This window comes from Pantoea sp. GM01 (assembly GCF_000282675.1).
Taxonomy (GTDB): domain Bacteria; phylum Pseudomonadota; class Gammaproteobacteria; order Enterobacterales; family Enterobacteriaceae; genus Pantoea; species Pantoea nemavictus.
Map to the genome: position 1 here is coordinate 171398 of NZ_AKIU01000028.1, position 57671 is coordinate 229068.

The window sequence follows — 57671 nt, forward strand, 5'->3', positions numbered from 1 at the left end:
AGCCTATCTTCAGCGGTGGCGCGTTTTAAAACCGGCACCCGCCAGGCGATCGTGCCGGTGGCGAAGATGGTGAAGCCGGCGATAGCGTCCACCCGCGCACAGCCTGTTGCCGCGCACAGTAATGACCACTGGGAAACGTTCTGAGGCTATAAATCGGTGTGCCGTTCGCACCGGTCGCCATCAATGAGCGGCCGAAGGCGTGCGGTGATTGAAACGGTCGCCATGAATGGCGACCCTACGATTTTGTAGGGTGCGCATTTATGCGCACCGGGTTTTCCATCAGTTCTTCAATTTCGGATCAAGCGCATCACGCAAGCCATCACCCAGCAGATTAAACGCCAGCACGGTAAGGAAAATGGCCAGGCTGGGGAAAATCGCCACGTGCGGCGCAATGACCATATCGGCGCGCGCCTCATTCAACATCGCGCCCCACTCTGGCGTTGGCGGCTGCGCGCCCAACCCCAGAAACGACAAGCTCGCCGCAGTGATAATTGATGTGCCGATGCGCATGGTGAAATAGACCACAATCGACGACACCGTGCCGGGTAGAATGTGTCGCATGATAATGGTCCAGTCCGACGCCCCAATGCTGCGCGCCGACTCAATATAGGTTTGATGCTTCAGTACCAGCGTGTTGCCGCGCACCAAACGGGCAAAAGCAGGAATGCTGAAAATCGCCACCGCGACAATCACATTGCTCATGCCGCTGCCCATGATCGCCACCACCGCTATCGCCAGCAGAATGCCGGGAAAGGCGAACAGCACATCGCAGATACGCATGGTGATGCGATCCCACCAGCCTTCGTAGTAACCGGCCAGCAAACCTAACACCGTGCCAATTAGCGCGCCAATCGCCACCGAGAAGAAACCGGCAATCAGCGAGATGCGCGTCCCCACCAGCACACGGCTGAAGATATCGCGTCCCAGCGAATCGACGCCAAACCAGTGCATTAGCGATGGCCCTTCATTCAGCCGGTCGTAATCGAAATAGTTTTCCGCATCAAACGGCGCCATCATCGGCGCGATAAACGCCACCACAATCAGCAGCAGCACAAACAGTCCGGCCAGCAGCGCCACATGCTGACGGCGAAAACGCCGCCAGAATTCGCGCCACGGCGTGCGTACCCGGTTTTCCGTGATGGTCGGCATGGTCTTAAATGCCGCGGCACGTCGCCAGTTCTTCAATTGCGACTCCTTACTTGTAGCGAATTGCCGGGTTGATTGCCGCGTACAGCACATCGACAATCAGGTTAATCAGGATGAACTCCAGCGAGAACAGCAACACTTCGGCCTGAATCACCGGGTAATCGCGCATCTCAACCGAATCCACCAGCAAGCGGCCTAAGCCTGGCCAGTTGAACACCACTTCCACCACAATCGAGCCGCCCAACAGGAAACCAAACTGCAGGCCCATCATGGTCACCACCGGAATCATCGCGTTACGCAGGCCGTGTTTCACCACCACCAGTGATTCGCGTACCCCTTTGGCGCGGGCGGTGCGCATGTAATCTTCCTGCATCACCTCCACAAATGAGGCGCGGGTGAAGCGCGCCATCACCGCCGCCACCGCGGCACCCAGCGTGATTGACGGCAAAATGTAGTGTTTCCAGCTATCGGCTCCGACGGTAGGCAACCAACCCAGCTGCACCGAAAACACCTGCATCAGCAGCATGCCGAGCGCGAAGGCCGGGAACGAAATCCCCGACACCGCCAGCGTCATGCCGATACGATCCGGCCAGCGATTGCGCCATACCGCCGAGGTGATACCAATCGCCATGCCGAAAATAACCGCCCACACCATGCTGCTCAGCGTGAGCCATAGCGTAGGGAAAAAGCGCGCGGCAATTTCATCAATCACTGGACGCTTCGAGACCAGCGAATGACCGAAATCGCCCTGCACCGCATTGAGCATGAAGTGCCAGAACTGCTTGATCAGCGGCTGATCGAGGCCGAGATCCTGACGCACCAGCGCCACTACCGAGGCATCCGCTTCCGGGCCAGCAATCAGGCGCGCCGGATCGCCCGGCAGCAGGTGAACAAACAGGAACACCAGCACCGCGACAATCAGCAGCGTGGGAATCAATCCCAGTAATCGTTTGAGAAAATAGTTGAGCATGCGAAGTCCTGCGCAGCATCGGCCAGCCCCGCAAGGCTGGCCGCGTCTGTTACTTCAGATCCGCCTCATCAAAATTGAATGAGGTATCGGGCATGACATAAAAACCGCTGAGGTTTTTATTGTTGGCAGACAGCAGTTGCTCGACCACCAGCGGGATCCACGGATGGTCGTTCCAGATGCGATCCTGTGCGTCTTTATACAGTTTGGCTTTCTGATCGCGATCGGTGGTTTTCAGCGCATCGCCGAGATCTTTATCCACCTGCGGATTGCTGTAGAAGGCGGTGTTAAAGATCGCTGGCGGCCAGGACGTGGTAGCGAACAGCGGCGTCAACGCCCAATCGGCTTCACCGGTTGACGCCGACCAGCCGGTATAGAACATACGCACACCGCTCTCTTTCTGCCCTTTGCTCTCCACTTCAGCCGCGCGCTGACCGGCATCCATCGCCGTCACTTTGACCTTCACGCCCACCTGCGCCAGCTGCTGCTGGGTGAACTGCAGTATTTTCTGCGCGGTGCTGTGGTTATGCGACGACCACAAGGTGGTTTCGAAACCGTTCGGGAAGCCCGCTTCTTTCAGCAATTCACGCGCTTTAGCCGGATCGTATTTAATCGCCGGATAGCTCTGCGCAAAGTCGATACTTGGCGGCACAATGCCGGTGGCTGGCGTGGCGTAACCGGCAAAGGCGACTTTTGCTAACGCCTGGCGGTTAATCGCATACTCCAGTGCTTCACGCACTTTTGGATTATCAAACGGCTTTTGCGTCACGTTGAGGCTGATGTAGCGCTGCATGATCGACGGCGTGGTGACTACATCGAGCTTGCTGTTGCCTTCCATCAGCTTGGCCTGCTCGAACGGCACCGGGAAGGCAAAGCTTGCTTCACCGGTTTGCAGCATCGCCGCGCGGGTGTTGTTATCCACCACCGGACGCCAGGTAATGCTATCCAGCTTCGGATAGCCTTTTTTCCAGTAACCCTCCCACTTCTTCACTTTCACGAAGTCGGTCTGATTCCAGGTATCAAAGGCAAACGGGCCGGTTCCGACCGGATGGAAGCCGATATCCTTGCCATATTTCTTCAGCGCGGTTGGCGAAATCATTACCGCCGCCGGGTGCGCCAGGTTGTTGATGAAGGCCGAGAACGGCTGCTTCAGGGTGATCTTCACCGTGGTTGGGTCAACCACTTCAGTGGTGGCGATGTATTTGAACAGGTTATAGCGCTTGAGATGGTTGTCTGGATTGCTGGCGCGATCGAGGTTAACTTTCACCGCGTCGGCATTGAAATCGGTGCCATCCTGGAATTTCACACCGGAACGCAGCTTGATGGTGTACGTCAGGCCATCGCTGCTCGCCTGATAGCTTTCCGCCAGCACGTTGGTCAGCTTCATGTCTTTATCAAAGCCGAATAAGCCCTGATAGAAAGACTTCGCCACCGCCTGCGACAGCGTGTCGTTGGCATCGTAAGGATCGAGCGTGGTAAAGGTTGAGGCCACCGCAATCACCGCATCTTTCGCCGCCCACGCGGGCAGCGCCAGCGCCGAACTCAACAAACCGGCAGTGATAACCCCTTTTCGCATAATATGGTGCATCGTTATCGTTCTCCTGTAATCCCTGTCATGCGCGACATCTGAAGATGTGCGATTGGTTGCTGCTCAGGCGCCGCTAATAGCGTGGCGGGCGACAAAATGGCCCGGTGCCACTTCCAGTAAGGGCGCCACTTCCGGCTCATCACCCAGCGGGCGAATCGGGCTGGGGATCTCATCCACCATCAGCGCCCGCTCACGATGCCGGTGGGCCGGATCGGCCACTGGCACCGCGGCCATCAGTTTTTTGGTGTAAGGATGACGCGGCTGTTCAAACACCGCCTGGCGCGGTCCCATCTCCACGATCTGTCCAAGATACATCACCGCCACGCGATGGCTGATGCGTTCCACCACCGCCATATCGTGTGAAATAAATAAGAAGGCGATACCAAACTCACGCTGCAAATCGAGCATCAGATTAATGATCTGCGCCTGAATCGATACATCCAGCGCCGACACCGATTCATCGGCGATCACCACTTTGGGATTGAGCGCCAGCGCGCGAGCAATGCAGATGCGCTGGCGCTGACCGCCGGAGAATTCGTGCGGATAGCGCTGCGCATGTTCCGGCAGCAGGCCAACGCGTTCCAGTAGCCAGGCGACGCGCTTCTCCGCCTGCCGGCGATCCATCGTTTGATGCACCAGCAGCGGTTCCATAATGGAAAAACCTACGGTCAACCGCGGATCGAGCGAGGCGTAAGGATCCTGGAAGATAAACTGGATATCGCGGCGTAGCGACGCCAGCGCATTGCCCTGCAACGCATCAATGCGCTGGCCGTCAAAGGTAATAGTGCCGCCCTGGCTGGCCACCAGCCGCAGCAGTGAGCGTCCGGTGGTGGATTTACCACAGCCGGATTCGCCCACCAGCGCCAGCGTTTCACCGGCGTAGAGATCAAAACTGACTTTCTCCACCGCGTGCACGCGGCGCTTAACGCGATTGAGCAACCCGCCGCGAATATCGAAACGCGTAACCAAATCGCGGACCTGTAAAATCGGCGGACGATCGTGGCGCACCGTATCCTGCGGTTGAGCCCGCTCTTCGCGGCCGTTGGCATGCAGTAAGGGAAATTTTGCCGGCAACGCCTGGCCGTGCATCGCGCCCAGCTTCGGCACCGCTGCCAGTAACGCGCGGGTATAGGGCTGCTGCGGATCGGCAAACAGCTGCTGCACCGGCGCGCGTTCGACCACATCACCGCGATACATCACCTGCACGCGATCGGCCATTTCTGCCACCACGCCCATGTCGTGGGTGATAAAAATCACCCCCATCTGCATCTCTTTTTGCAGCACGCGGATCAGCTGCAGGATCTGCGCCTGAATCGTGACGTCGAGTGCGGTGGTCGGTTCATCGGCAATCAGCAGCGCCGGTTTGCACGACAGCGCCATCGCGATCATCACGCGCTGACGCATGCCGCCGGAGAGTTGATGCGGATAGCGCCCCAGCACATTTTGTGCTTCCGGAATACGCACCAGATCGAGCATGCGGCGCGCTTCGGCCAGCGCCTGTTGGTGGCTTTTCCCCTGATGCAGACGGATAGATTCCGCTATCTGCTCGCCGACGGTGAACACCGGGTTAAGCGAGGTCATCGGCTCCTGAAAGATCATCGCCATATCGGCGCCGCGCACCTTGCGCATCTGACCGCTGGAAGCGCGCATTACATCCAGCACCTCGCCATTACGGCGACGCAGCTGAATTTCACCGCTCACGTCGCCACCGGCCTGTTGAATCAGACGCATCAGCGCCAGCGAAGTGACGGATTTGCCCGATCCCGATTCACCCACCAGCGCCAGCGTTTCACCGCGATGCAGGTCGAGCGACAGGTTGCGCACCGCTTCGGTAATGCGCCCTTCATGCTCGAAGCGCACGTTAAGATCGCGCACCGCCAGAACCTGCTCCGGCGCAAACTGCAGCTGTTGGTCCGTCATGCCTGCTCCTTAGCTGTCGCGGTAAATCGCTACCTTAACGTCACCCTCAACATAGGCGAATCCGCGATACATACCTTCGCTGTTAAACGGCAGCGCCACATTGCCTGCGGCGTCAATGGCGATCAGCCCGCCGCTGCCTTCCAGTTCCTGCACTTTGTCGTGAATGACATTGGCAGTGGCCTGCTGCAGCGAGCGTCCGGCGTAATGCATCTGCGCCGCCACGTCGTAGGCGGCGAGCGTACGGATAAACACTTCGCCGGTGCCGGTACAGGAGACCGCCACGCTGTCGTTGCTGGCATAGCAACCTGCGCCCACCAGCGGTGAGTCGCCGACGCGACCGGCCTGTTTGTTGGTCATGCCACCGGTTGACGTGGCGGCCGCCAGATTACCCTGAAGATCGAGCGCTACCGCACCCACGGTGCCAAATTTGCGATCCGGGTCCAGCGGATCATCGCTGTGGCTGTTAGCTTCACCATCATGATCGAGCACCATCTGCTGGCTGTGCAGCGCGCGCTGCAACTGCTCCCAGCGCTCGGGCGTGGAAAAGTAATCGGCATTAACCGGTTCTAAGCCCTGCTCGGCAGCGAAGGCTTCTGCGCCCGCCCCGATAAACAGCACGTGCGGGCTATTTTCCAGCACCTTACGCGCGGCGAGGATAGGATTACGAATGTGGCTGACGCCCGCAACCGCCCCCACATCGAGCGTGCGACCATCCATAATGCTGGCATCCAGTTCGTGCGTGCCTTGATGGGTGAACACCGCACCTTTGCCGGCGTTGAACAACGGACACTCTTCCAGCAAGCGAACCGCTTCGGTCACCGCATCGAGTGCACTGCCACCCGCCGCGAGAATCTGCTGGCCTGCGGTAACGATTGCGGTGAGTTGCTGACGATAGTGCTGCTCTTTTTCGGCGCTCATTGCCGCGCGCGTAATCGCGCCGGCACCGCCGTGAATTGCGATAACTGCTTTAGCCATAACCGGTACCCTGTAAAGGAATCAGAACCAAAAACACTGATTTAGAATGGTTTTCATCTTTTTTTGGCAATTTTCGACTATAGAAAGGCCCCCTCATCTTGTAAAGCAGAAACTGTCTTCATGGTCATAACCTTTTATTGTGGATTATGCTTTTTTATCTGCATGTGACTCGACGGGCAAATGCCACCATAATAGTCGGCATCTGAAATTAACCAGGCAGAGATGGACATGGAACCTTTTACCGCAGGATTAATCTCCCTCGAAGACGCGCAGCAAAAGATGCTGCAGCAGTTAACGCCCATTAGCGATTCGCTGAACGTTTCGCTGTTTGAAGCCGCCGGGCGCATCACCGCTAAACCGATTAACTCACCGCTCGATGTGCCCTCTTTTGATAACTCAGCCATGGACGGTTACGCCGTTCGTCTGGCGGATAGCGCAGCCGATCGCGTGTTGCCGGTGGCGGGAAAAGCCTTCGCCGGTGCGCCCTATAACGGCGAGTGGCCAGTGGGCAGCGTGATTCGCATTATGACCGGCGCGCCGATTCCCGCCGGTTGTGATGCCGTGGTAATGCAGGAGCAAACCGAGCAGCGCGACGGCGGCATTGTGATTACCGCACCGCTGCAGGAAGGGCAAAATATCCGCCGCATCGGCGAAGATATTCAGGCGGGAAAACAGGTGCTGGATGCCGGTGTGCGCCTTGGTGCCGCCGAGTTGCCGTTGCTGGCGTCGCTGGGCATCGCCGAAGTGAGCGTGCTGCGTAAACTGCGTGTGGCGATCTTCTCGACAGGTGATGAACTGCAAGCGGTGGGTCAGCCATTAGCCGCCGGCCAGATTTACGATACCAACCGTTTCACCGTCGCGCTGATGCTCAACAAATTGGGCTGCGAAGTCATCGATCTTGGCGTGATTGCTGACGACCAGGCGGCGCTGCGTACCGCCTTTACCGAAGCCGATCGTCAGGCCGATGTGGTGATCAGCACCGGCGGCGTGTCGGTCGGCGAGGCCGATTTCACCCGCGCGATGCTGGAGGAGCTGGGCGCTATCACCTTCTGGAAACTGGCGATTAAGCCGGGCAAACCCTTTGCCTTTGGACGGCTGACAAACAGCTGGTTCTGCGGCCTGCCGGGTAATCCGGTCTCGGCAGCGGTGACGTTCTATCAGCTGGTACAGCCGCTGCTGGCGACGCTCACTGGCCAAACCACGCGCATCATGCCGCTGCGCCAACGCGCGCGCGCCACGCAACGCCTGAAGAAATCCCCGGGTCGTCTCGACTTCCAGCGTGCCATTTTCAGCCGTGGTGACGACGGCGAGCTGGAAGTGCGCAGCACCGGCGCGCAGGGTTCGCACGTCTTCAGCTCCTTTGCGCTGGCCAACTGTTTTGTGGTGCTCGAGCGCGATCGCGGTGACGTTGAGCCCGGCGAGTGGGTAGAAATTGAAGCCTTCAACAGCCTGCTGGAGGGCTAATGAGCGTGGAGTTGAGCGATGATGAGATGCTGCGCTATAACCGCCAGATTGTGCTGCGTGGCTTCGATTTTGATGGCCAGGAGAGACTCAAGGCGGCACGCGTGTTGCTGATTGGCCTCGGCGGATTGGGCTGCGCGGCGGCACCTTACCTGGTGTCGGCAGGCGTGGGCCATCTCACCTTGCTCGATTTCGATACCGTGAGCCTGAGCAACCTGCAACGGCAGATCCTGCACAGCGATGCAAAAATTGGCGTGGCGAAAGTCACCTCGGCACAGCAGCAGCTAGCGGCGCTCAATCCGCACTGCCAGCTCGAGCCGATTGATGCGCAGTTAGATGATACACAGCTCAGCGCACTGATTGCCCGCCACGATGCCGTGGTAGATTGCACCGATAACGTCACTACGCGCGAGCAAATCAATCGCCTCTGTTTCCAGCACCAGGTCCCGCTGATTTCCGGTGCAGCGATTCGTATGGAAGGCCAGCTGAGCGTATTTACCTGGCAGCCCGGCGAGCCGTGCTATCGCTGCATCAGCCGCTTATTCGGCGAGCAAGTGTTGAGCTGTGTAGAAGCCGGGGTGATGGCACCGCTGGTGGGGGTGATCGGCGCGATGCAGTCGATGGAAACCCTAAAGGTGCTGACGGAGTTTGGCAAACCGGCCAGCGCGCGCTTACTGATGTATGACGCGATGAGTGCGGAATTCCGCAGCATGAAAGTCGCGCAGGATGCGCATTGTGAAGTTTGTGGGAAGCCGTAAATGATGAAGGCCGCCTCCAGGGCGACCTTCATTACAGTAAGGTGCGCATTGATGCGCACCTGGCGATGCAGAGATTAAACAATACCCTGGCTGCGCAGGTAATCTTCATAGTTACCCGTGAAGTCGACAATACGATCGGCTTTCATCTCCATCACACGCGTGGCTAGCGAGCTCACAAACTCACGGTCATGCGAGACGAAGATCAAGGTGCCTTCGTACATTTCCAGGGCCATGTTGAGCGACTCGATCGATTCCATATCCAGGTGGTTAGTCGGTTCATCCATGATCAGAATGTTCGGCTTCTGCATCATCAGCTTGCCAAACAGCATGCGGCCCTTCTCACCACCGGACAGCACCTTAGCGGGCTTGTTGATCTCATCATGACCAAACAGCAGACGCCCCAGAACGCTGCGCACTGCCTGCTCGTCATCGCCTTCCTGCTTCCACTGGCTCATCCAGTCAAATACCGTCAGATCTTCAGCGAAGTCTTCCGCATGATCCTGGCCGTAATAACCGATGCGTGCATTTTCAGACCATTTCACCGTACCGCTATCGGGAGTATGTTCACCAATCAGCGTTTTCAACAGCGTGGTTTTACCGATACCGTTAGCACCCAGAATCGCCAATTTCTCGCCGACTTCTAACATCAGGTTGAGCTTATTAAACAGCGGACCGTTATCAAAACCTTTGGTCAGCGCCTCAACTTCCAGCGCATTACGGAACAGCTTCTTATCCTGATCAAAACGGATAAACGGGTTTTGACGGCTGGAGGCTTTCACCTCTTCCAGCTTAATTTTATCGATCTGCTTAGCACGCGAAGTCGCCTGACGGGATTTAGAGGCGTTGGCGCTAAAGCGGCTAACGAACGATTGCAGATCGGCAATTTGCGCTTTCTTCTTGGCATTATCCGATAATAAACGTTCGCGCGACTGCGTCGCCGCGGTCATATATTCGTCATAATTACCCGGATAAACGCGCAGTTCGCCGTAATCCAGATCCGCCATGTGCGTACAAACCATATTCAGGAAATGACGGTCATGCGAAATGATGATCATGGTGCTGTTACGTTCGTTGAGCACTTGCTCCAACCAACGAATGGTATCTATATCCAGGTTGTTGGTCGGTTCATCGAGCAACAAAATATCGGGATTAGCAAATAATGCCTGCGCTAACAGCACGCGCAATTTCCAACCCGGCGCAATTTCACTCATCGGGCCGTAATGCTGCTCCACGGGAATGCCCACGCCCAGTAATAATTCACCGGCACGTGATTCCGAACTGTAACCGTCCATTTCACCGTATTCGACTTCAAGGTCGGCCACTTTATAGCCTTCCTCTTCGCTCATTTCTGGCAAGGCATATATACGGTCACGCTCTTGCTTCACTGCCCACAATTCATTGTGGCCCATGATCACGGTGTCCAGCACACTATATTGCTCAAAGGCAAATTGGTCCTGGCGTAACTTACCGATACGCTCATTAGGATCGAGGGAAACATTTCCACCTGTTGGAACCAGGTCGCCGCCCAGTATTTTCATAAAGGTTGATTTACCGCTGCCGTTCGCACCGATTAAACCGTAACGATTACCGCCGCCAAATTTAACGGAGATATTCTCGAACAGCGGCTTACTGCCGAACTGCATGGTGATATTGCTGGAAACTAACACGGCATTGACCTTTGTTACGCAGTGGAGGAAAAAACAGCGGGCATTATGCCAGAAGCGGGCACCCTGACGCCACCTCTGCGCCAGAAGCAGAGCGTGTAATGAACTGAACGTGTTGAGCGTATACGCAAAATAATTTGCGCGATAGCAAGGCCGCAAGCTGACGAGTCCCTGGAATCTTACGCCGTTAAGTGAACGAGACCAGCGTGTGCAGCCAATGTGCCTGGGCGCGAGGTAAAAATGTATTTAAATAAATAAAAAAAGCCGAAGACATTTGCCTTCGGCTCCCACTTACAAGGATTGTGCGGATTATTTGATCAGGAAAGTGTCGAGGCTTTTACCTGAATCCAGTGCTTTCTTAATCGCAGCTGGGGTACGGCCTTGGCCAGTCCATGATTTTTCTTCACCGTTTTCGTCAGTGTAAGAATATTTCGCTGGACGCGGTGCACGCTTGGCGCGCTTTTTACCCACTTCCAGAGCACCCAGTAATTCGTTCGGGTCAATACCGTCAGCCAGCAGCATTTCGCGATATTTAGACAGCTTCTCTTCTTTTTCGCGATTCTGTGCTTCTTCTGCATTTACTTCGTCGCGACGTTCAGTCACAACGACGGTTAATTTTTCCAGAATCTCTTCCAGATCGGTCAATGGCAGTTCACGAGCCTGCGCACGTAATGTGCGAATGTTGTTCAGAACTTTAAATGCGTCACTCATCACAATGTCCTTGCTTAAGGGGGTTAAATAAACTGTAGTGGCAAGATTACCTAATTCAAATAAAAAAATAAATTAATTTTATTGCCTGGATTAATCTTAACTTGCTTACATATTTCTTACGTTGAGGTTTAAAAGCGCCGCGTCGCCTTTAATTAACCCTGAATTAACATCCCTTGGTTGTTGCTTATGTTGCAGCTGGAATCGATTTCAAACCAATATTCCCAGGTATTAAACAATCATTTAGCAGCTATTGTGCTGTGCAGCATAACTGAGCATAAAGGTAAAAAAGGATTAATGGTGTAACGCAGGCCCTATTTTCATAGGGGATTATTATATTGCCGAGGATGGGAGAGAAATCTCATTTTTACTTATCGTGGCGATAAAAAGCCGGTGGTTAACCGGCTACTAAGTAAAATTAATGCACCTCTGTTGCCGGACCAAACACAGAATAGTCCGGCAGGTTGACGTTTTGATAAGGTTCCCAACCGCCGCCGAGCGCTTTATATAACGCCACCAGATCGAGCGCACTTTGCATACGCGCCTGAGTCGACTGCGCTTTGGCTTGCGACAGTTGACGCTGCGCATCCAGCACATCAATAAAGGTCGAAATGCCCTGCCGATAACTGTCGCTGGCTAAATCAAAGGCGCGCTGCAGAGCGCCTGTGGTCTCATCCAGTGCGATGACCTGCTGCTGATCGGCACGATAGCTCACCAACGCGTTCTCCACATCCTGCAGCGCGGTCAACACCGTTTGACGATAATCGAGCGCCGCGTTCGCTTGCTGAGCACGCGCCAGTTTTACGCTGGAAACTAAACGACCGCCCTGGAAAATGGGGATAGAGAGCGACGGCCCTACGCTGAAGAAGTGGCTGCTCCAGTCATCCAGATAGCTGGCATCGGTGTTGCGCACCCCAAGTTGCCCGGTCAGCGACAGGCTGGGGAAGAGATCGGCAACCGATACGCCAATGTTGGCGGTTTGTGCATGCAACGTCGCTTCTGCCTGACGAATGTCCGGGCGACGACGCGCCAGCGTCGCCGGAATCCCCACCGGCACCATTTTCGGCAACTCGGGCAGCGCTTTGGGGTTCATCAACTCGTTATCCAGCGCGCCTGGCGTTTTCCCCAGCAGTACCGCAAGGCCGTTCATGGCCTGTAATTGCTGTGCCTGATACTGCGGCAGCTGCGCATTGAGTGAGGCCAGCTGTGCGCGGGCATTTTCCACATCCGTGGTAGGCGCCAGACCGTTTTGCTGCTGGCTTTGCGTCAATTCCCAGGTTTGCTGCGCCACCTCGATCTGCTGCTGCAACGTTGCCAGCACCGCCTGTGAACCACGCAACTGCAGGTAAGCGCGAGCCACTTCTGCTTCCAGCGACACTAGCGCATCGTTGCGCTGTTCAATGGCCGCCTGCTGCTGCGCATCCGCCGCTTCCATCTGGCGGCGCACTTTGCCCCACAGATCGAGCTCCCAGCTGGCGTCAAAACTGCCCTGATAGAGAGTAACGGAATGGTCCAACCCGTTCAGCTGGTTGGCCACATCGCTGTCTACCTGATCGTAAACACCGTTAGACTTCAGTAAGCCCTTCAAACCCAGCTGCTGTCGCGTGACTTTTGCCGAGCCGTTGAGCGACGGGAACAAACCGCCGCGCGCTTGCGCCAGCTGCTCGCGCGCGCCAGCAATGCGCAGTACCGATTGCTGCAGCGTTAAGTTGCCGGCAACCGCGCGCTCAATCAGGCTATCCAGCTGCGGATCGTTAAAACTTTTCCACCACAGTGGATTGGTCGCCGCCGCCAGCGGTTTTGAAGCCTGCTGCGAAGGCAAATCATGGTAGCTACCCGGCGTGTGCGCCTGCGGCGGCTGGTAATCAGGTCCTACGGCGCAACCGGCCAGCAATAATGACAGCGCCAGCAGCGTCAGTGACGGCGTCGAGCGCGAAATCTTGTTCATGTTAATGTGCTCCTGCACCGCCTTCGCTCTTAATCGGCGAAAGCAACCAACAAAATGGAATCAGTAGCAAAGCCACGATACTCAGGCCCATAAATACGTCGATGTACGCCAGGATACGCGCCTGGGCGATCATCTCCTGATATAGCTGCCCGCTCGCCAGCACCAGCGGATCGCCCACCGCAGTGGTGAAATTACGAATCGAGTCGGCCCAGTGTTGCAGCGTGAGATTGTAAGGTTCATTGAGCGGCGACATGTTGTGCACCATGTTCGCCGATCGTGTCTGCATACGTTCCGTAATCCCCGCAGTGGAAAGCGAAATGCCGATTGAACCGGCAACGTTTCGGAACATGGTGAACAGCGCCGAGGCATCGGCATTCAGACGCTGCGGTACGGTAATAAAAGCAATGGTGGTGAGCGGCACAAACAGGAAGCCCAGTCCGATTGACTGCGCGCTACGCATCATCACCAGGGTTTTGAAATCGACGTCCGGCGTCAGCGTGCTGGAGTAGAAAAAGGCGCTGGCAAGACAGGTAAAACCGAACGCGATGATATAGCGCGTTTGCACGATCGGCATCAGCTTCAATACCAGCGGAATGGTCAGCACAATCAGTATCGCGCCGGGCGACAGCACCAGCCCCGACCAGGTGGCGGTATAACCCAGATCCTGCTGCGCCAGTTGCGGAAGCACCACCGAACTGCCGTACAAAATCATCGCCATGCCCGCCATCAGCAATCCCGCAACCCAGAAGTTGCGATCTTTCATTACCGTGAGATCAACCACCGGCTTACGCGCGTACAGTAACCAGTAAATCGCACCAACAATACCGACCAGCGCCAGCGTGGCGAACAGGATGATAAAGTGTGAAGCAAACCAATCCTCATCTTCGCCGCGATCGAGGAACACCTGCAGACAACCGAGTCCCAGCGTGATCAAACTGATGCCGATGTAATCAATCTTCAGGCGACCTTTCGCCCACTTACGCTCCCACGGCGGATCTTCCAGCAGCTGGTAAATCGCCATCACGGTTAAAATGCCCACCGGGATATTAATGAAGAACACCCAGCGCCAGCTGTAGTTATCCGTAATCCAGCCGCCGAGCGTCGGACCGATAACCGGCGCGACGATGATGGCAATCGATGACAGGCCAAACGCTTTGCCGCGATCTTCCGCCTTGAAGTAATCGAGCAATACCGATTGCTGCACCGGCTGCAATCCGCCACCAAAAAAGCCCTGCAGCACGCGGAACAAGATGATCTGCCACAGCTCAGTGGCGATGCCGCACAGGAAGGAGCAGATGGTGAACATCACGATGCAGATCAGGAAGAACTGCTTGCGGCCGAACAGGCGACTGAAAAACGCCGAGATCGGTAAGACGATGCCGTTGGCGACCAGATAGGAGGTCAAAACCCAGGTGGATTCGTCATAGCTGGAGGAGAGCGAACCCGCGATATGCGGCAGTGCGACGTTGACGATGGTGGTGTCGAGGATCTCCATAAACACCGCCAGCGTCACCGTGATGGCAACTAGCCACGGATTGCTGGCCGGACGCCAGCTTTCGCTCGCACTCATTCCACTGTCACCTTCGGCTCAACCGACAGGCCCAGCGGCAACGGATGATTTGGATCCAAACCTTTGTCGATAACGATTTTCACCGGCACGCGCTGGACAATTTTCACATAGTTGCCGGTGGCATTCTCGGCCGGGAAGGTTGAGAAGCGTGAACCCGAGCCCATCTGCACACTATCAACGTGCCCTTCCAGCTTCATATCTGGCCAGGCATCCACGCTGATTTCCACTTTGTTACCCGGCTTCATGCGCGCCAGCTGCGACTCTTTAAAGTTGGCGTTAATCCAGATTTCAGGTGAAACCAGCGAGAACAGTGCGCTGCCCGCCTGCACCAGCGTACCGAGATGCACGTTGCGCTTAGTGACAAAACCATCATAGGGCGCACGTACCTGGGTATACGAGAGATTCAGTTCGGCGGTGTTAAGTTGTGCTTCGGCCTGGGCAACTTGTTGCTCACGCGCTTCAACATTGGTTTCCTGCTGACGAATTTGCAGCTTAACCTGCGAAGCCACTTCGACCTGAGCTTTAGCGCTCTGCAATTGTGCTTCAGCTGAACGCAACTGAGCGGCGGCAGTATCAATATTACGTTGTGAAGTGGCGCGAGGATCGACACCGCGCTGACGACGATAATCTGCCTGCGCATTCAATAAGTTCGCCTGCGCTTTGGCCTGATCGGCAAGCGCCTGGTCACGCTGCGCCGGATATTGCACGCGAGACAAATCTAACTGCGCCTGTGCCTGATGCAGCTGCGCTTGCGCTAATCCCAGCTGCGCTTTGGCCTGATCGCGCTGCGCTTCGGTATCGCGCGCGTCGATTTCAACCAGCAGATCCCCCTTCTTCACCCGCTGATTATCGCGCACCAGCAGCTTGACCACATAGCCAGAGGCTTTCGGCGCAATGGTCACGGCGTTGCCTTCCGTAAAGGCATCGTCGGTACTTTCAATGTTGCGCGTGGTGAGCCAGAACCATAACGCCACCACAATCATAATCACCACCACAACGGCGAGGATTATCAGGGGTTTCTTTCCGGGGCGTTTACGTTCTGGTTCGTTGTTGTCTTGATTGGATGTTGATGTATTTTGCGGATCTTGCTGATCGCGTGCGGACGGCTGATTCTGGTTTTCACTCATAATTTTTCATCGTAGGCAGTTGTCCCGATTCCCGGGCAAAAACGGTCAACATAACCTTAGATGGGAAATTGACAAATGCCAATGCAACTTTACACAAGCCGACATTGGCCCGCCGTTAAGCCAATAAGTGCAACAGCAGCCATCCACCCGCCATCGACCAGGCGAGCATGGGGATAGAAAACAGATGGAAACGCCACCAAACGCGCGCATCCTGCGCCATGCGCAGGGCGATCAGGTTGGCGAGCGATCCAGGCAATAAGCCAAAACCGCCGATATTCACCGCCCACGCCAGCACCTCGGACGGTGGCACTTTCTGCAAAAGCAAAATGGTGGCGGGGACGTTACTGATGATTTGCGATAAACCGATCGCCAGCAGGTAAAGTCCGCCCTCACCTAATTGGCCAATCGCGGCAAAATGCGGCTGCAGCCAGGATAAATGCATCAGCAAAAATACATCGATAAACATCGCGACAAATACCAGCAACAAACTCCAGTCGATGCTGATCAATACGCTGCGCGCCATAATCAGGAAACACGCCGCCACCAGCAGTAACGCCCAGCCGGTCATTTTCATCTCAAGTGCGACAATAAAAACGATATACAGCGCGACGCTAATCACAAATAGTGGCTTGCGCCACGGCTGGGTTTCATCCTGCTGATGCTTTTGAATCGCGCGTGCCGGAAAGCTCCACCACGTCAGCGCCATCAGCGTAAGCATCAGAAAGGCCGCTAGCGGTGCCATCTGTCCAATAAATCCGCCAACGCTAAGCGAACCGTGGCTCCACAACAGAATATTTTGCGGGTTGCCGACCGGGGTCAATAACGATCCCGCATTGACGGCCAGCGCTTCAAAAATAATCAGACGTGAGATCGGCAGACGCGAGAATTTCCGCAACGTTAACGTCAGCGGAACCAGAATAAACAGCGCGACGTCGTTGGTAAGAAAAGTAGAAAGCAAAGCCGCCGCGAACACCATAAACAGCGCCAGCGCCCGTTCATGCTGGAAGCGTCGGATCAGGCGCGCACCGAGCACATCAAAATAGCCGCTGTTCTCCAGCCCTTTCGTCAACATCAACAGGCCAGTCAGCGTCATGATGGTGTGCCAGTCAACGGCACCAGGCAGTTGCGACCAGCGAAAATTCGCCAGCGGCAACATAATCACACCCAACAGCAACAACAAATGCAAAATACGATCGCGCATTAAAGAACGAAGCAGGATGGGCATGATGGCGGAAGGCCTTGTAGTTAGCGACTCTCGTAAAATTTCTGGAAGACGGCCAGCGTTTCATCACTGACGTGATGCTCCAGGCCTTCTGAATCACGGCGCGCGGTTTCCGGGCTAACACCCAGCGCCAACAGGAAGGTTTCTACAATATGGTGGCGCACGCGGCTCGCTTCAGCCAGCTTCTCGCCTTCGGCGGTCAGAAACACCCCGCGATAGGGTACTTGCTCAACCAGTCCGGTAGTACCAAGGCGCTTCAACATCTTGGCTACGGTGGGCTGCGAAACCCCGAGACGCGCGGCCATATCTACCTGACGCGCCTCGCCAAATTCGCGAATTAAGTCAGAGATTAACTCAACGTAGTCGTCAATCAGCTCACGACGATGCGCTTCGCGCACCTGGCGAAATCCTTCAACATGCTCCTCAATCTCTTTCAGCGGCCCCTGGGGCGTGTTGGTGGCGATTTTTGCACGACGACTCATTCAACTTCCTCTTTATTATCTGCCGCACTTTACCTGCGGTGCGGGCTGGCTGCGCTCATTGTAAACCAGGCACAAATAAGCACAAATTTTTCCTAAATAGTGTTGGCTAAAGAGTATAGCCAATGCTATCTTTGTTGATAATGTAAGCGAATAGCTTATAAAGGCTACAAGAAGATGTCGTAATTCACTCGGGAGGTGAACATGACTACCATGAAAAACTGCCTCGACTGTGGCAAATGCTTCCAGGCTGAACAGAGCAAACCGGCTTTCGAGCTGAAATCGCTGCTGTGCCTGTTCACTCGCTCGCCGTTTGCGCTGCGTTTGATGCTAATTGAAAAGCTAACCGGTAAAGCGCTGGTTGAACGTCCGTGCCCTAACCTGATCTGGCGCGGCTAAATCCCACTCCTCCAGAATTTAATAAAGCCCGCTCATGTAGCGGGCTTTGTGTTTTAAACCGCCACACAGGGATTGATGATAGAGTGGCGCGCATAAAAAAACGGCCCCGAAGGACCGTTTATTGTGCAACTGGTCTAAGCAAGAACTTAGAAGCTGTAACCTACGCCAGCAATCCAGGTGCCAACGTCGACGTTGCGGATGCGGCTCTGCTCGTAACCCACGTCCAGTGCAACGTTTTCGATTGGGTTAAACTGCATACCTGCACCGTAAGAGAAACCGTAGTCGCTGGTATCAGCTTTCTGGCGCTCTGGAGCGGTAGACTGGAATTTACCGTAGCCAACACCTACAACACCGTAGATGCTTGCCCAGTCGTTCAGACGGTAAGCTGGACCACCGGTCACGCCGTAGTATTGGCCTTTGTTATAAACGCCAGCGTCAGTACGATCTTTCTCGGTGTAAGTGAAAGAGCCGATCCAACCCAGTGGGTTAGTACCGTCTTCGTAACGATATTTCAGGTTGAAGCCGTTTGCTTTGTTAGCAACGCCTTGATAATCGCTCTGAGCGTAACCACCGGTAACGGTGCTTTGTGCCATGGCAGAACCTGCAGAAACTGCAAGTACACAAGCCAATGCTGAAAGACATGCAATTTTTTTCATAACCACCTCAAATGTGAATATACTTCTCTCCTGACAACGCTATAAATATAACAAAAAACAGCAAGAAACTCTGCCCGCAATTTGTTGTCTAACAGATTGTTTGGTGTAACAGAAAGTTAATGAAGTTTCCTATGTCATTCATTTTACTTATAAAAACTATCATTTTTCTGCAACAAAATTTCCGATCACAAAAAATGCGTTTAAGTATATTCCTAAAAAAACCTGACGTTTCTTTACGGAAATGGCCCTGAAAACGGGCAAATTCTGAACTACTAACGCTTTTTATTTCCCCGCTTCGTGTCTCCTTATTTGCTGAAGATTCCTTTACACTGGGTACTTGTTACTTCGCTGTTAAAACTTAAAGGAATGGATTACAGGATGTCTGCGCCTCCAACGACCAAAAATATGGCCCCAGTGTTGTTCCCTATCGCCGTACTTCTTATTGCGATGCTTTCACTGCAGGGCGGCGCTTCATTAGCGAAATCCCTCTTTTCTACCGTCGGCGCGCCGGGCATCACCGCACTGCGCCTGGGACTTGGCACCGTTATTCTCTGCATTATCTTTAAGCCGTGGCGTTTACGCTTCACGCGTGCGCAACGCAAGCCGCTGCTGATGTATGGCTTAGCGCTCGGCTGCATGAACTATCTCTTCTATTTGGCGATTCGCACCGTGCCGCTTGGCGTCGCGGTGGGTTTAGAATTTCTTGGCCCATTAACGCTGGCATTAATCGGTGCGCGTCGGCCGCTTGATTTCATTTGGGTGCTGCTGGCGGTGGTCGGTTTGTGGTTTCTGCTGCCAATCGGCGCAGGAATGAGCCACATCGATCCGCTCGGCGCCTTGCTGGCGGTCGGTGCCGGCGCTTGTTGGGCGGTCTATATTCTTGCGGGTCAGCGCGCGGGTGCCGAACATGGTCCGGCAACGGTCGCGATGGGATCGCTGATTGCATCAGTGATTTTCGTTCCCCTCGGCCTGACCTTTGCCGCTCCGGGGATCTGGCACTGGGAAGTACTGCCTTTGGCACTGCTGATCGCCCTGCTCTCGAGCGCGATTCCTTATTCTCTTGAAATGATGGCGCTGACGCGTCTACCAGCGCGCATTTTCGGAACCTTGATGAGTCTGGAACCGGCGATGGCTGCGCTGTCGGGCATGCTGTTCCTTGGCGAGTTGTTAACGCTCCAGCAGTGGATTGCGTTGCTGGCGATCATTATCGCCTCGGCGGGTTCAACGCTGACCATGAAACAAAAAAGCGCGAAAATAAGCGAAGTGGATATTAATAATCCGCAATAAATAATCCTTTATTTAGCCTGCTTCAGGCAGGTTAAATATAGACGCATTCTCATTATCATTTTTTGGCCGATAATAAGAATTTTCTGTTATTATTTTGCAACAGGATTAATAAATAATTAACATCGTAATTAAATCATTGTTTTATATAACGTAAAATAAAAAACGCACAATCCATGAGCAACATTAAGGTTTATCTATTCCTGTCATCGTTTTAATCAACTCTGCAGAGTCTAAAACTGCTGCTATACTTATTTCCGTGCTTGATTAGGACAACCATCAATAAGAGGACATTAATGATGAGTACCGCAAAACTGGTTAAAACTAAATCGTCTGATCTGATTTACACCCGTAATGACGTCGCTGACAGCGATAAAAAAGCGACCATCGAGGTGCTCAACCGTCTGGTAGTGGAGTTTATTGACCTGTCGCTGATCACCAAGCAGGCGCACTGGAATATGCGCGGCGCTAACTTTATTGGCGTACATGAGATGCTTGATGGCTTCCGTACGGCGATTACCGATCACCAGGACACTATCGCTGAACGCGTGGTTCAGCTGGGCGGCGTGGCGCTGGGCACCACCCAGATCGTCAACGACAAAACACCACTGAAAAGCTATCCGCTAAATATTCATAGCGTGCAGGATCATCTTAAAGCGCTGGCCGATCGTTATGCGATTGTAGCGAATGACACGCGTAAAGCGATCACTGAAGTCAGCGATGAAGATACCGCTGATATCTTCACCGCGGCATCGCGTGATTTGGATAAATTCCTGTGGTTCATCGAATCAAATATTGAATAAATTTCAATCTCACAATAAAGGCGGGTTATCCCGCCTTTTTTTACGTCTGTAACATTGTGGTGCTTTTTTTGACGTCGTTAACAATTCCTTAAACCCTTCTTTCGCTCGCCCCGCCCATGGTGCACACTGTGCCTGCACCACAACAGCACCTTGCACCAAAATAAGGCACCAATAAGGTGCAACCCTTTTCTGCAGCGCAAAATCGTGTCAGCAAGTGCTTAAAACGACTGATTTCGTGAAAAATGAAAAGTTGGCATAATTTTTTCATATGATAAGCCGTACATCGGGCCACCAGGCCTGAAGGGTAATAAGGAAAAAAATGATGAAGTCATTGATTAAAGTCTCCGTGGCCGCGCTGGCGCTGGCCTTCTCCCTTTCTTCCACCGCAGCAGACAAAAAACTGATTGTCGCCACCGACACCGCATTCGTTCCCTTCGAGTTCAAACAAGGCGATAAATACGTCGGTTTTGATATCGATTTGTGGGACGCGGTCGCCAAAGAATTGAAACTGGATTACACCTTCAAGCCGATGGATTTCAGCGGCATCATCCCTGCGTTGCAAACCAAAAATATTGACCTGGCGCTGGCCGGCATCACCATCACCGAAGAGCGTAAGAAAGCCATCGAGTTCTCAGACGGCTACTACAAAAGCGGTTTGCTGGTAATGGTGCGCGAAAATGAAAAAGACATTAAAGGCATCGACGATCTGAACGGTAAAGTTGTGGCAGTTAAAAGCGGCACCGGTTCGGTTGATTACGCGAAAGCGCACATCAAATCGAAAGATCTGCGTCAGTTCCCGAATATTGACAACGCTTACATGGAGTTAGGCACTCAACGTGCTGACGCCGTGCTGCACGATACGCCAAACATCCTGTACTTCATCAATACCGCCGGTAAAGGCCGCTTCAAAGCGGTTGGCGAATCCATTGAAGCACAACAATATGGCATCGCCTTCCCGAAAGGCAGCGATGACCTGCGTGAGAAAGTGAACGGCGCACTGAAAACCCTGCGCGACAACGGCACTTACAACACCATCTATAAAAAATGGTTCGGTACTGAACCAAAATAATTGCGGCCTAAGCCGATTTTTCCAGCGGGGAGCATAAAACTCCCTGCTTTTTACATTTCCACGCAACAGATTTTGGAGTCACACCATGGAGTTTGACTGGAGCGTCATTTGGCCTGCCCTGCCGATTTTAATCGAAGGTGCCAAAATGACCCTGCTGATCTCGGTCCTCGGCCTGGTCGGCGGTTTAATTATCGGTTTAGTCGCCGGTTTTGCGCGCGCTTACGGCGGCTGGATCACCAATAACATCGCACTGGTATTCATCGAACTGATTCGCGGCACGCCAATCGTAGTCCAGGTGATGTTTATCTACTTCGCCCTGCCGATGGCGTTCCCCGACCTGCGTATCGATCCATTCAGCGCGGCGGTGGTCACCATTATGATTAACTCCGGCGCCTATATTGCAGAGATCACTCGCGGTGCGGTGCTGTCGATCAACAAAGGCTTCCGTGAAGCGGGTCTGGCGCTGGGTTTGTCGCGCCGCGAAACCCTGCGTTACGTGATTATGCCGCTGGCACTGCGCCGTATGCTGCCACCGCTGGGTAACCAGTGGATTGTCAGCATCAAAGATACTTCGCTGTTTATCGTGATTGGCGTGGCCGAACTGACGCGCCAGGGCCAGGAGATCATCGCCGGTAACTTCCGCGCGCTCGAAATCTGGAGCGCCGTTGCCATTATCTATTTGGTTATTACGCTGGTGTTGAGCTTTGTGCTGCGCCGTATTGAGAAAAGGATGAAAATTCTGTGATTGAATTTAACAACGTCTCGAAGAATTTCGGCCAGACTCAGGTGCTGCACGACATCAACCTGAAGATCAATCAAGGCGAAGTGGTGGTGATTATCGGGCCATCGGGTTCCGGTAAATCCACGCTGCTGCGCTGCATCAACAAGCTGGAAGAGATCACCACAGGCGACCTGATTGTCGATGGCATGAAGGTTAATGACCCAAAAGTTGATGAGCGCTTAATTCGTCAGGAAGCGGGCATGGTGTTCCAGCAGTTCCATCTGTTCCCACAGATGAGCGCGCTGGATAACGTGGCCTTTGGCCCGATTCGCGTGCGCGGTGCGAAGAAAGAGGAAGCGCACAAGCTGGCGCGTGAGCTGCTGGGTAAAGTGGGTCTCGCCGAGCGTGCGCACCACTTCCCGTCGGAGCTTTCCGGCGGTCAGCAGCAGCGTGTGGCCATTGCGCGTGCGCTGGCGGTGAAGCCGAAAATGATGCTGTTTGATGAACCGACCTCAGCGCTGGATCCCGAGCTGCGTCACGAAGTACTGAAAGTGATGCAGGATCTGGCTGAGGAAGGTATGACCATGGTCATCGTGACGCACGAAGTGGGCTTTGCACAAAAAGTCGCTTCACGTCTGATCTTCATCGACAAAGGCACCATTGCCGAAGATGGTAATCCAGACGAGCTGATCACCAACCCGCCGAGCGATCGTCTGCGCGAGTTCCTGCAGCACGTATCCTGATAGCCAGGTCGCCGTGGTTGGCGACCGATTCTGTAAGGTCGTCATTGATGACGACCTTCTTCCTCACCGCCCCACACACAAATCAATTTTCCTTTCAGAATCTGTACCTTCCATCACTGACTATACTTCCCTCTTGTGCCGTTCAAGGAGAAAGCGATGTTGTCTGCCAGCCCACCCGGTCGTGCCACCCTGTGGTTACTCTTCAGTTTGCTCACCCTGTTTCTCATGCCTTCGGCGCAGGCGGTTAATCTGCCTCAGGCCGCCGTGGCAGCACAGCAGTCACAAACGCCAGCCAGCAGCAGCAGCGCGGAAGGTGAACCCAGCGTAGAAGAGAAAAAAGCCGCCTACGCCGCGCTGGCCAATATTCTGGATAACAACGCTTCACGTCAGGAATTGATCGATCAGTTACGCCAGGCCGCTAACAGCAAATCCACCAGCGAACAGCCGGTGCTCGCCCCACCGCGGGCGGATCAGGAAGATCCTACCGTGCTGGAGAGCGTCACCAACGTCACGCGTCAATATGGCGGCGCGGTGGCCTCACAGTTTGTGAAGTTACATGACAACATCACCAACGCGCCGCACAAAGCCTTCAACCAGCAAACCTTTCTCAATGCGCTGAAATACTTTGCCGGCCTCGCCGCCGCGGTGTTTGCCTTTTACTGGCTGACGCGCCGCATGATGTGGCCGGTGTGGCGGCGCATGGGGCGCTGGGGACGCCAGCAAAACCTTGAGCGCACCAAGTGGCTGCATCTGCCCGCCACTATCTTCATGGCGTTTATTCTTGATATTTTGCTGCTGGCGCTGACGCTGTTTGTCGGCCAGATCATCAGCGACAACTATCACAACGGCAACCGCACCATCGCCTATCAGCAAGGGCTATTCCTCAACGCCTTTGCGCTCATTGAATTCTTTAAAGCGGTACTGCGCCTGATATTCTGCCCGCGTTTCCCCGCGCTGCGCTTCTTCCACTTACCGGATGCGCGCGCCAGCTACTGGAACACACGTTTAAGCTGGCTGAGCGGCATTATTGGCTACGGCTTATTAGTGGTGGTGCCCATTGTTTCCAATCAGGTCAATATTCAGGTGGCTGCGCTGGTTAATATGCTAATCATGGGGATCATGACCGGGTGGGCGCTGTGGCTGATTTTCCGCAACAAAAACAACATCCATCACGAACTGTCGCGCCTCGCCGATCGCAGCATGAGTTTCTTTGCGCTGTTCATCCGCGCCTTCGGTATGGTGTGGCACTGGCTGGCCAGCGCCTACTTTATCGCGCTGTTCCTGTTCTCGATCTTCAATCCCGGCGACAGCCTGAAGTTTATGATGTCCGCCACGGTGCGCAGCCTGGCCATCGTCGTCATCGCCGCGCTGATTTCCGGCATGCTCACGCGCTGGATCGGCAAAACCGTTACGCTCTCACCGGATATGCGCCGCAACTATCCCGAGCTGCAAAAGCGCGTCAATGATTGGATCAAAGCGCTGCTAAAACTGGCGCGCGTGGTCACGGTATTCGCCACGCTGCTGTTGCTGCTCAACGCATGGAATCTGTTTGATCTTTGGCATTGGCTGACCCTCGGTGCCGGACAGAAAATGGTGGATGTGCTGATTCGCATCGTGATGATTGTGCTGCTGTCGGCGGTAGGCTGGACGCTGCTGGCCAGTTTGATCGAAAGCCGTCTGGCGTCAGATTCGCACGGTCGTCCGATGCCCAGCGCACGCACCCGCACGCTGCTGACGCTGTTCCGTAATGCGTTAGCGGTGGTGATTAGCACCATCACCATTATGATTTTGCTGTCGGAAGTCGGGGTCAACATTGCGCCGCTGCTGGCCGGTGCCGGTGCACTCGGCCTGGCGGTGTCATTCGGCTCACAAACGCTGGTGAAAGATATCATTACTGGCATCTTTATCCAGTTTGAGAACGGCATGAACACCGGCGATCTGGTGACGATTGGCCCGATCACTGGCACAGTGGAACGCATGTCCATTCGCTCGGTGGGCGTACGCCAGGATACCGGCGCCTATCACATTATTCCGTGGTCATCGATCACCACTTTCGCCAACTTTGTGCGCGGTATCGGCTCGTTCGTGGCCAACTATGATGTGGATCGCAGTGAAGATACCGAACGCGTTAACGCGACGCTGCAAGGTGCGGTGCAGGAACTGCTGGAGAATCCGGACATTCGCGGCATGGTGATTGGCGAGCCGAGCTTTGCGGGACTGGTGGGCTTAACTAATCAATCCTTTACCGTGCGCGTCTCCTTCACCACCCAGCCGCTAAAACAGTGGACGGTGCGCTTTGCGCTGGACGACAAGGTGAAGAAGCATTTTGATGCGGCTGGCATTAAAGCACCGCATCAAACGGTGGAAGTGATGCAAACCGGCAGCGATATCACGTCCGCTGCCAGTTTACCGGCGCTACCGCCGGCGCAATAAACTCAGCGTTTCAGCCGCTTAGCGCGTGTCGCTGGCGGCTGGAACGTCCAGGCGATAAAGCGGCTCTGCTTCTGCCCCTGCGCCATTTCGATGATGCGCACTTCATAAGCGTCCAGATCGCGCAGCTGGTCACGGAGCGCCGGCAAGTTCTCTTTGCGTGACACCAGCGAGGTGAACCACACAATGTTGTCTGAGTGCGCCACGCTTTCATCAATCATCTGACCGACGAACTTGCGCTCGCCGCCATCGCACCACAGTTCGCTGTGATGACCACCAAAATTGAGCGGTGCGTTTTTGCCTAAGCCCAGATTACGCGTTTTGCGCTGGCCAACAGTGGCCGCTTCTTGCGCGGAGGAGTGGAACGGCGGATTACACAACACCGCATGATAGCGTTCGTTCTTGTGCACCACGCCGGAGAAAATGGCAGCGGCATCCTTTTGACGGCGCAAACGCACGCCGCGCTGCAAGCCCGGATTGCTCGCTACAATCTGCCCTGCGGCAGTTATCGCTTCGGCGGTGATATCGGTGCCGGTGAAGCGCCAGCCATATTCGGCGTTGCCAATCAGCGGATAGATGCAGTTCGCGCCGCAGCCGATATCCATCACATCTAAATCGCGCGGGATCACGCCTTCGTTGTCGCTCGCCAGCAGATCGGCCAGCGCGTGCACGTAATCAGCACGGCCCGGAACCGGCGGCGTCAGGTAGCCTGCCGGCAGCTGCCAGTTAAGGTTGTAGAACAGTTTCAACAGGGCCTGATTCAGCAGCATAACCGCTTCAGGATCGGCGAAATCCACCGACAACTCACCGTAGCCGTTGGGACGCACTTTCACCGCCAGCGGCGGATGGGCTGCGGTCAGAGCAGCAAAATCATAACGGCCCTGATGGCGGTTACGCGGATGGAAAGGTGACGTGGCGGCTGGCTTGTTCATAGTTTCTCCGGAAAATAGCGCGGGCGTAAGATACCCCGCTGCGCGCGTAAAAGAAATTATCAGCCGCCGTTTTTTGCCATTATTTCTGTGCGCGAGCCAGCCATTGCTGCATCTGCGCCAGGGCATAAGTGCGTGAACTCACCACCTGATGCGGAATGCCGAACATTTTGCGCATCTTACGCAGTTCCGCACAGCGCGACGCCTCACTCTCAATACTCAGCATTCCTTTGCAGCGTTGACTCAGCAGTTGGCGATGGCGAATCAGCCAGTCACCCCGTTGCCGCCGATCGGCCTCGGTCTCTTCAACGCGCATGTGATCGTAGACCACCACAAACGGCGCCTCTTGCTGCAGCAGCGCCAGCATCTCCGCTTCCCATTGGCTGGCGTAACCCGGCAGCACGGCCTGCTGGTTAAGGCACACCAGCGGAAAAGCCTGAATATCATAAACGGTAAAATCCTGGGGATTTAACGACATACAACCTCCTGATTGATTAAAGCCAGTGCGCCAGCAACGCTGTCAGACGTCCGCGGACGCGCGTGTCACCCGCCACCGCAATGCTGCAGCTCATGCCAGCCGTGAGTAATTTATCCTGCGGTAGCGCCTCGAATTCGATGCGCACCGGAATGCGCTGCGCCAGCCGAATCCAGCTAAAGGTGGCTTCTACGCCGGGCAAGCCCTGTTCATCCACCTGCTGATTGGTGTCGCTGATACCGTGACCAAAGCTGGCAACGCGGCCGCTAAGCGTTTGGCTGTCGCCCATCAGATGAATATCAACGCGATCGCCAATATGCATGGCGTGTAGTTTGGTTTCTTCGAAGTAGCCGGTAACCCAGAAGCTGTGCGCATCCACCAGCGCCACATCCGGTGTGCCTGCTACCGCATAATCTCCCGCCTGTAAGCGCAGATGGGTTACATAGCCATCCACCGGTGCGCGCACCGTGGCACGTTGTAGATTGAGCTGCGCGAGAGCCAGCGCTGCGATCGCCTGCTGCTGTTGCGCCTCCGCCACCAGCAATGCCTCGCGCGCACGTTGTACCTCCTCAGCGGCCATCAGCGCCGCCATTTGCCGCCGCCGCTGCGCCTCATCGCGCTTTTGCTGCAGCGTGGCGTTGGCCTCCCGCAGCTGAGCTTCAGCCTGTGCCACCGCAAGCTGGAAGCGCAGTGGATCAATTACAAACAGCGTGGTACCGCGCGCCACAAACTGGTTATCCGCCACCGGCACCGTCTGCACCGTGCCGGAAACCTCCGGGGCAATGCGAATCACCTGCGCACTGACGCGACCATCGCGTGTCCAGGGCGCCAGCACGTAGGCCCGCCACAGAGCGATTGCCAGCCAGATTGCGACGGCCACCACCAGCAGCGTCATGACCATCCTGAGGGACGACTTCCATGAGAAAACTGAATCAGACATAGAGAATTAACACCGCCAGTAAGAGAAAAGACAAAGCGAATTCGAACAGCGCCGGATGCCAAACCCAACGCAGCACACCACAGCGCACCAGCAGCGCACGTGCAGCAAGGAATAGCGGGAAAGTGGCACAGAGATAGATAAAGAAAGGCGGCAGATAGATGCCGGCAATCGACACCTCACTTAACATGCGCATCCCCTCCCTGCTGCGGCGAGAAGTAGTCAGCATGCTGCTGCAATAGCTGCGCGAGGGCGCTAAAACCGGCCGCTAAAGTCGCATCACCGCGCAGCAAACGTGCCGTGCGTTGAGCGTGCTTCGCCGCCTGGAGCGGGTTACCCGCGCGACGTGCAATACGCTGCTGTGCCGTGACAATTTGCGATCGCCACGGCGAATCGATTGCCAGCGCGCGTAAACGCAGCACTTCACGCCCCAGCTGCAGGCTGGCTAAGCCCTGCTGCAGCGCAAGATCCTGTGCTTGCGGTTGGGTGCGCAGCAGCGCCCCCAGTTGCGCCAGCCGATGCTGCTGCTGTTGCTGCCAGCGCAGCGGTTTCGCCGCTTTTCCCGCCAGCAACGCCAGACTGTTGAGCCGAATCCGCGCCCGCAGTCTCTGCACATGACGCGCCGGGTTACGTGGCATCAACTGAAACGCCAGCAGCGTTAACGCCGTGCCGGTCAGCCACGCCAGCGACCAGTTAAGAAACTGCGTAACGTCATACACCATGGGATTACTGGCCGCCGTTAAGGTGTTAAACCCCACCAGATACGCCAACCCGCTCAGAATATGTTGCGGATAGCTGGTGGCATAAATACCCGGCAACCAAAACAGGCTCAGCACCAGCAGCAACAGCGGTAGACCATTAATCAACGGCAGCACCAGAAAGGCGCAGATCAGCGCCATCGGCAGCGCATACAGCGTGCCACGCAAAAACTGTTGTGCACCGGCGGCAGGCTGAGGAGATGCGGAGAGCAAGGCGCAATAAGGCGCAATGATCAGCAGCATAATATCGCCCGCAGGCCAGCCGCTGCCCAACCACAGCAGCGATGCCGCCAGTAGCGTTAAGGTGGCACGTAATCCATTGCGCCGTGCACCGCTCCAGTCACGATGAAAACTCGGCGCGACCAGGCGCGGTGATGAAGAGGTGTAGGGCAGATAGCTAAGCACCTGCACCACGCGTTGCATGGCGTCAATGTGCGTCTGAAGCTGCGTTTCATCAGCACGCGCGTCTAGCAGCAGGTGCCGCGCCGTAGGCAATCCCGCCCGGCCCTGCGCCAGCGCATCGGCGACACGTTGCCAGATCGCCGCTGGCTGGCTGACGCCGCTCGCCACCATCTCACCCAGCGCATCCATGGCCTGCTGGATGGCGCGGCTATGCTGCGCAAGCGTGACGGACTCCTGGCGGGCTGCTGCCAGCAAATCGTCAACGCTGTAGATTTCGCTCATCAGTCGATGCTGGGCCGCGGGCGGGCCTTGCATAGCCAGTAGCGTGGCGGTTTGCTGCGTTAAACGCAGCAGCATCGCGTCCAGTTTGCTGCTTAAGGTGCGGCGACTAAACAGTGCCGTCACCAGCCCAAGTGACATCACACCAATCGCCACCGTCGAGGCGCGGCCCACCGCGTGTGCAAAAGCCAGGTCGGGATGCTGCATCGCCCCAAGGGTTGCCAGGCCAATGGTGTAACCCGCTACCGCTGCGCCCGAGGCGCGAAAGTGGCGCAGCACGCTCATCGCCATCACGCACACGCCGAGCCACAAGCTCTCTGCCAGCATAAATAGCCACGGAAGCTGGGCAAACGCGGCCATCAATGCCAGCGCCACCACCATGCCAACCAGCGTGCCGATCAGGCGCCATTTACCTTTGCCCAGCACCGCGCCTTGAACCGGATTGAGCACCAGCAGCACGGTGGTCGCCGCCGAATAGGGCATGTCCAGTTCCAGCGCGTAAGCCACTACCAGCGCCAGGTTGGCGGCGATTAACGAACGCAGAAAATAGGTCGCGCGCGGCGTGGTTAAATCGCACTGCGACACGAACCGGTGGGCAAATGAGAGAGTGCGGGACTGCATGGAGAATCCTCAACCGTGAAAGTTGGGCTCACTGTAGGGAAAGGAATCCATGCGTAAAAGTGACGATTGTTAAATTGATGAGTGCGTCAAACGCACGGATTAAGCAATATTCAGCCGTCGTTGCTGCATAACTGGCGGATGGTCTGACGCAACCAGCGGTGTGCCGCATCCTGCTGGAAGCGCGGATGCCAGGCCTGCGTCAGCAACACTGTCTCTAACGGCACCGGCAGCTCAAAGGTGCGCACGCGCATGCCGGCACTCACCGCGCTGCGCGCCAGATGCTCCGGCAGGGGTAATAACAGGTCAGAATCCTGCAGGGCGAAGATCGCGCTATAGGGTGTCGCCACAATCAGCGATATCTGACGCTGCAATCCCTGCTGCTCCAGTGCGCTATCAATCGGTCCCGTGGCTTTGCCGCGACGTGAAATGCTGATATGTCCCCAGCGCGTCAGCTGCTCGGGAGAGATGTCCCCAGCAAAAATCGGATGGTCGTGGCGCGCCAGCCCAACAAACCGGGTGGTAAACAGCGGCTGCACGCGAATTTCAGGACCAAGCTGGCGCGCCGCGCTGATAAACAGATCGACGCGGCCGCTGCGCAGTAGCTCCACGTCCACATCATCCTCTTCCGGCGCAAAGTGCAGCAGCGCGCGAGGCATCTCCTGCGCCATGACTTCCAGCAAACGCCCGGAATAGAAGCCGGTGAAAGTATCATTGGCGCGCACATTGAAGCGGCGATCCAGCCCCACCAGCGGCACATTTTCGCCCTGCGTGAGCACCTGCGTGGCCTGTTCAACCGCTGCACGCACCTGCTCACGCAGCGCCAGCGCGCGTGGCGTGGGCACCAGCTTGCGTCCCGCCTGGACAAAAACTGGATCGCCCAGGGTGGCGCGAATCCGCCCGAGCGTGCGGCTCATCGCCGGTGCGCTGAGGTTCATGCGCCGGGCAGCCGCCGCTACGCTGCCCTCTTCCAGCAAAATATCCAGCGCAATTAATAAGTTTAAATCGGGGTGTTTCATTGCCACTCCCTGCAACCAGCCAAAAGGCCATACTAGCCGTATTACGAATACGTAAACAACGGGAAGCAATGCGTGCGTTGTACGCAACTACTGGCTATTGCGCCCTAAGCTAACCGGCTAAGATAAAGCATTGATCATCACCGGGAGCAGAAATGACACGTCAACGTTACTCTTATCAGCCACGCGCTGGACACGGTTTGCCGCACGATCCGCTGAATGCCATCGTCGGTCCACGCCCGATTGGCTGGGTCAGCTCACAGAGCGCCAGCGGCACGCGCAATCTGGCGCCGTACAGCTTCTTTAACTGCTTCAATTATCATCCGCCGATTATTGGTTTTGCCAGCAGCGGCTGGAAAGACAGCGTGCAAAATATCTCGGAGACCAAAGAGTTTGTCTGGAACCTGGCAACGCGTCCGCTGGCCGAAGCGATGAATGAGAGCTCCGCGTCAGTGCCGTCCGATCAGGATGAGTTTGCGCTGGCGGGATTAACGCCATTGGCAGCGTCACACGTCAATGTCAGCATGGTGGCAGAAAGCCCGGTGAATTTTGAGTGTAAGTTGACGCAGCTGATTCAACTGCAGGATGCACAAGGCCATCCGATTGATAGCTGGCTGGTGCTGGGTGAAGCCGTCGCCATCCATATTGATGAGGCGTTGCTGGAGAATGGCATTTACCAAACCGCCAAAGCGCAGCCGATCCTGCGTGCCGGTGGTCCGTCGGCCTATTACGGCATCAGCGAGGAGCTGCGCTTTGATTTGGTGCGCCCGGATGCCCGCCGCAGTTAATGCCTGACACATTTCGTAGCGGCGCAATTTATTGCGCAATGTGTGGATGGGCACGGCGCTGCCATTAATAGGCGCGATAAATCGCGCCGCTACGGATAGTGCGCTTTTTCAGCGCGGATGATAACTTTTCAACACTTCAACCGCGCGCGCAATCTCCGGGGCCAGCCAGCGATCTTCCTGCCAGTTGGCCACCACGGTGCGCAGGCGACGTAATGCCTGCGCCGTGCCTTGCGCCAGCTGATCTTCGCCGTGGAAATCCAGCGCCTGCGCCGCCAGCAGATACTCAATTGCCAGAATCTGCCACACATTGCTCAGCAGCTTCAGCAGCTTGAGCGCCGCACCGGTACCAAGGCTGAGATGATCTTCCTGCAAACCCGAGGTGACATAGTTATCCAGCACCGCCGGTTGCGCCAGCTGGCGATTCTCTGCGCACAGCGACGCCGCCACATACTGCGCAATCATCATGCCGGAGTTAACGCCCGGCTGTGCCACCAGAAACGCCGGTAAACCGCTCACCAGGGGATTGACCAGGCGATCGAGGCGTCGCTCGGCGATGCTGCCCACTTCCGCCATCGCAATCGCCAGCAGATCCGCCGCCATCGCCACCGATTCACCGTGCGGATTAGCCTGCGACACCACGCGCCAGCTGTCCGCCGTGCCGAGCACCAGCGGATTATCGGTACAGGCATTGAGTTCAATGGTGATCTGGCGCGCCGCGTGATCGAACTGATCGCGGCTGGCCCCGTGCACCTGCGGCATCGAACGCAGGCTGAGTGCATCCTGGGTGCGAATGCCAACGCTGGCCGCCAGCAGCGGACTATCGCTCAGCAGTTGACGCAAGCGCTGACCGCTGAGCTGCATGCCCGGGCTGGCTTTCAGCGCGATCACTTCGGCGTCAAAGGCCACCAGCTGTCCACGCAGCGCCTCAAAACTCATCGCACCGGTGACATCCGCCCAATCGAGCAAACGCGCGGCATCATCCAGCGCCAGGCAGGATAAACCGGTCATGCACGGCGTACCGTTCACCAGGCTCAGCCCCTCTTTAGCGCCGGGACGATAGGGTTGCAAACCCGCCAGCGTTAACGCCTGCGCAGCGGGCATCATCTGGTTTTGATACTCAACCTCGCCAACCCCTATCAGCGCCAGGCCGATATGCGCCATATGGCTGAGATAGCCCACCGATCCCTGCGCGGGCACCTGCGGCGTAATCTGCTGATTAAGCAGCGCCAGCAGATGCTGCACCAGCGCCACCGACACGCCGGATTTTCCGTGGCTGTAATTAGCAATGGCCGCACACAGAATGGCGCGCGCCTGTTCACGCGTCAGCACTTGACCCACGCCGCAGGCATGGCTCAGCAGCGTATTACGCGATAGCTGGCTAAGCTGCTCCTCCGGCAGCGTGATATTACACAGCGCGCCCAAGCCGGTATTGATGCCATAGGCAATCTGGCCGCTGGCCACAATCTCATCGACAATCGCGCGACCTTGCGCAATGCGCTGCCAGGCGCTAACGCTCAGGCTTAGCTCCGCATTGTGGCGTGCCACCTGCACCAGTTCCTGCCATGTTAGCGGGCTATCGCCCCACACCACGGTCATGCTGGCTGCTCCACACCGTGGTGGCTGGAGATAAATTGCTTAAAGCGCGGCGATCCCTGCTCGCCAAACATCTCTTCCGGCGCACCCTGACAATCAATAGTGCCCTGATGCATAAACACCACGCGATTGGAGACGTTGCGCGCAAAGCCCATTTCGTGCGTCACCACCAGCATGGTGCGCCCCTCCTCTGCCAGGCTGCGCATCACTTTCAGCACTTCGCCCACCAGTTCCGGATCGAGCGCCGAGGTCGGTTCGTCGAACAGCATGACTTCGGGATCCATTGCCAGCGCGCGGGCAATCGCTACGCGCTGCTGTTGGCCGCCCGACAGCTGCGCCGGATAGAAATCTTTGCGATTCAGCAATCCCACGCGATCGAGCAGCTGCTCCGCCTGCGCGATGCAGCTTTTTTTGTCGCGTTTCAATACGTAGTGCGGGCCTTCGATGACGTTTTGCAGCACCGGCATGTGTGACCACAAATTAAAGCTCTGGAACACCATGCCCAGCCGTGAACGCAGGCGCTCAATCTGTTTTGGGTTGGCCGCCAGTTGATGACCGCGCGCGTGGCGCTTCATCTCAATGGTTTCACCGCCTACGCTCACCACGCCGGCATCCGGCGTTTCCAGCAGGTTGATGCAGCGCAGCAAGGTGCTTTTGCCCGAGCCGCTGGCACCGAGAATCGAGATGACATCGCCTTGATGTGCCTGCAGCGAAATGCCTTTCAGAACTTCCATCGCGCCAAAAGATTTATGGATATCGGTGGCGGATAAGGTAACGGGTGATGTGTGATGCATATTACTCTCCGGCAAGCGGTTTAACGGCGGGCAACGGCTTTTTTGCGGCACGATGCTGCGCACTCAGATGGCGCTCTAACAGCCCGTACAGCTGGACGATAATAAAGTTGAGAATCAGGTAGATAGCCGCCGCGCAGATAAAGACTTCCATGGTGCGATAGGTGCGTTGAATGATCTGCTGCGCCACACCGGTCACGTCCCAAACGGTCACCAGACTGGCTAACGCGGTGGATTTCACCAGCAGGATCGCTTCGGTGGAGTACGCCGGCAGCGCATAGCGCAACATGATCGGCGCAATAATGCGGCGCAGCAGCAGCCAGCGCGACATGCCGCAGGCTAGCCCGGCTTCCACTTGTCCGGCGGGCACGGCCAGTAGCGCGCCGCGCAGAATCTCGGCGGTATAGGCCGCGGTGCACAGCGACAGCGCCAGCACCGCACAGATGAACGGCTCGCGCAGGAACGGCCAGACGAAGCTGTGGCGGATCACGCCAAACTGGCCAAGGCCGTAATAGATGAGAAACAGCTGGATCATCAGCGGCGAACCGCGAAACACCAGAATATAGCCGCGCGCAAAGCCGCTTAGCACGCGCCAGCGGCTCATACGCAGTGACAAAATACCGATCGCCAGAATGCCGCCGCAGAGAAAGGCGCTGATAAACAGGCCCAGCGTCACCGGCAGCGCGGCGCTCAGCTTGAGGAAGGTGTCAGAGAGAAAGGCGAAATCGATCATGCTGCTGCTCCTTAATGCTGTGCCGCAGTGCGACTTTGCCACGCACGACCGAGGCGCGACTCTGCCCGGCGAAACGCATGATTAGACAGCAGCGTCAGCACCAGATAACAGGCAGCGCCGACCAGATAGAAGGTGAAGTAATCGCGCGTAGATCCGGCGGCGACCTGGCTGGCGCGCATCAGCTCGACGATGCCGGTGACCGACACCAGCGCCGAGTCTTTCAGGCTCATCTGCCACACATTCGACATGCCCGGCAGCGCATAGCGCACCACCTGCGGCAACAGAATGCGTTGCGCGATACGCCAACGCGGCATGCCTATCGCCACTGCCGCTTCGACTTCACCTTTGGCCAGCGCCAGACGCGCCGCGCGATACACTTCCCCTTGATACGAACCCGAGATGAGCCCGATAGCCAGTGCACCAATCAGGAACGGCGGCGCTTCGATAAAACCATCGGCGCCAAACATCTGCCCGACCAGCGTAATCAGGCCGGATCCACCAAAATAGAACAGGTAGATCACCAGCAGTTCCGGGATGCCGCGAAACACCACCGAATAGCCTTCACCTAACCAGCGCAGCCAGCGCTGAGGTGATAACTTGGCCGCCGCCACACCGGAACCGACCACCGCACCAATCATCAGCGCCACCAGCGACAGCAGCAGCGTGGTACAGGCGGCGCTCAGGATCAGGCGGCCCCAGCCATCAGCACCAAAACTCAGCAGGCTCATCATCTTTCACCTCACTTACGGGGTTACGTCAGTTTTAAACCACTTCTCACTGAGCTTTTTCACCGTGCCATCGGCCAGCGCGGCATGAATCGCCTCATCCAGCTTGGCTTTCAAATCGTTATCCGCCATGCGCACGCCCATCGCTTCGCCCTCGCCCCAGATCGGGCCGCCGAGCTGCGGGCCGCTGAAGACCAGGTTGTTGTTCTCTTTACGCGCCAGCATCGATTGCGCAAAGGTCACATCATCGAATACCGCATCGATACGACCCGATTGCAGATCAAGCATCGCATCCGCCGACGAGGTGTATTCGCGTACGTCGGCATCACCTTTGAAGTACTTATCGATAAACGGCGTGTAGACGGTGCCAGAGGCAATGCCGATGGTTTTGCCCTTCAGCGCCGCTTTCAGCGGGGCAATCGCTGCGTTGATCTCTTTTTCATCGTCATGCAGCTTGATGATGTTGTGATCGGCCGGCAGCAGCGGACTGTCTTTGGTGGTGATAAAGGTGGCGGGCGTTGAAGCATAAGGCGCGGTGAAGTTGACCACTTTTTTGCGATCTGGCGTGATGACAATCGCATCCATGATCACGTCATATTTACCGGCATTCAGGCCAGCGATCATGCCGTCCCAGTTCTGCACCACCAGCTTGCACTGAATGCCCATGCGCTTGCACAGATCTTCCATCAGTTCAGGTTCAAAGCCGCCTAACTTGCCGCCCGGCAGCGTCAGGTTCCAGGGTTCATAGCTGCCTTCAGTAGCGATAGTGATCGATTTCCACTCTTTCGCCTGTACAGCAACACCGCTGATCATCAGGCTGGCAAACAGGGTCGTGAGGCAAAAACGGCGAATCGGGGCGCGGTACGTCATGCGGCTTCTCCTGGTTATTTATCAAGTTCCTCGGTCTCTGCGGGTGATATTTTTGCAGATGACCTTTCATGTATATACAAGTTAGCGTGCGGCAGATCATTGTCGGCATAAGCTTTTTGTGAGCCAGCCAGTATAAAAAATCATAATCGCTGCGTGGTGTTTACTTGTACATACAACCTAGCAAGCGCTATGCCAAAATGGCAAAGCTGCAGAATCAGGCAATTATCACGCGATGAAAGGAAGTTGTGCACCGTAAAAGGGCGAGGCTTGCATGGCGGTGGTGCAGAGTGAAGCAGGAATGTGTGAATTGTGGTGCGCATCAATGCGCACCTTACATTGTAGGGTCGCCATTCATGGCGACCGGGTTTCAGGTAAGTTTACCCGCTTCAATAAACGCCTGCAGCAGCGGTTTCAGCACCTTCTGTAGCTGCCCAGCGCGGTCCTGTTGCCAGGCAAACGGCGGCGTCTCATCCATATAATTAAGCTGCGCCAGCTCCAGCTGCACCGCCTGCACGCCCTGCTCCGGCTGGCCGTAGGCGCGCGTAATATAGCCACCTTTGAAGCGTCCGTTGGCGATCCAGCTGTAATCGTTTTGTGCCGTACAAACCTGTTTAATCGCTTCAATCACCGGCGTTGAACAGCTGGCGCCATCATTGGTGCCGATGTTGAGATCCGGCAAACGCCCGTCAAACAGGCGCGGAATGACGGAGGCGATAGAGTGTGCATCAAACAGCAGCGCGTAACCGTGCTGCGCCTTCAGGCGCGCCAGCTCCTGCTGCAGCTGCTGGTGATACGGCTGCCAGATGGTGTCCAGATAGCCCTGACGCACCTCAGCACTCGGCGTTTTACCCGCGACAAAGGTTGGGCTGCCGTCGAATAACGTTTCCGGATATAAACCGGTGGTCGCCGTGGTGTAGAGCGGTTGATTGTCCGCCGGACGATTGAGGTCAATCACAAAGCGCGAATAGTGGCCAATCAGCACGCTGGCACCCAAATCGCGGACAAAATCGTACAGCAGCGGCAGATGCCAATCGGTGTCCGGCAGGCCGCACGCCGCCTCGCTCAATCCGGCCTCAACGTCTGGCGTTAATTGGGTGCCCGCATGCGGAATGCTAACCAGCAACGGAATCTTGCCGGCGGTGAAATGAAAAGAGGTCATTGCGCTTCTCCACGATAGATAACCTGGCACGGCAATTCGCCGCCCAGCCAGTAAACCAGCTCTGCCGGACGCGCCAGCGGCCAGTGAACAAAATTCGCCACCTTGCCCGTTTCCAGCGAACCGTGCGATTGCGCTAAGCCCAGCGCTTTTGCGCCCCACAGCGTCACGCCAGCCAGCGCCTCTTCCGGCGTCAGACCAAACAGCGTGCAGCCCATATTCAACATCAAGCGCAGCGATAGCGCCGGTGAGGTGCCCGGATTGGCATCGCTGGCCAGCGCCATCGGCACGCCGTGTTGCCGGAACAGTGCGACCGGCGGACGCTGGGTTTCGCGCAGCAGATAAAACGCGCCCGGCAATAGCACCGCCACGGTGCCGTGCTGTGCCATCGCTTTGGCATCCTCTTCAGTCGCATATTCCAGATGATCGGCGGAGAGCGCACCGTAACGCGCCGCCAGCGCCGCGCCGCCTAGCGCGGAAAGCTGCTCGGCATGCAGTTTCACCGGCAAATCTAAGGCTTTAGCGGCATCGAATACCGCGCTGACCTGCTGCGGTGAAAAGGCTAAATGTTCGCAGAATGCATCCACCGCATCCGCCAAACCGTCTGCTTTTACCTGCGGTAACAGGCGTTGGCAGATGATATCGATCCAGCCTTGCGGGTTGTCTTTAAACTCCGGTGGGAAACCGTGTGCGGCTAAACAGGTGGCCTGTACATCGGCGGGCACCGTTTCCGCCAGCTCGCGGATGGCTCGCAGCATCATGAGCTCGCTGGCTTCATCGAGGCCGTAACCGGATTTGATCTCTACCGTGGTCACGCCTTCCGCCAGCAGACGATCCAGCCGCCAACGCGCGCTTGCCACCAGCTCTTGCTGAGTTGCAGCTCGCGTGGCGCGAACCGTGGAGAGAATGCCGCCGCCCTGCGCCGCAATCTCCGCATAGCTGACGCCATTCAAACGCTGCTCAAACTCCTGGCTGCGATCGCCGCCAAACACCAGATGCGTGTGGCAATCCACTAAACCAGGCGTAATAATGCCGCCGGAAAATTCGTGCTGTTTACGCGGCGCGAAAGCCGGGCAATCGCTGCGTGGCCCCACCCAAATCAGTTTTCCCTGATCGACCGCTAGCGCGCCGTCGGCAATCAGATTGTAGTGTCCGTCACGCATCGTAACGATGTCGGCCCCCAGCCACAGGCTGTCGATCTGCTTCGCTTCTGCCATCCCACTCCCCTTAACGTTCGGCGATTTACACTGCGCATCAAAGTATGTATATGTATATACAACTTTCCGCCATGCAGGATCAACCATGACAACGTATTTTGCCCCACGCGCATTGCTGGCCGACGGCTGGCATGAGCACGTGCTGATCACCACCAACGCAGCCGGACAAATCACTGAACTCACGCCTGATAGCGAACCCGGTACGGCCACGCGCCTTGCTGGATCGGTTATCCCGGCGATTGCCAATCTGCATTCGCACGCCTTTCAGCGCGCGATGGCTGGGTTGGCCGAAGTGGCGGGCGATCCGCAGGACAGCTTCTGGACATGGCGCGATCTGATGTACCGCATGGTGCAGCGGCTATCGCCGCAGCAGGTTGGCGATATCGCCACGCATCTCTACATCGACATGCTAAAAGGCGGTTACAGCCAGGTGGCAGAATTCCACTACCTACACCACGATCCGCACGGGCAGCCGTATGCCGATGATGCAATGCTGCTGCATTTAATGGCAGCGGCAGACACGGCAGGCATCGGCCAAACTTTGCTGCCGGTGCTGTATAGCTACAGCGGCTTTGGTGCGCAGCCGGCCAGCGACGGTCAGCGCCGTTTCATCCAGCAAACTGAAGCCTACCTGCAACAGCAGCAGCGCGTGGCGAGCTGGAGCGCGGATAAACCGCTGCTTAATCATGGCATCTGTTTCCATTCGCTGCGCGCGGTGAGTGAAGCGCAAATGCATGAGGTATTAACCGCCTGCCCGCAGGATGTGCCGGTGCACATTCACGTTGCCGAGCAGGAAAAAGAGGTGAATGACAGCCTGACGTGGAGCGGCGAACGTCCGGTGGCCTGGCTGCTCAACCGCTTTAATGTCGATCAGCGCTGGTGTTTGATTCACGCTACCCATCTGGATGACGATGAGATTCAACGCATGGCGGCAAGCGGCGCGGTGGCCGGTTTATGTCCGACCACTGAAGCCAACCTCGGCGACGGCATTTTCCCGGCGGTTGAGTACATTGCACGCGGCGGCCGCTGGGGCATTGGTTCCGATAGCCATGTTTCGCTCAGCACGCTGGAAGAGCTGCGCTGGCTGGAGTACGGCCAGCGACTACGCGATCGCCGTCGCAACCGCATCACATTGCCGAATCAACCGTCGGTGGGCGATCTGCTGTGGCAGCAAGCCGCGCAGGGCGGCGCGCAGGCGTGCAGTTTAGCAGCGGGCGAACTGGCGATGGGCAAACGTGCCGATTGGTTGGTGCTGGCAGAAGATGCATTTCTCGGCAGCGTGAGCAGCGCTTCGCTGCTGAATCGCTGGCTGTTTGGCGGGCAGCGCGAGCAGATTCGCGACGTATTTGTGGCCGGTAAACAGGTGATTCATCATGGCCATCATCCGGCCGAAGAAGTAGCAGCGGCGCGCTTTGCCGAGGCGATGAGGGCGCTGCAATGAGAACGCGTTTTGCCTATGAGCAACTGCCGGTGAGCCGCTGGCGTAACGGCGGCGGCGAGACGCGCGAAATCATCAGCTATCCGCCAGGCGAAGTGCAGTTTGCCTGGCGTGCCAGCATCGCGACCATCTCCGCCGACGGGCCGTTTTCGCCCTTCCCCGGCATCGACCGCGTGATTACCCTGCTACACGGCGACAGCGTTGTGCTGGAGAGTGAGCACGCGCAACAGCGCTTAACGCCGCTGCAACCGTGGGCATTTCCGGGTGAATGGGCAGTTGAGGCCAAAATTAGCGGCAGCTGTCAGGACTTTAATATCATGACGCGGCGTGATAGCTGGCGCTCTGCGGTGAGCATCGCACAACACGTGGTCAGCAGCGAACACGGCGTGGCGTGGGTGGTGGCGGGAACATGGCAGACTGCTTCTGGAGAGATGCTGGCGGTGAATCAAGGGATCTGGTGGCTGGATGAGCCTACGCAGCTGGCACCCCAAACGCCGGATGCCCAACTGCTGTTTGTAGCGCTTAGCCGGGTAGAGTGAGAGCCGCGTTCCCCTCATCCCAACCTTCTCCCGCCAGCGGGAGAAGGAGCCGATCGCGCGATGAACGAGTAGATCCAGCGATGAACACCTCGATTCAGCTCAATTATCCCAAACCGCACCGGCTAGTCCCCTCTCCCGCCCGCGGGAGAGGGCTAGGGTGAGGGGAAGCAACGCTTAACCATGCCCTCGAAAACGCCCCAGCAACTTATAACGTGAGCCCGGATAGAGCAGACGCGCGTAAGTCACAATCTTATTGTCGCTCCACGTCTGGCGACGAATCAGCAGGCACGGCTCATGTTCATCCAGCGCCAGATGCTTACGCTGGCGCAGATCCGGCAGCACCGCTTCAACAATATGCTCACCGGCGGTCAACGGCGCCACGCGCATTAAATAGGTGTACGGCGTCAGCTGATGATAATCCTGACTGAGATAATCCGGTGCCACCAGCGGATTGACCAGACGATCTTCCAGCTGCACCGGCAAGTCGTTTTCGTAATGCACAATCAGCGAGTGAAACAGCGTTTGGCCGGTGGATAAGCCCAACACCGCTGCCTGCTCGGGGTCGGCCTTCATCTGGCCAATCGATAAAATTTTGCAGCTGTGCTGATGACCACGCTGAGCGATCTCATCGGCAATATTGTGCACTTCCAGCATTGCCGTGTAGCCCTTCATCTCCGCGACAAAGGTGCCAACACCCTGCATGCGCACCAGAAAACCCTCGCTGGTCAGCTCACGCAACGCGCGGTTGATGGTCATGCGGCTCACGCCCAGCTCGTTCACCAACTCACTTTCAGATGGCACCCGCTGGTTGGCTTTCCAGTGACCTTCGCGGATCTGGCTGACGATCGCCTGCTTCACCCGCTGGTAAATTGGCGCGGGCTCATCGCCCATCGCCGCAGCCAGCTGTGCTACTGCTGTTTGCTCGGCCATTTCCTGTTCCTTTTATGAATAATGCCCAAAGTTTACTGTCTCAGCCCGTAAATGTATATACATCTAATTGTGCAGACAGCTCAGCGTTGGTGCAGCTTTCGCCCAGTTTCGGTGCATCCTTGACGCCGTTGCGTCTGCTACAGCGCACTGCGCGGTATTTCACAGAACCAGAACAATCTGGCATAGCGCTTGCTACTTGTATAGACAAGATTAGACACTTATGCTTCACTCATCGCATTCCACGGTAAATCGGACAGCCACATCGCAAAATACTGGCGTCCGACATATGCCAGATCACTTGTATAGACAGGAGTAGACTATGTCAGGTTCGGTTCAGGAAATTCGCCTCGTTCCCGGTGAAGTGGACCTCGCGACCTTGCGCACCATCTATCAAAGCAAGGTTACGCTCACGTTGGCGGATGACGCGCGTGCGGCGATCGATCGTGCCCATGAAACCGTTGATGCCATCGTCGCATCCGGCAACGTGGTGTACGGCATCAATACCGGTTTCGGCAAGCTGGCGCAGACGCAGATCCCCTCGGCGCGATTGGCCGAACTGCAACGCAATCTGGTGCTGTCGCACAGCGTGGGGTTGGGCGATCTGCTGCCCGACAATGTTGCGCGTTTGGTGGTGGCCACCAAAATTATTAGCCTGGCACGCGGTCATTCCGGCGTGCGCATCGAACTGATCGAAGCCCTGCTGGCGCTGTTCAACGCCGGTGTGATGCCGTGTATTCCGGAAAAAGGATCAGTCGGCGCATCCGGCGATCTGGCACCGCTGGCGCACATGTCGCTGATGCTGCTCGGCGAAGGCCAGGTGCGCGTGGATGGCGAACTGATCCCCGCTACCGAAGGGTTGGCGCGCGTTGGCTTACCGCCAATCGTGCTGGGGCCAAAAGAGGGCCTGGCGCTATTGAATGGCACCCAGGTCTCAACTGCGCTGGCGTTGCGCGGCCTGTTCGAAGCGGAAAATCTGTTCGCCGCTGGCTTGATGGCCGGTGCGTTATCGCTGGAAGCGATCAAAGGTTCAGTAAAACCTTATGATGCGCGTATTCACGAGGCGCGCGGTCAGGTGGGACAGATCAACGTCGCCGCCGCCGTCTCCTCTTTATTAGCCGGTAGCGAAATTCTCAGCTCGCACACCCACTGTGGCCGCGTGCAGGATCCCTACTCGATTCGCTGCGTACCACAGGTGATGGGCGCCTGCCTTGATAACCTGACGCACGCCGCGCGCGTGTTGCAGATTGAAGCTAACGCGGCTTCCGATAACCCGCTGGTGTTCAGCGACAGCGGCGATGTCATCTCCGGCGGCAACTTCCACGCCGAGCCGGTCGCCTTTGCCGCCGACATTCTGGCGCTGGCGATTGCCGAAATCGGTGCCATTTCCGAGCGTCGTCTGGCGCTGCTGCTGGATACCGGTCTTTCTGGCCTGCCACCGTTCCTCGTCAACGACGGCGGTGTTAACTCCGGCTTTATGATTGCGCAGGTGACGGCAGCGGCGCTGGCTTCCGAGAATAAATCGCTCGCGCACCCGGGCAGCGTTGACAGCCTGCCGACCTCGGCCAACCAGGAAGATCACGTCTCAATGGCCACTTACGCCGCCCGCCGCCTCGGCAGCATGTGCTTTAACACCGCCGCTGTGGTAGGCATTGAAGCGATGGCCGCCGCGCAAGGTATCGATTTCCACCGCCCGCTGCAGAGCTCGCCAACGCTAGAGCAAGAGATGCGCCGCATCCGCGCGAACGTGGCCTTCCTCGATCACGACCGTTTACTGGCGCCGGATATTGAATCCATGCGCCTGTGGGCCAGCGATTCAGCCTGGCCAGAATCCCTTACCGCGCTGCTGCCAAGTAAGCGTAAGACTGTTAATTAAGGAATCGATGATGAGCGAAACTTTGACTCAGGCTGTAGCCCGTGAAATCCGTGCGCCGCGCGGTAATGAATTGCACTGCGCCAACTGGTTGATTGAAGCGGCCTACCGCATGATCCAGAACAACCTCGATCCTGACGTGGCGGAGCGCCCGGAAGATCTGGTGGTGTACGGCGGCATCGGTAAAGCCGCACGCAACTGGGAATGCTTCGAGCAGATCCTGCGTTCGCTACGTGCGTTACAGCCGGAAGAGACGCTGCTGATCCAGTCTGGCAAACCGGTGGGCGTGTTCCGTACCCATGCCGATGCGCCGCGCGTGCTGCTGGCCAACTCCAACCTGGTACCGCATTGGGCGACGTGGGATCACTTCCACGAGCTGGATAAAAAAGGCCTGATGATGTACGGCCAGATGACGGCCGGATCGTGGATCTACATCGGTGCGCAGGGCATCGTGCAGGGAACGTTTGAGACCTTCGCCGAAGCAGGTCGCCAGCATTACGACAGCGATCTGAGCGGTCGCTGGATCCTCACCGCCGGTTTGGGCGGCATGGGCGGCGCACAACCGCTGGCGGGCGTATTGGCCGGTGCCAGCGTGTTAGCCATTGAGTGCCAGGAGTCGCGTATCGATTTCCGTATCCGCACCCGCTATGTCGACCACAAAGCCTACACGCTCGACGACGCGCTGGAACTGATCGATCAGGCGAATAAAGAGAAGCGCGCTATTTCTGTTGGCCTGCTGGGCAACGCCGCTGAAATTGTGCCAGAGCTGGTAAAACGTGCCAAAGCAGGCGGCATGAAGCCGGATATCGTCACCGATCAGACCTCGGCGCACGATCCGATCAACGGCTATCTGCCGGTGGGTTGGGATGTGGCGCGCTGGGAAGCTGAGCGCGTCAGCAATCCGAAGGCGGTGGAGAAAGCCGCGCGTGCCTCCATGGCGGTACATGTGCAGGCGATGCTCGATTTCCATCACATGGGCGTGCCGACCGTGGATTACGGTAACAATATCCGTCAGGTGGCGCTGGATGAAGGCGTGAAGAATGCCTTCGATTTCCCCGGCTTTGTGCCCGCCTATATTCGTCCGCTGTTCTGTGAAGGCAAAGGCCCGTTCCGCTGGGTAGCGCTGTCGGGCGATGCCGAGGATATCTACAAGACCGATGCCAAACTGAAAGAGCTGTTCCCGGATCACCAGAATCTGCATCGCTGGCTGGATATGGCGCAGGAGCGTATTGCCTTCCAGGGCTTACCGGCGCGTATCTGCTGGCTGGGACTCGGCGAGCGTCACAAAGCGGCGCTGGCGTTCAACGAAATGGTGCGTAACGGCGAGCTGAAAGCGCCCATTGTGATTGGTCGCGATCACCTGGATTGCGGTTCCGTGGCTTCACCGAACCGTGAAACCGAAGCGATGAAAGATGGTTCAGATGCGGTTTCAGACTGGCCGCTGCTGAATGCCTTGCTGAACACCGCGGGCGGCGCGACTTGGGTGAGCCTGCATCATGGCGGCGGCGTCGGCATGGGCTTCTCACAGCACTCCGGCGTGGTGATTGTCTGTGACGGCAGCAAAGAGGCGGACGCGCGTTTGGGCCGCGTGCTGTGGAACGATCCGGCCACTGGCGTAATGCGTCACGCGGATGCAGGTTACGAATTAGCGCAAAGCTGCGCGCAGGAGCACGGCCTAAACCTGCCAATGCAGAAATAACGTCCAACCCGCGCACGCCGATCAATCCCCTCTCCCGCCTGCGGGAGAGGGTTAGGGTGAGGTACAGCGCGCACCTTTCAACATTGTGCAGCATTCCCCTCATCCCAGCCTTCTCCCGCAAGCGGGAGAAGGAGCTTACCAGCCCGTTCGCTATATTCCATTCCGCTATACCCTATAGCCAAATTCTTACGCTCCACGATAGACGCCGCCATGCGCTTGCCACTACAGTAAATACATTATTTTGCAGCCACTGCTGCTGATGGAGAGCCTTACCTTATGAGCCTGCCTGCTGTCCTGCTGGAAAACGCCCTGCACTGGCGTCGTCAGTTACATCAATATCCTGAGCTGGGTTACCAGGAGCAGCAAACCAGCGAGCTGGTCGCTAACGTTCTGGCTGATGCCGGATTACAGGTGTTTCGTGGCCTGGCGGGCACTGGCGTCATTGGCACATTAGAAAACGGTCCCGGTCCGATTATTGGCCTGCGTGCCGATATGGACGCGTTGCCGATTACCGAAAAAGGCACTCCGCAGTGGAAGTCACAGAAAACCGGCGTCATGCACGCCTGCGGTCACGATGGCCACACCGCCATTCTGCTGGCCGCAGCCTGTCAGCTCGCCGCCACGCGTAACTTCAGCGGCACACTCCACTTTATCTTCCAGCCTGCAGAGGAGAACCTCGGTGGCGCACGCAAGATGGTGGAAGAGGGTCTGTTCCAGCGCTTCCCGATGGATGCGGTTTACGCCATGCACAACTGGCCGGGGATGCCGGTAGGAACGCTGGCGGTAAATCCGGACGCGATGATGGCGTCACTCGATTCGTTTGAAATTACCCTGCACGGTAAAAGCTGTCATGCGGCGATGCCGGAAAGCGGTGCCGATCCGATGGTTGTGGCGGCGGAACTGATTCTGGCGCTGCAAACCATTCCTTCTCGTCGCCTGTCGCCGCTGGCCTCCGCCGTGGTGAGCGTGACACAGATTCACGGCGGCGAAGCGATTAACGTCATTCCTGAGCAGATCGTGTTGCGCGGCACGGTGCGATGTTTGCAGACCGACGTACGCAATCGCGTGCGCGGTCTGATTGAGGATTTTGTCACTACCTTGCCGCGCCCGTTTGGCGTTAGCGGCGAGATTCACTGGTATCCCGGTTATCCGGTCACCGCCAACCATGCCGAGCAGGCAGAACAGGTGCGCGCGGTCGGTGTCGATCTGCTCGGTGAAGCGCAGGTCAACTGGCAGGTTAACCCTTCCATGGCATCCGAAGATTTTGCCTGCATGCTGGAAGCCTGTCCCGGCGCTTATTTCTGGTTAGGTGCCGATGGCGCGACACCTTCCGCACCGCTGCATAACGCCAACTACGACTTTAACGATGAGCTGCTGCCAATCGGCATTACCTTCTGGCAGCAGTTAGTGGAGAGCGTGCTGGCGAAAGCCTGATCGCGGTCGCCATGCATGGCGCCCCTACGAAACCTGTAGGGTGCGCATTAATGCGCACCGGGCAGCAACACCCATTTGATTAAATCTCTGCCAATTGCAAACGCGTTTCCGCATCCGCCAGGTTGGCCGATTCACCGGTCGCCACCAAACAGCATGCCAGCTGCAGTCGCAGCGCCTGCGGCACCGCGCGTTCACCGGCTAACACCTGCTTGATCCACGCGGCGGTATCCGCTGCGCTTTTGCTTTCCGGCAGTTCCACGCTCACTTCCTGCTGGCGCTCAACCCACACTTCCGCTTCGCTACCCGCGCCGCGCATGTAATTGATAGCCGGACAGCGCTGCGGATTGGCGTACACCTCACCTTCCGTGCCATTCAACAGAATCGCCGGAGCATCAATATCCTGGAAGAATTTGCCCACGCGCGGCACATATTCCGGATGCGACACGCTGGCCAGGCGCAGTGCCGCACGCTCAGCAAACGGCGTGGCCAGCTTCGCCAGCGTATGCGCGCTGTTGCGCACGCCCATGCGCCAGCGCAGCGACAGCTGTTTCGCCATCGGCGCACAGAGGTTGTCGATGGTGATAAACGCCAGCTCGCCGTTATCCAGCTTCGCCTGCGCCTGTTCAGCAGACGTTACCGGCGCGATGTCCAGCGCCGCCAGCACCGCTTCGGAGGTGATGCGCGTCGGATCATCGCTGACGCCGTGCAGCAGCACCGGGAAGCCGAGTTTGACCAGCAGCAGCGCCAGCAGCGGCGTCAGATTGCCCTGGCGTCGTGCGCCGTTATAGCTGGGGATAACAATCGGCATTGGGCGGTTAGCAGGTGCCTGCAGCTGCATCATCTGCTGCTGCATGGCGTGATAAAAACCACGCATCTCCTCTTCGCCTTCGCCTTTGATACGCAACGCAATCAGGATGCCACCCAGCTCCAGCTCCGGCACTTCACCCGCCAGCATCGCGCGGTACAACGCCTGCGCGGTGTCGAAATCGATATCACGCGCGTGATTTTTACCGCGCCCAATCTCTTTAATGATTTTGTTCAGTTCCATCAGGCATTCCCGCTTCCAGGGCGCGCCGCCATGCGGCTGCCAACATTGATAATTAGGTTTTCTTACTGCGGCGTTTTTTTGCTTTTTCACCGCTGGCTTCCGGCATCGGCGGTTGCTCAATCGGGAACACCGGTAATGCGGCCAGCAGTCGGCTGCCGTAGGCTTTGTTGAGCAGGCGGCGATCGTAAATCACGATTTCGCCAAAGCAGCTGTGGCTGCGAATCAAACGTCCTACCTGCTGAATCAGAGTAAAGGAGGCGCTCGGCAAGCTCTGCACCTCGAAAGGGTAACGTTTCAGGCTCTTCAGCCATTCGCCCTCGGTCAAAATTACCGGACTGTCCACCGGCGGAAAAGCGATTTTATGGATATGCACCTGCGACAGCAGATCGCCCTTCAAATCCAGCCCTTCGGCGAACGATTGCAGCCCAACTAAAATACTGGTTTTGCCGGATTCGACGCGTTCCCGATGCAGCGCCACCAGCCGCGAACGCGGTTGATCGCCCTGCACCAGCATCGACAGGCGCAGATCGGTAACGTGGCTGACAAACTGCTGCATCGCGCGCCCGCTGGCGAACAGCACCAGCACGCCTTTGTGCTGCTCTTCGGCAATTTGCTGGCGGAAAAAGCGCGCCATCTCAGCGATGTGTTCCGCTTCCTGCGCCATCAGCGGCTCAAACTGCATCTGCGGGATAACCAGCTTGCCTTGTTCGATATGGTTAAACGGCGAATCCAGCGCCACAAAACGATCGCCCGCTTTTTCGCTCAGGCCAGACATCTCCTGCAATCGGTTAAAGCTGTTCAGCGATCGCAGCGTCGCAGAGGTCACCACCACGTGCGGGATTTTGCGCCACAGGATTTTTTCCAGCTGATCGCTAACGCGAATGCCCGCGCAGTGGAACAGCAGATGCGCCTGGCCTTCACGAATTTCACGCGTAATCCATTTCGATACCGGTGCATTCGAGGCTTTCTCCATCGCCGCCAGCCGCCACAGTTTGCTGATCGATTCGAACCAGCCGAAATGGCGATTGAGCTGAATGATGGCTTTATGCAGCCGCATAATGTCGGCTTTCCCGGTTTGATCGCCGAGCTCGTTGAGCAATCCTTCACTCAAGCCGCGCAGCGCATCGCTGAGCTTAAACAGCCGCGCGCAGAGGCTGATCAACTCTTCTGGCAGTTCGCCCAGCACAAAGCGGAATTCGCCCGGTTGATTGTTGCCCGGCAGCAGCGGATTGAGGGCGTCGCAGAGAATTTGCAGCAGCTCGCGCATTTCATCGCAGTGGCCTTTGAGGCGTTCCGGATTGGTGAGCGGCGGCGGCGATTTTGGCCGAAACTGCGCCATGATGGTCTCTACCAGCCGCACGAACAGATCGAGCTGCAAACTGCTCCAGCCCGGCGTGATTTCCGCACTCATCTCCAGCGCATCGCGTGCCACTTCTGGCAAATGATGACCTTCATCCAGCACCAGCATCAGGTTTTTTGCCGGCGGCAGCACCGATTCATTCTCCATCGCCGCCATCACCAAGGCATGGTTCGCCACCACCACATCCGCCTGCTCAATTTCGCGGCGCGCAACAAAGAACGGGCATTCGCGATACCAGCGACAGTGATGGCCAAGGCAGTTGGCTTTGTCGGTTGAGAGGCGCTTCCACAGGCTATCGTCGATGGTGACATCGGTGTGATCGCGCAAACCATCCCAGCGGTAGCTGCTGAGTTGTTTCTCCAGTTTGGCGCAGAATTTCTGCTCCTCTTTGGAACCGCTCACCGCCTCTTCATCGAGATAGAGCAATAAATCGCCCTGCTGATCCTCGGTAGCCGCCAGCGCCGCAAGGTTACGCGGGCAGACATAGCGTCCTCGGCCAAAGGCCGCGGTAAAGGTGAGATCGGGGATAATTTTCTTCAGCAGCGGCAGATCCTTCGTGAAGATCTGATCCTGCAACGCCACATTGGCGGTGCTGATCACCAGCCGTTTTTCCTCGGCGCGGCTCACCGCGATGCCGGGAATCAGATACGAGAGGGTTTTTCCTACGCCGGTTGGCGCTTCAATCGCCAGATGGCGCCCTTCGTCACCGGCCAGACTTTTCGCCACCTCGGCAATCATCTGGCGCTGCGGCGCGCGCGGGATAAAGTCAGGAACCTGCTGCTGCAGCGCCTTATACCATTGCGCAATCTGGCTTTTTATCGCTGCTGTCAGGGCCATATTCATTACTGTTTGCTGAATTGTCCTGTATTTTTACACAGTATTGGCGCAGCGTCAGCTTTCGCTGCTATTTTTTCGCGCTGGATTCAGAATTTCACGCATCGCGCGGATCAGCGTTTCACGCGCGCGCCCGCGGCGAAAAGCAAAGGAGAAGGGTGCGCGGAAGTGGAAATGGTGCGGCAGCAGGCGGCACAGCGCGCCCTGCTGTTCTCCGCTGCGCGCGTAGTGTTCGGGCAGATAACCGATAAAACGGCCGGAGAGAATCAGCGTCAGCTGCGCTTCGATACTCTCCACCGACGCGTTGCTCTGGCGGAAACCGCGCTTGTTCAGCTCCTGTTGATTCCAGTAACGTCGCGTCACCATGCCGGTTTGCTGCACGGTACGCACATCGGGATGGCCCTCAGCCAGCGGATGTTCCGGGCTGCAATAGAGCCAATGCTGCTCCTCATACAGCGGGATGGTCACCAGATTGCTGGCACGCAGCGGAAAGTGGCCAATCGCCAAATCGAGCCGATCCTCCAGCAATTGCTGCTGCAGCTCATTGGGATCGCGCACGCTCAGGTTAAAAAACACCGCCGGAAAGCGCTGGTTGAAGCGGGCAATGGCGGCGGGCAGATCCAGCGTGCTGTCGGTGACGGTGGCATCCACCACGCCCAGCGAGAACGTCCCACCCTGCGCGCTTTTCAGCGTTTCCACCTGCTCCTGCCAGCCCGCCAGCGTCGCCAGCATCTCCTGGCTGTAACGATAAAACTGCTCGCCTTTGCTGGTGAGCGTAAAGCCGCCGCGCCCGCGCTGACACAGAATAAAACCGAGCTGGCTTTCCAGCTCGCTCATGTAGGCGCTGATGGCGGGCGTGGTCATGTTCAGCGCCTGCTGCGCGCGAGAATAGCCCTGATTTTCCACCACGCTGGCAAACACCTGCAGCAGTTTAAGATTGGGAAGCGTCTGCACCGATTTTCCTTCAGTGATTGCTGACTAAAGTTAAGTAATCTCTGAAGTGATTATCTGCTGTCAAGGATTTTTCCCGTCAGCCAACCGGGTAATGATGGGCTTCACTTAGCCGCAGGAGCCTATGATGACCGATTTCCCTCAGCCGCAAGGCGGTAATGAAATGCCTCGTTTCGCCGGACGCGGCACCATGATGCGTCTGCCCGCCGCGGAATCCCCGGCTGATTTAGATGTGGCTTTTGTTGGCATCCCGCTGGATATCGGCACCTCGCAGCGCAGCGGCACACGCTACGGGCCGCGTGCCATTCGCGCCGATTCGGTGATGATTCGCCCTTACAACATGGCCACCGGCGCGGCGCCGTTTGATTCGCTGCGCGTTGGCGATCTCGGTGATGTGCCGATCAACACCTACAGCTTGCTGAAATCGGTCGATATCATTGAAAGCTATTATACCGAGCTGAATAACTGGCCGATTATCCCCTTAACGCTCGGTGGCGATCACACGCTGACGCTGCCAATTTTGCGCGCGCTGGCGAAGAAGCATGGGCCGATGGGCCTGATTCATATCGATGCGCATACCGATACCAACGATGAGATGTTTGGCGAGAAGATCGCGCACGGCACCACCTTCCGCCGCGCGGTGGAGGAAGGCCTGCTTGATTGTCAGCGCGTGGTGCAGATTGGCCAACGCGCGCAGGGTTATGCCGCCGACGATTTTCAATGGGGCGTCGATCAGGGCTTTCATCTGGTGCCTGCCGAGCAGTGCTGGTATCGCTCGATGACGCCGCTGATGGCCGAGGTGCGCGCGCGTATCGGCGACGGCCCGGTGTATCTCTCTTACGACATCGACAGCTTCGATCCCGCCTGGGCGCCCGGTACCGGTACGCCGGAAGTGGGCGGTTTGACCTCGATGCAGGGGCTGGAGATCGTGCGCGGCTGCCGTGGGCTGAACCTGGTGGGCGGCGATCTGGTGGAAGTGTCGCCGCCGTATGACATCAGCGGCATGACCTCACAGCTGGCGGCCAATATCCTTTATGAGATGCTGTGCGTGTTGCCCGGCGTCCGTTACACAGAGAACAAGTGATGACACAACAGAATCTGGTGTTCCCGGCGCGCGTGCTACGCGGTGCTGGAGTGATCAATCAACTGGGCGCGATTTGTGCCGGACTCGGCCAGCGTGCGCTGCTCATTGGTGGCCATCAGGCGTTGCAGGCCGTGGAAAGCCAGGTGCGTTCGCAGCTGCTGGCCGCTAACGTCACGCTGCTGGCGCAAGAGTGGTTTGGCGGCGAAACGTCGATCACGCACATCAATCGTCTGGCCGCCATCGCCAGCGAGTTGCACGCCGAGGTGCTGATTGGCGTTGGCGGCGGTAAATCGCTGGATACGGTGAAAGCGGCCGGCGCGCAGCTCGGCTTGCCGGTGGTGACGCTGCCGACCATCGCCGCCACCTGTTCGGCGGTGACGCCGCTGAGTATTCGCTATGACGACAACGGCAATTTCTTCGATATCTTCCCGCTGCCGCAGGCTCCAGCGGCGGTGATTATTGATAGTGAGCTGCTGGCCAACGCGCCCGCGCGCTGGCTGGCGGCTGGCTTGGGCGATACGCTGGCCAAGTGGTACGAGTTCCGCGCAGTCAGCGCCCGTCATCCCGCGCGCGAAGGCAACGCGCGTTCTTCGCTGGCGCATAGCCGGATCTGTTATGACGTGATTGCCGAACACGGCCCGGCAGCCTATGCCGCGGTGCTGCGCGGTGAGAGCAGCGCGTCGCTCGATCAGGTGTTGGATGCGATTTTTACCTGGGCCGGATTGACCTCGCTGATGAGCAACGGCGCGCATGCTGCGGCTTCGCATGCGATTTATGAAGGCTTTACCTTCTGCGATAAAACCCGCGAGTTTGGCCACGGCTTGCTGGTCGGCTTCGGCAACCTGTGCTTGCTGGCGCTGGAGAACCGCACGGATGAGGAAGTGCTGGATGAGATGCGCCTGGCGCGCGACTGCGGCGTACCGCTGACGCTGCGCGAAATTGCCGATTTAGCGGCGAGTGAGCTGGCGCTGATTGTGCGTGAATCGGTGCACGCGCCGGATATGGCGAATATGGCCGAAGCGGTGACAGAAGCAAGGTTGCTGGCGGCGATTGAGCGGATTGAGGGGTTATCCTCCGCGGTTTGATGCCCTCACCCCGGCCCTCTCCCACTGGGAGAGGGAGACGCTGCCCTATGCATGTTTTGGCTCGATCAGTTCCCCTCTCCCGCTTGCGGGAGAGGGTTAGGGTGAGGGAAAAATCACCTAACCGCCAACAGCCCCACCACTTCGCGCACGTCGGCCACTTCCTCTAACTCCAGACAGATCGCTTCTAGCCGTTCGACCTGCTCCAGCGGCAGCACGCGCAATGCCAGACTGCGGTACTTCGCCAGCAGTGCCTCAAGACTTAACGGATTAGTCGGCGCGCCCGACGGCACCGGCACGTGCTGCTGCCACTGCGCGCCCTGCACGGTTTCCAGCCGCACCCACGGCTCATCGTCGCGGCTCTGCTGCTCATCGATCACCAGCACAATGCGCGCCAGCAGCGCTTCCACAGCCGGATGAAGCCGTTTAGCGTCGTCATAACTCGCCAGCTCGGCTGAGCCATACAGCGCGCGCGCCGCCAGCGCATAGGGCAAACTCATCTGCGCCGCGGCCAGACTGCGCAGCTCGCGTCCACCACACATCTCCAGCAGGAACGGATTAACGCCCACCACAATGCGCGCAATCTGCTCTACCCGCACATCATGCTGCTGCAGTAACCTACTCAGCGCATCAATAGCCGCGTGAGTGCCACGGCAGGATGCGTACGGCTTGATTGAGCAGCGCGCCAGCTTCCACACCTCGCCCAGATCCGCCGTCAGCGCCTGCGGCTGCTGCGTCTGTGGCGCTAAGGTCTGCAGGAAACCGCCCCAACGCTCTTCGAATACTGCAGCAGGCCCGCTGATACCGCGCTGTGCCAGCAGCGCGGCCTGCACGCCGCCTTCTGCGGCGCGTGCGGCATGCAGCTTTTTTGTATGCGAGCCGTCGTGGATAAAGCCCCATAAACCGCCGCTGAAGCTGGCGGCAATTCCCAGCGCTGAAGCACACTGCGCGCGATCCAGTTGCAGCAACGAGCACACCGCCGCTGCCGCACCAAACACGCCGCAGCTGGCGGTGGAATGCCATCCCGCGCCGTTGTGGGCGGAGTAACCGCCACAGGCTTCTAATACCCGACGACCAACGTCATAGCCAATCACCATCGCGACGAGCAGCGCCTGACCGTCCACCGGCTGCGTTGCCAGCGGCAGCGCAGCCAGCAGCGCCGGGATCACCACCGCACCGGAGTGATCGCAGCCGCCGGTATCATCCAGTTCATACATGTGCGCCGCCACGCCATTCAGCCATGCCGCCTGACGCGCATTAACCTGCTGCGCGCTGCCCCATACCTGCGCCTGTGCGTGCCCGCCCTCTGCATTAACCAGCGCCAGACACTCGCGCCAGATCGGGCTATCGCAGCCCGCCAGCGAGGCGCCGAGCGTATCCAGCAGATGACGTTTCGCCTGCTCCACCAGCGGCTGCGGCAGTTGTGCGAAGTGGGTCTCGGCGATAAAAGCCGCCAGTTGATCAAGCGTACTCGCCATGCGCACCTCCGATGATGCGGCTAAACACTTCCGCCGGATGCGAGAAATCATTCTCCGGCTGCGTCTGCCAGTGCGCCGCCACCTGCTCAGCGGTGGCGATCCACACGTTGTGCTGTTGCAGCGTGTCGAGCAGTGCACGCAGCAGGCCAATGCGTCCGGCGGTGCCGATAATTTCCGGATGCAGCCGCAGCAAATAGCACAGACCAAAGCGGTGGAAACCGTGGAAATCCTGCGTCATGTTCGCCAGCGTTTCGCCATAGGGCGCGATGCGCGATTGGCCTGGCGGGATCGCCGGGCTGAGATTAAAAGCAAAGTACGGCTCATCTTCTAGCGTGTAGTGCATCGGCAGCTCAACTAAGCGCGTGCCGGGATGGAAGTACGGCAAATCGTCGCCGCGCCAGCTCGATGACCAGCGAATGCCGCACTCAACCAGCGCCTGCGCCAGCCCCGGTTTCCACTGTCCGGCGGGTGTGCGGAAGCCGACGATATTGCGACCGGCGACCTGCGCCAGTTTGTCGCAGCCGCGCGTCACGCTGGCGATCTGCTGCTCCAGCGTCAAAGCCGAGAAATCTTCATGCACATCGCCGCTACAGGCGATTTCATGGCCATCCGCCACCATGCGCTGCACTAATTCTGGCTGCTCTTCGGCGACAATCGCAGGCATGCACCAGGTTGCTTTGAGCTGCTTTTCCGCCAGCAGCGCCAGCACGCGATCGACGCCGCGCAGCGTGCCGTAGCGCCACACCGACAGCGTTTTATCGCGCCCCGCCACCGCCGGAGCCTGAGTGAGAATGCCGTGAATATCGTTGAAATCGATAGTGAGGATCGCCGCCGACTGGAAGCCCAGCGGCCAGCGTGAAGGTTCAGTCATGCTGTTGCTCCTGCAAATACCACTGCGCCACCGCGTCGCAGCGCGCAAACCACACGTCATCGCGCGCCGTCATATGTTCAAACAGCTGTTCGAGCAGCAAAAGCCGTCCCGGCTGCCCGGAGATTTTCGGATGGAACAGCGTGGTGAGGCACAAACCTTCATCCATCGCGCCATCGAACTCGCGCTGCCAGTTATCACGCGTGTGCGCATAGCTGGCGATACGGTCACCGCCTTTCGGGAAATCAGGCTGGCGCGTGTAGGCCAGTGAAGCGTAATCGTCCATCTCCCACTTGCCGGGAATCTCCACCAGCGGCGTATGGCCCGCCACTGGAATGCTGTAGGGGCGATCGTCGCCGCGCATGCTGCTGGAGTAAATCACGCCCGCGTCGCGCAGAATCTGCGGCGTTTCGGCATGCCAGTCGCCCGACGGCGTACGAAAACCGCAGGCGGTGATGCCAAGATAGTGCTTAAAGATCTCAGCGGATTTCGCCATCACCGCGCGCTGTTCATCCGGCGAAATCGACCAGAACGATTCGTGGCGATAGCCGTGATAGGCCACTTCGTGGCCCTGTTCAATAATCGCCTGACACTGCTGCGGCCACTGCTCCACCACCCACGCCGGAACGAAAAAGGTGGCGGGAATCTGGAAGGCGCGCAGCAGGTCGAGCAGACGCCCGAGCGCGCGGTACGGCCCGTAAGCCCCAAAGGTAAAATACTCTGGCGTTGACCACAGGCTGCCATTCAGCATGGCATCGCCGGTAGGACCGTCGAGGTCAAACGCCAGCGCCATGCAGCCGCGTTTACCCTGCGGCCAGCGCACTGCGCCCGGTTGTTGCATCTGCGCGCTCCTTTAGCCCTGGTTGACCGTTGCTTTCGTTACGCCGTTGTCGGCCAGACCCCATTTGCCGAGGATTTTCTGGTATGAACCGTCAGCAATCATCGCGTCGATAGCGGCCTGCACTGCGGTGGTCAGCTCCGTCGCATCTTTACCAATCGCCATGCCGGTGTACTGGAAGGAGAAGGCTTTATCGAGTGGCTTATATTTACCCTTTTCCAGATCCATGATGTACGGCAAGGTTTCGCTGCCCTGCACCACGCCATCCAGACGGTTCTGACGCAGCTGGGTGCGCGCATCGGCGGTGCCTTCGGCGCCGACCACGATGATGGCGGGCTTGCCAGCCGCTTCACAGTGCGCTTTGGACCAGTTGGCAATCTCCAGCGGGAAGGTGGTGCGACGGCTGGTGCCGACTTTCTTACCGCACAGGTCCATGGCGCTGTTGATATCGCTGCGCGCGGATTGGGTGTAGAACTGCGGGCCGGTTTTGAAGTAGTCGATAAAATTCACCACCTGCTGACGCTCTTTGGTGTCAGTCATGCCGGACATCACCAGATCAACACGCTTGGTCACTACCGCGTTCACCATCTGCTCGAAGGCGATCTCCTGCCAGTTGATCTTCACGCCCAGCTTTTCACCAATCGCCTGGCCGAGATCGTAATCCACGCCGGTCAGCTGGTTAGTCGCCGGATCTTTGAAATCCATCGGCGGATAGTTCGGCATGATCGCGACCGTCAGCCCTTTCTCTTTGATGGCGGCAGGCACGGCGATATCTGCCCAGGCAGACGATTGCAGCAGCACGGCGGCACTGATGGCACTCAATAACAGCTTTTTCATATTCACCCCGGTCACGTTAAAGAAGAATCGCGTTAATAAAGTTTTTCATCCGTGGATTTTGCGGGTTCAGCAGAATGTCTTCCGGTGCGCCCTGCTCGATAATGCGTCCCTCGTCCATAAACACCACCTGATTGGCCACCTCGCGGGCAAAGCCCATTTCGTGGGTGACCACCAGCATGGTGGTGCCCTCTTTTGCCAGCTGGCGCATCACCGCCAGCACTTCGCCCACCATCTCCGGATCCAGCGCCGAAGTGGGTTCGTCAAACAGCATCAGTTTGGGTTTCATCGCCAGCGCGCGGGCAATCGCCACGCGCTGCTGCTGGCCGCCGGAGAGCGACTGCGGATAGTCGTGCGCTTTATGCGCCATGCCAACGCGATCCAGCAGCGCCATCGCCTCTTCACAGGCTTCTCGCTTCGGACGCAGCATGACGCGACACGGCCCTTCAATGATGTTCT

The 57671-nt window shown here is 57.4% G+C and carries 53 protein-coding genes (2 of these 53 running past the window's edge); 18 read left to right on the plus strand and 35 right to left on the minus strand.

Features of this window, described 5'->3' with window-relative positions:
* Nucleotides 1–144, plus strand: partial view of a methyl-accepting chemotaxis protein gene (locus PMI17_RS07290; protein ID WP_007887707.1) — the final stretch only. 1518 nt of this gene lie to the left of the window's left edge; 144 of the gene's 1662 nt are visible here — the last part of the coding sequence; the start codon falls outside the window, past its left edge; it ends in the stop codon at nucleotides 142–144.
* A gap of 135 nt (nucleotides 145–279) precedes the next feature.
* Here PMI17_RS07290 and gsiD read toward each other — a convergent pair whose 3' ends face one another.
* The 5 genes from gsiD to PMI17_RS07315 form a co-directional block, all read right to left on the minus strand.
* A complete protein-coding gene (gsiD, locus tag PMI17_RS07295) occupies nucleotides 280–1185 on the minus strand; it encodes a glutathione ABC transporter permease GsiD (protein WP_007887709.1) in 906 nt (301 codons plus the stop codon).
* Nucleotides 1186–1195: 10 nt separating this feature from the next.
* Nucleotides 1196–2116, minus strand: a complete 921-nt coding sequence (gene gsiC, locus PMI17_RS07300) for a glutathione ABC transporter permease GsiC (protein ID WP_007887711.1) — start codon at nucleotides 2114–2116, stop codon at nucleotides 1196–1198.
* Nucleotides 2117–2165: 49 nt separating this feature from the next.
* Nucleotides 2166–3701: a glutathione ABC transporter substrate-binding protein GsiB gene (gene gsiB, locus PMI17_RS07305; RefSeq protein ID WP_007887713.1), complete on the minus strand. Its 1536-nt coding sequence runs from the start codon at nucleotides 3699–3701 to the stop codon at nucleotides 2166–2168.
* Between the two features lie 63 nt (nucleotides 3702–3764).
* Nucleotides 3765–5621 (minus strand): glutathione ABC transporter ATP-binding protein GsiA, encoded by a 1857-nt coding sequence (gene gsiA / locus PMI17_RS07310; protein ID WP_007887715.1) that lies wholly within the window; start codon nucleotides 5619–5621, stop codon nucleotides 3765–3767.
* Between the two features lie 9 nt (nucleotides 5622–5630).
* Nucleotides 5631–6596: an isoaspartyl peptidase/L-asparaginase family protein gene (locus PMI17_RS07315; RefSeq protein WP_007887717.1), complete on the minus strand. Its 966-nt coding sequence runs from the start codon at nucleotides 6594–6596 to the stop codon at nucleotides 5631–5633.
* Nucleotides 6597–6824: 228 nt separating this feature from the next.
* Between PMI17_RS07315 and moeA the strand changes: the two genes are divergently transcribed.
* On the plus strand, nucleotides 6825–8060 hold the full coding sequence (gene moeA, locus PMI17_RS07320; protein WP_304412137.1) for a molybdopterin molybdotransferase MoeA: 1236 nt from the start codon (nucleotides 6825–6827) through the stop codon (nucleotides 8058–8060).
* Nucleotides 8060–8815, plus strand: coding sequence for a molybdopterin-synthase adenylyltransferase MoeB (gene moeB, locus PMI17_RS07325; RefSeq protein ID WP_007887721.1), 756 nt, complete (start codon nucleotides 8060–8062; stop codon nucleotides 8813–8815). Before moeA ends, moeB begins: the two co-directional genes overlap by 1 nt.
* 74 nt (nucleotides 8816–8889) lie before the next feature.
* On the opposite strand, the gene PMI17_RS07330 is transcribed toward moeB, so the two are convergent.
* The 7 genes from PMI17_RS07330 to mntR all read right to left on the minus strand — a co-directional run bounded on the left by PMI17_RS07330 (nucleotide 8890) and on the right by mntR (nucleotide 17536).
* On the minus strand, nucleotides 8890–10482 hold the full coding sequence (locus tag PMI17_RS07330) for an ABC-F family ATPase (RefSeq protein WP_007887723.1): 1593 nt from the start codon (nucleotides 10480–10482) through the stop codon (nucleotides 8890–8892).
* Between the two features lie 306 nt (nucleotides 10483–10788).
* Nucleotides 10789–11190, minus strand: a complete 402-nt coding sequence (locus PMI17_RS07335) for an H-NS family nucleoid-associated regulatory protein (protein WP_007887725.1) — start codon at nucleotides 11188–11190, stop codon at nucleotides 10789–10791.
* A gap of 415 nt (nucleotides 11191–11605) precedes the next feature.
* On the minus strand, nucleotides 11606–13135 hold the full coding sequence (locus tag PMI17_RS07340; RefSeq protein WP_007887727.1) for an efflux transporter outer membrane subunit: 1530 nt from the start codon (nucleotides 13133–13135) through the stop codon (nucleotides 11606–11608).
* A 1-nt stretch (nucleotide 13136) separates the two neighbouring features.
* Nucleotides 13137–14705 (minus strand): DHA2 family efflux MFS transporter permease subunit, encoded by a 1569-nt coding sequence (locus PMI17_RS07345; protein WP_007887728.1) that lies wholly within the window; start codon nucleotides 14703–14705, stop codon nucleotides 13137–13139.
* The gene (locus PMI17_RS07350) at nucleotides 14702–15832 is read right to left on the minus strand and encodes an HlyD family secretion protein (RefSeq protein ID WP_007887731.1); all 1131 of its coding nucleotides are present in this window, start codon (nucleotides 15830–15832) and stop codon (nucleotides 14702–14704) included. The genes PMI17_RS07345 and PMI17_RS07350 overlap by 4 nt, the downstream gene beginning before the upstream one ends.
* A gap of 115 nt (nucleotides 15833–15947) precedes the next feature.
* Nucleotides 15948–17057, minus strand: coding sequence for an SLC13 family permease (locus PMI17_RS07355; RefSeq protein ID WP_007887733.1), 1110 nt, complete (start codon nucleotides 17055–17057; stop codon nucleotides 15948–15950).
* 20 nt (nucleotides 17058–17077) lie between these two features.
* Entirely contained in the window at nucleotides 17078–17536 is a 459-nt protein-coding gene (gene mntR / locus PMI17_RS07360; protein ID WP_007887735.1) for a manganese-binding transcriptional regulator MntR, read from the minus strand.
* A 201-nt stretch (nucleotides 17537–17737) separates the two neighbouring features.
* On the opposite strand from mntR, the gene PMI17_RS07365 reads away from it, so the two are divergent.
* On the plus strand, nucleotides 17738–17932 hold the full coding sequence (locus PMI17_RS07365) for a hypothetical protein (protein ID WP_007887739.1): 195 nt from the start codon (nucleotides 17738–17740) through the stop codon (nucleotides 17930–17932).
* A 146-nt stretch (nucleotides 17933–18078) separates the two neighbouring features.
* On the opposite strand, the gene ompX is transcribed toward PMI17_RS07365, so the two are convergent.
* Complete coding sequence (gene ompX / locus PMI17_RS07370) at nucleotides 18079–18588, minus strand: outer membrane protein OmpX (RefSeq protein WP_007887740.1); 510 nt, start codon at nucleotides 18586–18588, stop codon at nucleotides 18079–18081.
* Between the two features lie 378 nt (nucleotides 18589–18966).
* Here ompX and rhtA point away from each other — a divergent pair, with 378 nt between their 5' ends.
* From rhtA to ybiO, 6 genes are all read left to right on the plus strand, one after another.
* Nucleotides 18967–19875, plus strand: coding sequence for a threonine/homoserine exporter RhtA (rhtA, locus tag PMI17_RS07375; RefSeq protein WP_007887741.1), 909 nt, complete (start codon nucleotides 18967–18969; stop codon nucleotides 19873–19875).
* A gap of 296 nt (nucleotides 19876–20171) precedes the next feature.
* A complete protein-coding gene (dps, locus tag PMI17_RS07380) occupies nucleotides 20172–20675 on the plus strand; it encodes a DNA starvation/stationary phase protection protein Dps (protein WP_036620516.1) in 504 nt (167 codons plus the stop codon).
* A 322-nt stretch (nucleotides 20676–20997) separates the two neighbouring features.
* A complete protein-coding gene (glnH, locus tag PMI17_RS07385; protein ID WP_007887743.1) occupies nucleotides 20998–21744 on the plus strand; it encodes a glutamine ABC transporter substrate-binding protein GlnH in 747 nt (248 codons plus the stop codon).
* An 85-nt stretch (nucleotides 21745–21829) separates the two neighbouring features.
* Nucleotides 21830–22489: a glutamine ABC transporter permease GlnP gene (gene glnP, locus PMI17_RS07390; protein ID WP_007887744.1), complete on the plus strand. Its 660-nt coding sequence runs from the start codon at nucleotides 21830–21832 to the stop codon at nucleotides 22487–22489.
* Nucleotides 22486–23208, plus strand: coding sequence for a glutamine ABC transporter ATP-binding protein GlnQ (gene glnQ, locus PMI17_RS07395; RefSeq protein ID WP_007887746.1), 723 nt, complete (start codon nucleotides 22486–22488; stop codon nucleotides 23206–23208). Before glnP ends, glnQ begins: the two co-directional genes overlap by 4 nt.
* A gap of 156 nt (nucleotides 23209–23364) precedes the next feature.
* A complete protein-coding gene (ybiO, locus tag PMI17_RS07400) occupies nucleotides 23365–25641 on the plus strand; it encodes a mechanosensitive channel protein (RefSeq protein WP_007887747.1) in 2277 nt (758 codons plus the stop codon).
* 2 nt (nucleotides 25642–25643) lie between these two features.
* On the opposite strand, the gene rlmF is transcribed toward ybiO, so the two are convergent.
* The 6 genes from rlmF to PMI17_RS07430 all read right to left on the minus strand — a co-directional run bounded on the left by rlmF (nucleotide 25644) and on the right by PMI17_RS07430 (nucleotide 31055).
* Nucleotides 25644–26570: a 23S rRNA (adenine(1618)-N(6))-methyltransferase RlmF gene (gene rlmF / locus PMI17_RS07405; protein ID WP_007887748.1), complete on the minus strand. Its 927-nt coding sequence runs from the start codon at nucleotides 26568–26570 to the stop codon at nucleotides 25644–25646.
* 79 nt (nucleotides 26571–26649) lie between these two features.
* Nucleotides 26650–27045: a hypothetical protein gene (locus PMI17_RS07410; protein ID WP_007887749.1), complete on the minus strand. Its 396-nt coding sequence runs from the start codon at nucleotides 27043–27045 to the stop codon at nucleotides 26650–26652.
* A 16-nt stretch (nucleotides 27046–27061) separates the two neighbouring features.
* Nucleotides 27062–27937: an HlyD family secretion protein gene (locus PMI17_RS07415; protein WP_007887751.1), complete on the minus strand. Its 876-nt coding sequence runs from the start codon at nucleotides 27935–27937 to the stop codon at nucleotides 27062–27064.
* 37 nt (nucleotides 27938–27974) lie between these two features.
* A complete protein-coding gene (locus PMI17_RS07420) occupies nucleotides 27975–28169 on the minus strand; it encodes a DUF1656 domain-containing protein (RefSeq protein ID WP_007887752.1) in 195 nt (64 codons plus the stop codon).
* The gene (locus tag PMI17_RS07425) at nucleotides 28159–30039 is read right to left on the minus strand and encodes an FUSC family protein (RefSeq protein WP_007887754.1); all 1881 of its coding nucleotides are present in this window, start codon (nucleotides 30037–30039) and stop codon (nucleotides 28159–28161) included. Before PMI17_RS07425 ends, PMI17_RS07420 begins: the two co-directional genes overlap by 11 nt.
* A 110-nt stretch (nucleotides 30040–30149) precedes the next feature.
* Nucleotides 30150–31055 carry a LysR family transcriptional regulator gene (locus PMI17_RS07430; protein ID WP_007887756.1) on the minus strand — a complete coding sequence of 302 codons (906 nt, stop codon included), beginning with the start codon at nucleotides 31053–31055 and terminating at the stop codon, nucleotides 30150–30152.
* A 152-nt stretch (nucleotides 31056–31207) separates the two neighbouring features.
* On the opposite strand from PMI17_RS07430, the gene PMI17_RS07435 reads away from it, so the two are divergent.
* Nucleotides 31208–31840 (plus strand): flavin reductase family protein, encoded by a 633-nt coding sequence (locus PMI17_RS07435; RefSeq protein WP_007887758.1) that lies wholly within the window; start codon nucleotides 31208–31210, stop codon nucleotides 31838–31840.
* 108 nt (nucleotides 31841–31948) lie between these two features.
* Here PMI17_RS07435 and hutH (PMI17_RS07440) read toward each other — a convergent pair whose 3' ends face one another.
* The 7 genes from hutH (PMI17_RS07440) to hutI form a co-directional block, all read right to left on the minus strand.
* Nucleotides 31949–33436 carry a histidine ammonia-lyase gene (hutH, locus tag PMI17_RS07440; protein ID WP_007887763.1) on the minus strand — a complete coding sequence of 496 codons (1488 nt, stop codon included), beginning with the start codon at nucleotides 33434–33436 and terminating at the stop codon, nucleotides 31949–31951.
* Nucleotides 33433–34227, minus strand: a complete 795-nt coding sequence (locus PMI17_RS07445; RefSeq protein WP_007887765.1) for an ABC transporter ATP-binding protein — start codon at nucleotides 34225–34227, stop codon at nucleotides 33433–33435. Before PMI17_RS07445 ends, hutH (PMI17_RS07440) begins: the two co-directional genes overlap by 4 nt.
* Before the next feature lies 1 nt (nucleotide 34228).
* The gene (locus PMI17_RS07450) at nucleotides 34229–34957 is read right to left on the minus strand and encodes an ABC transporter permease (protein ID WP_007887768.1); all 729 of its coding nucleotides are present in this window, start codon (nucleotides 34955–34957) and stop codon (nucleotides 34229–34231) included.
* Nucleotides 34958–34968: 11 nt separating this feature from the next.
* A complete protein-coding gene (locus PMI17_RS07455) occupies nucleotides 34969–35688 on the minus strand; it encodes an ABC transporter permease (RefSeq protein WP_036620519.1) in 720 nt (239 codons plus the stop codon).
* A 12-nt stretch (nucleotides 35689–35700) separates the two neighbouring features.
* On the minus strand, nucleotides 35701–36552 hold the full coding sequence (locus tag PMI17_RS07460) for a transporter substrate-binding domain-containing protein (protein WP_007887773.1): 852 nt from the start codon (nucleotides 36550–36552) through the stop codon (nucleotides 35701–35703).
* 367 nt (nucleotides 36553–36919) lie between these two features.
* Nucleotides 36920–37711: an N-formylglutamate deformylase gene (gene hutG / locus PMI17_RS07465; protein WP_007887775.1), complete on the minus strand. Its 792-nt coding sequence runs from the start codon at nucleotides 37709–37711 to the stop codon at nucleotides 36920–36922.
* Nucleotides 37708–38925, minus strand: a complete 1218-nt coding sequence (gene hutI, locus PMI17_RS07470) for an imidazolonepropionase (RefSeq protein ID WP_007887776.1) — start codon at nucleotides 38923–38925, stop codon at nucleotides 37708–37710. The genes hutG and hutI overlap by 4 nt, the downstream gene beginning before the upstream one ends.
* Before the next feature lie 85 nt (nucleotides 38926–39010).
* Here hutI and PMI17_RS07475 point away from each other — a divergent pair, with 85 nt between their 5' ends.
* On the plus strand, nucleotides 39011–40366 hold the full coding sequence (locus PMI17_RS07475; RefSeq protein ID WP_007887777.1) for a formimidoylglutamate deiminase: 1356 nt from the start codon (nucleotides 39011–39013) through the stop codon (nucleotides 40364–40366).
* Entirely contained in the window at nucleotides 40363–40902 is a 540-nt protein-coding gene (locus PMI17_RS07480; RefSeq protein ID WP_007887778.1) for a HutD family protein, read from the plus strand. Before PMI17_RS07475 ends, PMI17_RS07480 begins: the two co-directional genes overlap by 4 nt.
* A gap of 174 nt (nucleotides 40903–41076) precedes the next feature.
* On the opposite strand, the gene hutC is transcribed toward PMI17_RS07480, so the two are convergent.
* Nucleotides 41077–41832: a histidine utilization repressor gene (hutC, locus tag PMI17_RS07485; RefSeq protein ID WP_007887779.1), complete on the minus strand. Its 756-nt coding sequence runs from the start codon at nucleotides 41830–41832 to the stop codon at nucleotides 41077–41079.
* 319 nt (nucleotides 41833–42151) lie between these two features.
* Here hutC and hutH (PMI17_RS07490) point away from each other — a divergent pair, with 319 nt between their 5' ends.
* From hutH (PMI17_RS07490) to PMI17_RS07500, 3 genes are all read left to right on the plus strand, one after another.
* A complete protein-coding gene (hutH, locus tag PMI17_RS07490; protein WP_007887781.1) occupies nucleotides 42152–43705 on the plus strand; it encodes a histidine ammonia-lyase in 1554 nt (517 codons plus the stop codon).
* A 10-nt stretch (nucleotides 43706–43715) separates the two neighbouring features.
* A complete protein-coding gene (gene hutU, locus PMI17_RS07495; protein WP_007887784.1) occupies nucleotides 43716–45401 on the plus strand; it encodes a urocanate hydratase in 1686 nt (561 codons plus the stop codon).
* 276 nt (nucleotides 45402–45677) lie between these two features.
* Nucleotides 45678–46835: a M20 aminoacylase family protein gene (locus PMI17_RS07500; RefSeq protein WP_007887785.1), complete on the plus strand. Its 1158-nt coding sequence runs from the start codon at nucleotides 45678–45680 to the stop codon at nucleotides 46833–46835.
* Nucleotides 46836–46914: 79 nt separating this feature from the next.
* On the opposite strand, the gene ybiB is transcribed toward PMI17_RS07500, so the two are convergent.
* The 3 genes from ybiB to PMI17_RS07515 are packed head-to-tail and all read right to left on the minus strand — an operon-like array spanning nucleotide 46915 to nucleotide 51031.
* Nucleotides 46915–47883, minus strand: coding sequence for a DNA-binding protein YbiB (ybiB, locus tag PMI17_RS07505; RefSeq protein WP_007887786.1), 969 nt, complete (start codon nucleotides 47881–47883; stop codon nucleotides 46915–46917).
* 52 nt (nucleotides 47884–47935) lie between these two features.
* Nucleotides 47936–50080 (minus strand): ATP-dependent DNA helicase DinG, encoded by a 2145-nt coding sequence (gene dinG, locus PMI17_RS07510; protein ID WP_036620540.1) that lies wholly within the window; start codon nucleotides 50078–50080, stop codon nucleotides 47936–47938.
* Between the two features lie 54 nt (nucleotides 50081–50134).
* A complete protein-coding gene (locus tag PMI17_RS07515) occupies nucleotides 50135–51031 on the minus strand; it encodes a LysR family transcriptional regulator (RefSeq protein ID WP_007887790.1) in 897 nt (298 codons plus the stop codon).
* A gap of 124 nt (nucleotides 51032–51155) precedes the next feature.
* Here PMI17_RS07515 and speB point away from each other — a divergent pair, with 124 nt between their 5' ends.
* Nucleotides 51156–52112, plus strand: a complete 957-nt coding sequence (gene speB / locus PMI17_RS07520) for an agmatinase (RefSeq protein WP_007887791.1) — start codon at nucleotides 51156–51158, stop codon at nucleotides 52110–52112.
* Entirely contained in the window at nucleotides 52112–53197 is a 1086-nt protein-coding gene (locus PMI17_RS07525) for an iron-containing alcohol dehydrogenase family protein (RefSeq protein WP_007887792.1), read from the plus strand. The genes speB and PMI17_RS07525 overlap by 1 nt, the downstream gene beginning before the upstream one ends.
* A 113-nt stretch (nucleotides 53198–53310) precedes the next feature.
* On the opposite strand, the gene PMI17_RS07530 is transcribed toward PMI17_RS07525, so the two are convergent.
* The 5 genes in view from PMI17_RS07530 to PMI17_RS07550 are tightly spaced (at most 16 nt apart) and all read right to left on the minus strand, a layout consistent with a single transcriptional unit that may run on beyond the window.
* A complete protein-coding gene (locus PMI17_RS07530; protein ID WP_007887793.1) occupies nucleotides 53311–54672 on the minus strand; it encodes an MmgE/PrpD family protein in 1362 nt (453 codons plus the stop codon).
* Nucleotides 54656–55543, minus strand: a complete 888-nt coding sequence (locus PMI17_RS07535; protein WP_007887794.1) for a polysaccharide deacetylase — start codon at nucleotides 55541–55543, stop codon at nucleotides 54656–54658. Before PMI17_RS07535 ends, PMI17_RS07530 begins: the two co-directional genes overlap by 17 nt.
* On the minus strand, nucleotides 55536–56381 hold the full coding sequence (locus PMI17_RS07540; RefSeq protein WP_007887795.1) for a polysaccharide deacetylase: 846 nt from the start codon (nucleotides 56379–56381) through the stop codon (nucleotides 55536–55538). The genes PMI17_RS07535 and PMI17_RS07540 overlap by 8 nt, the downstream gene beginning before the upstream one ends.
* Before the next feature lie 12 nt (nucleotides 56382–56393).
* Nucleotides 56394–57215, minus strand: coding sequence for an ABC transporter substrate-binding protein (locus PMI17_RS07545; protein WP_007887796.1), 822 nt, complete (start codon nucleotides 57213–57215; stop codon nucleotides 56394–56396).
* 16 nt (nucleotides 57216–57231) lie between these two features.
* A protein-coding gene (locus PMI17_RS07550; protein WP_007887797.1) for an amino acid ABC transporter ATP-binding protein crosses the window boundary here: on the minus strand, nucleotides 57232–57671 show its 3' portion. Its footprint extends 325 nt past the window's final position; the window shows 440 of its 765 coding nt (coding positions 326–765); its start codon lies off the right edge, out of view; it ends in the stop codon at nucleotides 57232–57234.

Bases quoted from the DNA above. Each gene is read 5' to 3' on its own strand.
- mntR (WP_007887735.1), bottom strand. From the start codon at position 17,536: ATGAGTCGTCGTGCAAAAATCGCCACCAACACGCCCCAGGGGCCGCTG.
- glnP (WP_007887744.1), top strand. From the start codon at position 21,830: ATGGAGTTTGACTGGAGCGTCATTTGGCCTGCCCTGCCGATTTTAATC.
- gsiC (WP_007887711.1), bottom strand. From the start codon at position 2,116: ATGCTCAACTATTTTCTCAAACGATTACTGGGATTGATTCCCACGCTG.
- rlmF (WP_007887748.1), bottom strand. From the start codon at position 26,570: ATGAACAAGCCAGCCGCCACGTCACCTTTCCATCCGCGTAACCGCCAT.
- PMI17_RS07315 (WP_007887717.1), bottom strand. From the start codon at position 6,596: ATGGCTAAAGCAGTTATCGCAATTCACGGCGGTGCCGGCGCGATTACG.
- gsiB (WP_007887713.1), bottom strand. From the start codon at position 3,701: ATGCACCATATTATGCGAAAAGGGGTTATCACTGCCGGTTTGTTGAGT.
- gsiA (WP_007887715.1), bottom strand. From the start codon at position 5,621: ATGACGGACCAACAGCTGCAGTTTGCGCCGGAGCAGGTTCTGGCGGTG.
- dinG (WP_036620540.1), bottom strand. From the start codon at position 50,080: ATGGCCCTGACAGCAGCGATAAAAAGCCAGATTGCGCAATGGTATAAG.
- hutC (WP_007887779.1), bottom strand. From the start codon at position 41,832: ATGGCCGAGCAAACAGCAGTAGCACAGCTGGCTGCGGCGATGGGCGAT.
- ompX (WP_007887740.1), bottom strand. From the start codon at position 18,588: ATGAAAAAAATTGCATGTCTTTCAGCATTGGCTTGTGTACTTGCAGTT.
- ybiO (WP_007887747.1), top strand. From the start codon at position 23,365: ATGTTGTCTGCCAGCCCACCCGGTCGTGCCACCCTGTGGTTACTCTTC.
- PMI17_RS07410 (WP_007887749.1), bottom strand. From the start codon at position 27,045: ATGTCGTTAAATCCCCAGGATTTTACCGTTTATGATATTCAGGCTTTT.
- PMI17_RS07545 (WP_007887796.1), bottom strand. From the start codon at position 57,215: ATGAAAAAGCTGTTATTGAGTGCCATCAGTGCCGCCGTGCTGCTGCAA.
- PMI17_RS07420 (WP_007887752.1), bottom strand. From the start codon at position 28,169: ATGTTAAGTGAGGTGTCGATTGCCGGCATCTATCTGCCGCCTTTCTTT.
- glnH (WP_007887743.1), top strand. From the start codon at position 20,998: ATGAAGTCATTGATTAAAGTCTCCGTGGCCGCGCTGGCGCTGGCCTTC.
- dps (WP_036620516.1), top strand. From the start codon at position 20,172: ATGAGTACCGCAAAACTGGTTAAAACTAAATCGTCTGATCTGATTTAC.
- PMI17_RS07350 (WP_007887731.1), bottom strand. From the start codon at position 15,832: ATGAGTGAAAACCAGAATCAGCCGTCCGCACGCGATCAGCAAGATCCG.
- PMI17_RS07340 (WP_007887727.1), bottom strand. From the start codon at position 13,135: ATGAACAAGATTTCGCGCTCGACGCCGTCACTGACGCTGCTGGCGCTG.
- rhtA (WP_007887741.1), top strand. From the start codon at position 18,967: ATGTCTGCGCCTCCAACGACCAAAAATATGGCCCCAGTGTTGTTCCCT.
- hutI (WP_007887776.1), bottom strand. From the start codon at position 38,925: ATGGCAGAAGCGAAGCAGATCGACAGCCTGTGGCTGGGGGCCGACATC.
- moeB (WP_007887721.1), top strand. From the start codon at position 8,060: ATGAGCGTGGAGTTGAGCGATGATGAGATGCTGCGCTATAACCGCCAG.
- hutH (WP_007887781.1), top strand. From the start codon at position 42,152: ATGTCAGGTTCGGTTCAGGAAATTCGCCTCGTTCCCGGTGAAGTGGAC.
- PMI17_RS07535 (WP_007887794.1), bottom strand. From the start codon at position 55,543: ATGACTGAACCTTCACGCTGGCCGCTGGGCTTCCAGTCGGCGGCGATC.
- PMI17_RS07500 (WP_007887785.1), top strand. From the start codon at position 45,678: ATGAGCCTGCCTGCTGTCCTGCTGGAAAACGCCCTGCACTGGCGTCGT.
- PMI17_RS07335 (WP_007887725.1), bottom strand. From the start codon at position 11,190: ATGAGTGACGCATTTAAAGTTCTGAACAACATTCGCACATTACGTGCG.
- PMI17_RS07365 (WP_007887739.1), top strand. From the start codon at position 17,738: ATGACTACCATGAAAAACTGCCTCGACTGTGGCAAATGCTTCCAGGCT.
- PMI17_RS07480 (WP_007887778.1), top strand. From the start codon at position 40,363: ATGAGAACGCGTTTTGCCTATGAGCAACTGCCGGTGAGCCGCTGGCGT.
- PMI17_RS07435 (WP_007887758.1), top strand. From the start codon at position 31,208: ATGACACGTCAACGTTACTCTTATCAGCCACGCGCTGGACACGGTTTG.
- PMI17_RS07430 (WP_007887756.1), bottom strand. From the start codon at position 31,055: ATGAAACACCCCGATTTAAACTTATTAATTGCGCTGGATATTTTGCTG.
- PMI17_RS07530 (WP_007887793.1), bottom strand. From the start codon at position 54,672: ATGGCGAGTACGCTTGATCAACTGGCGGCTTTTATCGCCGAGACCCAC.
- PMI17_RS07450 (WP_007887768.1), bottom strand. From the start codon at position 34,957: ATGATCGATTTCGCCTTTCTCTCTGACACCTTCCTCAAGCTGAGCGCC.
- hutU (WP_007887784.1), top strand. From the start codon at position 43,716: ATGAGCGAAACTTTGACTCAGGCTGTAGCCCGTGAAATCCGTGCGCCG.
- PMI17_RS07475 (WP_007887777.1), top strand. From the start codon at position 39,011: ATGACAACGTATTTTGCCCCACGCGCATTGCTGGCCGACGGCTGGCAT.
- PMI17_RS07345 (WP_007887728.1), bottom strand. From the start codon at position 14,705: ATGAGTGCGAGCGAAAGCTGGCGTCCGGCCAGCAATCCGTGGCTAGTT.
- hutH (WP_007887763.1), bottom strand. From the start codon at position 33,436: ATGACCGTGGTGTGGGGCGATAGCCCGCTAACATGGCAGGAACTGGTG.
- speB (WP_007887791.1), top strand. From the start codon at position 51,156: ATGACCGATTTCCCTCAGCCGCAAGGCGGTAATGAAATGCCTCGTTTC.
- PMI17_RS07460 (WP_007887773.1), bottom strand. From the start codon at position 36,552: ATGACGTACCGCGCCCCGATTCGCCGTTTTTGCCTCACGACCCTGTTT.
- PMI17_RS07415 (WP_007887751.1), bottom strand. From the start codon at position 27,937: ATGACGCTGCTGGTGGTGGCCGTCGCAATCTGGCTGGCAATCGCTCTG.
- hutG (WP_007887775.1), bottom strand. From the start codon at position 37,711: ATGACCTCTTTTCATTTCACCGCCGGCAAGATTCCGTTGCTGGTTAGC.
- PMI17_RS07525 (WP_007887792.1), top strand. From the start codon at position 52,112: ATGACACAACAGAATCTGGTGTTCCCGGCGCGCGTGCTACGCGGTGCT.
- ybiB (WP_007887786.1), bottom strand. From the start codon at position 47,883: ATGGAACTGAACAAAATCATTAAAGAGATTGGGCGCGGTAAAAATCAC.
- PMI17_RS07355 (WP_007887733.1), bottom strand. From the start codon at position 17,057: ATGCCCATCCTGCTTCGTTCTTTAATGCGCGATCGTATTTTGCATTTG.
- PMI17_RS07425 (WP_007887754.1), bottom strand. From the start codon at position 30,039: ATGCAGTCCCGCACTCTCTCATTTGCCCACCGGTTCGTGTCGCAGTGC.
- moeA (WP_304412137.1), top strand. From the start codon at position 6,825: ATGGAACCTTTTACCGCAGGATTAATCTCCCTCGAAGACGCGCAGCAA.
- PMI17_RS07455 (WP_036620519.1), bottom strand. From the start codon at position 35,688: ATGATGAGCCTGCTGAGTTTTGGTGCTGATGGCTGGGGCCGCCTGATC.
- PMI17_RS07540 (WP_007887795.1), bottom strand. From the start codon at position 56,381: ATGCAACAACCGGGCGCAGTGCGCTGGCCGCAGGGTAAACGCGGCTGC.
- PMI17_RS07445 (WP_007887765.1), bottom strand. From the start codon at position 34,227: ATGCATCACACATCACCCGTTACCTTATCCGCCACCGATATCCATAAA.